Consider the following 54,859-nt stretch of genomic DNA (forward strand, 5'->3'; position numbering starts at 1 on the left):
CCTCGACCACGTTGAATCTCCCTTAATATGCGATTCTCAACCCTCCAGATCGCGGCTTTCTGACTCAGTAAGACTAAAGCGCGATGGGATTGGGTTGAATCATCATCGCGCTTTAGCTCCTTGTTTGAGCATGATCTTTTCGGAAAACCGCTTCGCACTTTTCCGGATCATGCTTTGGACTCTTGTTGTGACGCGTTTTCTTCACACGAACCGGTATCCACTTCGCTCGAAAACGCTCTAGAACTTCCGCACCAGGTCCGGAGTGATCTCCTTCAGGCTGCGGATGCCGAGCAGCGCGAGGTCGCGGTCGATCTCGGCATGCAGCAGCGAGATCGCGCGCGCCACGCCGGCCTCGCCGGCGACCACGGCGGCATAGAGGAACGGCCGGCCGATCCAGACGAAGTCCGCACCGAGCGCCAGCGCCTTGATCACGTCGGTGCCGCGGCGGATGCCGCCATCGACCATCACGGTCATGTTGCCCTTCTGCGCCGCGATCTCCGGCAGCGTGCGCAAGCCGGAGACGGTGTAGTCGAGCTGGCGGCCGCCATGGTTGGAGACCATCACGCCGTCGCAGCCATGCTCGCGCGCCAGCCGGGCGTCTTCCGGCGCGATCAGTCCCTTCACCACGAGCTTGCCGCGCCAGCGCTTGCGGATCAGCTCGACATGCTTCCAGGCCAGCTGGTCGCGGCTGCCGATGTTGCGCATCAAATTCTTGGACAGCACCGGCGGGCCCTGCTTGGCGTCCATGTTCTCGAAATGCGGCATGCCGTGGTTGAACACGGTGCGCGCCCAGGTGTTGAGCAGCCAGTCGGGATGGGTGATGGTGTCCCAGAACACCCGCGGCGTGATCTCGAGCGGCACCTGGAAGCCGTTGCGGATATTGTTCTCGCGGTTGGGCGGCACCGGCACGTCGGCGGTGACGACGAAGGTGTCGTAGCCGGCCGCTGCGACACGGTCGACCAGCGGCTCGATCCGCTCGGGAAGGCCGGCGAGATAGGCCTGGTACCAGGCCGAAGGATTGGCGGCGCGAACGTCCTCCAGCGTGATCAGCGAGGAGGCCGACAGGATCATCGGAACGTTGGCGGCGGCCGCGGCGCGCGACAGCACGATGTCGCCGCGATAGGCGCACAGCGCGGACGAGCCCATCGGCGGAATGCCGAACGGCGAGGCGTAGGTCTTGCCGAACAGCGTCGCGGTCTGGTCGCGGCCGGAGACGTCCTGCAGCACCCGCGGCACGAAGCCGTATTCCTCGAACGCCCGGCGATTGTCGGTGCGGGCCATATCGGTCTCGGCGCCGCCGGAGATGTAGCCGTAGAGGAATTTCGGCAGCAGCCGGCGCGCCTGCGGCTCGAAATCGTCGAGCGTGAGATAGCGCCGCAGATGCCGCGGTACGGCGGGTGCAGCGCGGTTGACGGTTACGGGAGGCGGAGAGGGGGCTGCGGTCCGGTCGTGCACGTTGAGCGTTTCCGTTGTTCTTGGTTCTTGGTCGGAAGGCCAGACTAGAGCATGATCCGGAAAAGTGGATACCGGTTTTCCGAAAAGATCATGCTCAAACAAAGAGATGAGATCATGATGCGATTCCATTGGAAACGCATCATGATCTAGCGCCTGCCGGCGGGCCCGACAAATTTCTCGTTGAACTTGTTGACGGACTGGCTGACGTCGCTGAGCGTCTTGCGGGTCTCGGCGATCATGGCGGTGGATTTCTTGTCGAAGCTCTGGATCAGCTCGCGCAGCGAGATCACGGTCGGCAGCAATTCGCCGCCATATTTGTCGCTGCCGAAGCTTTTCAGGAACTTGTCGGCCGAGTTCATCTTGGCGTCGACCGCGCTGATGCCATCGTCGGCGGCGTCGATGAAGCCGGCGATCAGCTCACCATTGCCGGACAGCGAATTGGTGAAGTTCTCGAGCCCGAGCAGCGAGTCCTTGATGTCGGCCTCGTTCTCGCTGATGACGCGGTCGACATTGCGCAGCGCGACCCGCAGCTTCTCCTGAATCCCCATCGTGCCTTCGGCGTCGGCCGTCAGCTCGGGAATGCCGTCGGCGCCGAGCGTCGGCGGCGGCGCATCGTCGGTGCCGCCGGTGAAGGAGATCGAGGCGATCCCGGTCAGGCCCTGGAATTCGAGGCCGGCCTGGGTGTCCTTCTTGATCGGGGCGTTGCCTTCGATCCGCGTCATCGCCACCACGCGGTGCCGGTCGAGCCTGATCGAGACCACCTCGCCGATCCGCACGCCGGCGAAGTTGACGCTGGCGCCACGGCGCAGGCCGGAGGCCGAGCCCTCGAAGATGACGCGGAACGGCACCATCCGCTTGATGCCGGCATAGCGCTGATAGCCCAGCCAGCCGCCGAGCGAGCCGGCGATCAGGGCCAGCGTTAGGGTGCCGATCAAGAGATTGCTGGCGCGCGCCATGCGTAAAACCCGTCTGCGAAGCAGACCCTAGGAGATAGCGGATTTGCCGCCGATAGTCACCGCGGGCTTTCCTTACCTCGCCCCGCTTGCGGGGTCGAGACGAGCGAAGCTCGCTCTTAGAGGTCGGATCGCATGCAGCGCAGCGGAATGCGGTCCGGGTGAGGGGAGTCTCCGCGCATTCGTCTCTCGCCGTCTTCGCGGAGCGAGCCCCTCACCCCAACCCTCTCCCCGTAAGAACGGGGAGAGGGAGAGGAGAATTACGCGCTCTGCTTCCGCGATGCCGCGAAGACGCCGGCCAGCACCAGCGCGAAGCCGATGAAGTGGAAGGCCTGCGGATGCTCGCCGATGAACACGATCGACATGATGGTGCCGAACACCGGAACCATGTGGAAGAACGGTGCGGCCCGGTTGGCGCCGATCAGCTGCACACCGCGGTTGAAGCACAGATAGGCCAGTGTCGAGGGGAACACCGCGACATAGAACAGCGACAGCAGGTTGTTGATCGTAAGCTGCATCACCGGACGCGTGCCGAGTTCCCAGATGTAGAGCGGGATCAGGACCAGCGCGCCGCAGCCGAAGGTGAAGGCGGCGACCGACAGGCCGTGGATCTTGGGCCGCTTCAGGGTCAGCACCGAATACAGCGCGAAGATCACCAATGCGACGATGAAGATCAGATCGCCCTTGTTGAACTCGATCTTCGACAGCGTCGTGAGATCACCGTGCAGCAGGATCACCAGCACGCCGGCGAGCGACAGCAGCACGCCGAACAATTGCGCCAGCGTCAGCCGCGCGCCGAGCAGGATCAGCGACCACAGCGCGACCACCAGCGGTGCCGCGGATTGCAGCAGCAGCGTGTTGAGCGCCTGGGTGTGCTCGAGCGCCCAGTATTGCAGCGTGTTGAAGGCGCTGATGCCGGTGATCGACATCAGCACCATGATGCCGAGATTGTTGCGGATCACCGGCCAGTCGCGGACGAGGTGCTTCCAGGCAAACGGCAGGATGATCAGGAATGCCGCCGACCAGCGCAGGAACGACAGCGTCACCGGCGGAATGTGGCCGGCGGCGAGGCGGCCGACGATCGCATTGCCGGCCCAGCATGTCGCGGTGATGCAGAGCAGCAGATAGGGCTGGTTGGCGATCCAGGAGCCGGCCGCAGGCGTTGATGTGGTGGAATCGGAGGCAGACATGAAGAGGGCCCGGGTTCACGACGCCGCGGCCTGCCCGGCTGGCACCGCCGGGCCGGTATGGATCTCCCCGGCTCGGATCACAGACACGGATTTCGTCATTCCATCAATGGGGATAGACGCATCGCGACCATGCGCGAAGACCCCTTCACCAAGGCAGCATGGCGGCGCCTGGCCGGGCCAGCCCCGCGCCGGTCGCGCAGGGGATCGAACATTTGGTCCTAGCCGGTCTCCGGCGGCCTGGTTTGGCGCTTGACGATCTGCTCGGCGAGCTCGATCAGGATCCGCTTGGTGTCGGGGTCCTGCACGTCGCGAAACACCCGCAGCATGCGCAGTTCGAGCAGGGACTGCAGCGATTCCGCTGTCTGGCCGGCCTGCGCCGGCGCTGCCGTGACCGGCCGGCGATTGAGGATGTCGGCGGCGATTCCGAGCATCTCGGCGACCGTCGCCAGGCGACCGGTATCGATCTTCACCGTGCCGTCGACGCCGTTCTTTTGCAGGGAGGCCCCTGCGCACAGGATCTCGGCGAGATCCGCCTGTGACAGCCCGATTGCGCGCCAGCGCGCCTGCACCAATTGGTCGATTTGGTCGTCCTGTGATGTGCTCATGATGCGTTCAGACCATCTCCAGCTAGGTCCGTGGACAGCATTTCCGCTACAAAAGTTGGTAGCAAATGAACCGGCGGTTCGTCGCGATGGGACTTCTACGGATCATCGGCTGGACAACGGGTCCTGCCGTACCGGGCAACGTGCAGGATGATCGGCGCCTCGACGCCGGCCGGGCAGTCGCGCCGGACGGGCACCCGAGTGCGCACCCTGGTCTGGGATGCTCGCATCAGCGTCATCCGGCCACGGCCCTTATTATCAAGACCGTGCGCGAATGCAATCAGGGGGCGATCGGGAAGATGAACCCAACCGGATGTGTGACCGCGCCACATATCGCGGTGTCTGGTCCTGGCAGGGCGATGCGGTCGGCATGGCGGCAGCCCCGCCATGGCTGCGCGGCGCCGCTCACAAATCGATGATTCCGAGCGCGATGCTCTTGGCCACCCCATGGGTCTTGTTGGATGCCTCGAGCTTGCGCAGCGCCTGCTTGATGAAGCCTTCCACCGTCTCCGGCGAAATGCCGAGGATCTGCGCGGTGTCGGCCACGGTCTTGCCGCGCGCCGCCCAGGCGATCACTTCCTTCTCCCGCCCGGTGAGCTTGATGGTTTCGGCGGCGTCCGCGGGCTTGAGGATGGTCGGCGCGTTGCGCTGGTCGCGGTTGACGATGTCCATCGCCCGCTGCACCCAGTAGATCATCAACAGATGCAGTTCGTGGCGATGGCAGACGAACAGCTTGTCGAAGTCGCGCGGCTCGTCCTCCCAGAAGAACACCGTCGAGCTCGAATGCACCGCGCCGAGCCGGTCGCGATAGTGGAAGGGAACGACGAAGCCGTCCTTGAATCCGAACTCCCGGGCGGCATCCATCGTCTTGACCTCGGGCGGTCGCTTGCGTCCGCTTCGCTCCGGCAGCTTCAGGCTGCTCCAGCTGAACGGCGTGTTGGTACGTCGTGACCGCGCCAGCGCCGGATCGGCATGAACGAACTCGTTCTGCACATACGCCCGCTTCCAGGCATCGGGAAATGTGCCGATATGATAGGGCAGATCAAGGTCGGGCCGGCCGGCATCGACAAAGGCAAAGCCCGAGAAGCCGTAATTCTGGACAACGCGATGCAATGACGAGCTGAGCTCGTCGATGGTATCCGACGCCTCGATGGTCGAAATCGCGTCTACCAGGCCCATTGACGAAAACCCCCGGTTTTAGGGGGTACCACAGTTAACCCCTTTCGTTCCAGATGTTCCCGCATTTGGAGGAAGGGACAAATGCTTCATTCATTGGACGGCTACCACGCCCTCATTACCAGGGAAGAGCTTGATCCGGCGCATGTCGGGGCGATGTTGCGGCTGCGCAAGCGCCTGTTCGTCGACCATTGCGGCTGGCTTCTGACCACGGTCGGGGATATCGAACGCGATCAGTTCGACTGCTGGTATACCGAGCACTGCCTGTTGTTCTCCGGCGTCGAGCTCGTCGGCGGCTTCCGGGCTATCCGCACCGATTATCCCTATCTCACCAAGTCGGTCTTCCCGCAGCTTGCGCTGCGTCGCTTTCCGACCAGCCGCGACGCCTGGGAGATCAGCCGTTTCGGCGTGCTGCCGAACGTTGCGAGGTCGCAGGCCGCACGCGTGAACTACGCGCTGATGTTCCGCTTCGCCGAGCTGCGCGGAGCGAAGGCGCTCGTCGCGTTGGCCGACCTCTCCTATGAGCGTTTTCTCACCCGCATGGACATCCGCACCCGCCGCTACGGCCCGCCGCAGGTGATCGGCAATGATCGCATGGGGCGCCCGCTGACGGCGCTCGCCGGAGAAATCCCGCTCGGTCTCGCCGCCAATCCCGGCCTGACCAAATTCCTCGACCTTGGACGGCAATTGGAGATCCACGATGCTTCACATGTTCTCGGACGTTCGAGCATTCCAGCGTGATCCGCTGCGTCTGCTGCTGACGCGCGGCAACGAGTCCGCGCTGGGGCTGGTGCCGTTGCAGCTCGGTCCTGCGCCGGTGTTCCTGGTGAACGATCCCGATCTGCTGCGCCCGATCCTCAAGGCGCCGGAGACCGACATCGGAAAGGGCAAGCTGATCAAGAAGCTGACGCCGGTGCTCGGCCGCAGCTCGCTGATGCTGAGCGGCGAGGAGCACAAGCGGCGCCGAGCGGTGCTGCAGAAGCACATGGCCAAGGGCAGCGTCGAGAAATTCCTGCCGCATATGTGCGCCGAGATCCGCGCGGTCGGCGCCAGCCTGGCGCGGCTCGGATCGTTCGATCCGCACCATGTCACCGCGATGCTGGCGCTGCGGACGATCTGCGTCGCGATCTTCGGCTCCCAGGTGATGTCGTCCGGCGACGAGGAAGCCCTGGTTCAGGCGGTGGGCGCGATCGAGGACGATCTTGCGGAAGAGATGTTCCGCGCGTTGCCGTTCGGTCCGGTGGCCTGGTATCGGCGGCGCAAGAACCGGATCTGCGCCAAGCTTGCGATGTCGACGGTGGTGCAGCGCCTGCGCCGCAAGGCCGGCTCGAGCAGCGCGCTGCGCGATCTCGAGGCGCTCGGCCTGACCGATCGCGATCTCGAGGACGAGATCCTGACATTGCTGCTGGCCGGCCATCACACCACGGGTTCGACCGCGGCGTGGATGTTCTACCAGATGGCCGCCGATCCCGCCCTGATGGACGAGATTGCCGACGAGGCGGCGGAGTGCCTCGGCGACGACGGCGAACTGCGGCTCGACGCGGTGAAGCGCGCCAATCTGAGCGCGACGCTGGTCAAGGAGGTCTGCCGGCTCTACCCCAGCGCCTGGTGGTTCTCGCGCGAGGTGATGCAGCCGGTGACGATCGGCGGGCGCGACCTCAAGGTCGGCACCTCGCTGTTGATCTGCCCCTGGCAGCTGCAGCGCGATGGCAGGCATTTCGAGGATCCGGACCGCTTCCTGCTGACGCGGCGCTACAACACCGACGCCTACATCCCGTTCGGCGCCGGTCCGCGCGCCTGCGCCGGGATGGGGGTTGCGATGCTCGAGCTGCAACTGCTCGCGCTCGAGATCGCCGCGGCCTATCGCTTCACCGGCGTCAGCCCGAATCCGGCGCCGTGGCCGAAAGCCTCGGTGACGCTGATTCCCCCGCCGATGACCATCGACATCGAAATCCGCGAGATGCGCCCGCGCATCCCGCATCTCGGCGACGAAGCCGAGCATCTGCCGTACATCCCAACCGTGGGTGCGGCGTCCATCAGCACACTACAATCGGTATCCCAATGACGACTCAGCTAACAACGGCCAGCGCCGGGCAAAGGGCCATGGATCAAGTGCAAGTGCGCAGTTTGCGCGACGTCATCGCTGTCTTGATCGAGCAGCGCAGCATCGTGAGGGCGGCCGGCGCAAGCTTCGCCGCGCATCTGCTCGACCTCGCGATCATGCAGCTGAGGCTCAACGTCAACGATATTACGGCGGAGGAATTATCCGGCCTGTCCGACTTCGTCGGCGCGGAGTTCATGAGGGACAAATCCTCGCATTGATCGCGGCGACCGGTCTTCGGATCAGTCTCGCGCAGGATTCGTCTTGCGCAGGATCAGTCTTGCGCAGGATCAGTCTTGCGTCGCCACCAGCGCCTTCATCGTGGCGCCGGCGGCAAGCGCGGCATCGTTCGGATCGATCTCGATCTGCAGGCCGCGCTGGCCGCCATTGACGAAGACCGTGACGTGGGTGAGGGCGGTCTCGTCGATCGCGGTCGGCACCTTCTTCTTCTGGCCGAACGGGCTGATGCCGCCGACATGATAGCCGGTCAGCCGCTCGGCATCGGCCGGGCGCATCATCCTGGCCGACTTGCCGCCGAGGGCGGCGGCAAGTTTCTTCATGCTGACCTCGCAGTCGGACGGCACCACGGCGCAGACCGGTTTGCCGTCGACCTCCGCCATCAGCGTCTTGAGCATGCGATTCGGGTCGACGCCGAGCGCCTCGGCCGCCTGCAGCCCGATGCTCTCGGCGCTGGAATCGTAGACATAGGTGTGAAGCTTGAAGGCAATGCCGAGCTTGCGCAGCGCCATCGTCGCTTGGGTGGAATTGGGCATGGACCCTGCCGGTTAATCTAGGTGAATGATCGCCGTAATAGGAGCTGCGATCAATCCACAGCAGGTCCGGCGTCACGTTGCCGTAACATTAAATTCCCGCCAGCCCGGCGCGGCCGGGCGCAGCATGGAATTTAATGGGGATATCAAAGGGTTGTAGGTCGTCTAAAAGGCGTAAACGAGCCCCTTCTTGCTTGCGCAGCCGAGCCGCTTCCTTTATCCGGTAGGCGCCTTGCGTGCGCGCGGCCGGGCGCCGCGATTTAGGCTGGGCATATCAATGCAGGTCGCTGTGGGCGGACGCGTTTTCGCCGCGATCATGGTCTGAAACACCTGAAGGGAACATCTTCGCAATGGCCAATGTTGTCGTCGTCGGCGCCCAATGGGGTGACGAAGGGAAGGGCAAGATCGTCGACTGGCTGTCGGAACAGGCCGACATCGTCGTGCGCTTCCAGGGCGGCCACAATGCCGGCCATACGCTCGTGATCAATGGCGAGACCTACAAGCTGGCGCTGCTGCCCTCCGGCGTGCTGCGGGCGAACAAGCTCGCGGTGATCGGCAATGGCGTGGTGTTCGATCCGCAGGCCTTCCTCGACGAGGTCGCCAAGCTGAAGGGGCAGGGCGTGGCGGTCGGACCGGACAATCTGCGGATCGCCGAGAACGTCACGCTGATCCTGCCGCTGCATCGCGAGCTCGACGCCTTGCGCGAATCGTCCAACGCCATCACCTCGATCGGCACGACCCGCCGCGGCATCGGCCCGGCCTATGAGGACAAGGTCGGCCGCCGCGCCATCCGCCTGATGGACCTCGCCGACCTCGACACCCTGCCGCACAAGATCGAACGCCTGCTGGCGCATCATAATGCGCTGCGCCGCGGCCTCAACCTCGCGGAGATCGACGGCAAGAGCATCCTGAGCGAGCTGTCAGCGATGGCGCCGAAGCTATTGCCCTATGCCGAGACGGTGTGGCGGCTGCTGGACCTCAAGCGCCGCGAGGGCAAGCGCATCCTGTTCGAGGGCGCGCAGGGCGCGCTGCTCGACGTCGACCACGGCACCTATCCCTATGTGACGTCGTCCAACACGGTGGCGGCGCAGGCCGCGACCGGCACCGGCCTCGGCCCGGGCGCGGTCGGCTATGTGCTGGGCATCTGCAAGGCCTACACCACCCGGGTCGGCCAGGGTCCGTTCCCGACCGAGCTGAACGACGAGATCGGCGAGGAAATCGGCCGTCGCGGCAAGGAATTCGGCGTCAATACCGGGCGCAAGCGCCGGGTCGGCTGGTTCGATGCCATGCTGGTGCGACAGACTGTCCGCACCTGCGGAATTGCCGGGCTGGCGCTGACCAAGCTCGATATTCTCGACGGGTTCGACAGCATCAAGGTCTGCATCGGCTACAAGCTCGACGGCAAGGAAATCGACCATCTGCCGGCGGGTGAGGGCGCGCAGGCCCGGGTCGAGCCGATCTATGAGATCATCGAGGGCTGGAAGCAGCCGACGGCCAATGCGCGGTCCTGGGCGGATCTGCCGGCCCAGGCCATCAAGTACGTTCGCCGGGTCGAGGAATTGGTGGGGTGTCCGATCGCCCTGCTGTCCACTAGCCCGGAACGTGAAGATACTATTCTGGTACAGAATCCGTTCGAGGCTTAACGGGATATTACCTATATCCCTCCAATTGTGTGGAAATGGCTGACTACTACCCGCTGATCGCCCGTGCCATCGCCGGATTGGACCCCAACGCCCCCGGCGAAGCCCGCCGTGCGCTGTATGCGCGGGCGCGAACGGCGTTGATCCAGCAGCTCCGCGGCGTGCAGCCGCCGCTCTCCGAGTCCGAGATCACCCGCGAACGGCTGTCGCTGGAAGAGGCGGTTCGCAAGGTCGAGTCCGAGGCCGCGCAGCGCGCCCGCGAGGCCTCCCGCCCCGGCGGCGCTGCCGCTGTCCGCGGCAGCCGCGCCAATGCCCGGCCGCCCGAGCCCGGTCCCGCCGACACTGCCGCGCGCCCGCGGCCCCCGGCCGAACCCCGTCCGCCGCGCAATCTGCGCCCCGACGCGCCGCCGCCGGCCCCGCCGCGGCCGCAAAACCCGCCGGTCCCGCCCGAGACCCAGGCGCCGCCGGTCCGGCCGGGCCCGCCCCGCCGCGGTCCGGAAGGCGCGCCGCCGCCGGTGCCGCCGGCCGCGCCGGGCGTGCGCGGCTTCCGCGACATCACCGCCGATGCTGACGATCTCGGCCGTGCCGCGGCGCAAGCCAGCCGCAACGCGCGCAAGACCTACGCCAACGTGCCGTCGCCCTCGCCGGAATTCGATCGGCTCGAGCCGAGCCTTGAGAATCGCGGCGGCGATCCCGAGGCGCCGTATTCCTACGACGAGTCGATCGAGGAGGCCGAGCGCTACACCCCGCAGCCGCCGCAAGGTCCGCCGCCGCAGCGGTCGCGGGCCGGCAACGGCGAGCGCGAGCCGAAGAAGCCGCCGCGCGTCGGCTCGATGTTCCCGTTCAAGACCGCGATCGTGATCGGCATCCTGCTGATCCTGGTCGGCACCGGCATCCTGTTCCGGCAGCAGGCCATGACCCTCGTCAGCAGCCTGTTCAAATCCTCGGCCCCGGTCGAGGCGCCGAAGGATGCCGCGTCGACGCCTGCGAGCAAGAAGATCACCGACCGCGTCGGCCAGCCCTCGTCGTCGGGCGAGACGGTCGCCCCGGTGGCGCAGCGCGTGGTGCTGTATGACGAGGATCCGTCGGATCCGAAGGGCAAGCAGTATGTCGGTTCGGTGGTCTGGCGCACCGAGCAGGTCAAGGGATCGGGCAACCAGAAGCCCGACATCGCCGTGCGGGCCGACATCGACATCCCCGATCGCAAGTTCAAGATGACGATGTCGTTCCGCCGCAACACCGATTCATCGCTGCCGGCGAGCCATACCGCGGAATTGACCTTCATCCTGCCGCAGGACTTCGCCAATGGCGGCGTCGGCAACGTGCCGGGCATCCTGATGAAGTCGAACGAGCAGGCGCGCGGCACGCCGCTGGCAGGGCTCGCCGTCAAGGTCACCGACGGCTTCTTCCTGGTCGGCCTCTCCAATGTCGACGCCGACCGCTCGCGCAATCTGCAGCTCCTGAAGGAGCGCTCGTGGTTCGACGTGCCGCTGGTCTACACCAACCAGCGCCGCGCCATCATCGCGATCGAGAAGGGCGCCCCCGGCGAGCGAGCCTTCAACGAGGCGTTCGCGGCGTGGGGTGAGTAGCGGCCTTAGCTCTCGCCCCGGTCGCCAGCAATGTCGTCGCCCGGCTTCGTCCGGGCGATTCCGTATCGCAGCAAGATCAGCGGCTGTTGCAGCGCATCGACGTGCAGAGCTCCGGAACATCGCCGCGACTTTCGATTTTTCCCTAGAACCGTCGCGCGACCGCGTTACACTTGGTTGACGTCGGGCAAGGGCACGCCATGAAACGCTATCTGATCTTCGCAGCCATCGGGCCGTTCATCGGCGGCTTCCTGCTGCTGCTCATGACCACCTATCAGTCCGGCTACTGGACCGAGACCAGTGGCGGCGAGGTGACCAAGCTGCTCGTCGTGTTCGTGAAGTCGCTGCAATACAATTATCTGTTCGGCATCGTGCCGTCGCTGATGTTCGGTGCGATCGACGACATCCTGATGCATGTGAGGCGGATCGCGCCGGTGGTGCGGATGCTGCTCGTTGGTGCGGTGGCGTTCGTCGGCGCGGCGTTGACCTACGCCTCGCACGGCTCCGAAAGCGGCGCGGTGCAGTTCATCCTGTACGGAATGGTCGGCTTCATCCCGGGCGTGATCACGTCCTGGCTGGCGCACAAATATGCCGAAGAGCTGCACGCGCCGGCGCAGCCGGCTTCCCAGCATTAGGGCAGGTGCTCAGTACCAAGGGAAAAGCAGAAGTCGCGTTCGGCGACTTCTGACCCAACCGCGAAATGAGCACGTCGCGATCGGACAAGGGCCGCGCTCAACGCCCGGCGCGGAATAGATCGCCCCTTGCAGTAATCGTATCAGCGCGCGTCCGGCTACCTTCACACAACTGTCACATCATCGTCATGCAAACGTAGTCCCAATGTCATGTCCGCGTTCGTCCTCGCGACCCGCGGCCGTCCGGGGCAGCGGCGATGCCGATCCCGGGCGTGCTCTATTCTGTGTTCGCGCATTTATTTCAGCCGTCGCTGCAGACGACCGGGACGTACCGATCTGCGTCCGGATTCGGGGAAAGGAATTTCGAGTGGCAGATGCAAGCTTCAGCCTTCTGACGGGCAACAGTATCGAAACGCGCCTGGTCCGAGCCGGCGGCATTATTTTTCGCGAGGGCGAGCAGGCCAACGAGCTCTTCGTGATCAAGAGCGGCTATGTGCGCATTCAGGTCGGCAACAAGACGATGGCGGATCTGGCGCCCGACACGATCTTTGGCGAGATGGCGTTGATCGACAATGAGCCAAGGAGCGCGACCGCCACGGCGCTCACGGATGTCGAGCTCGTCCCGGTCTCGGAAAAGCAGTTTCTCTTCCTCGTGAGCCAGACGCCGCATTTTGCCCTGAAGGTCATGCGGACGCTGGCGCAGCGGCTCAGAACCATGAACAAGGGCGTCTACTGAAGCGAGCATGGCGGAGCCTCGAAGTAACAGGCCTTGAAGGTGACACAGTGGTAATGTGACGCAACTTGAACCGCCTGCCTGCGTTACCATGTGATGGCCATGACCGAGGACGACATCTTCACGCCCCACGCCGCGCGATCGCGGCCACCCTTTGGCGGCGCGCAGGCGCGCGGTAAGGTCATCGACCAGGACGGGCGCGAACTCGCCGATGGCCCGCTGCATCCGCAGTTCCAAGGTTTTCAGGGAGCCTTTCAGGAAGGCTTCCAGTTCGACTTCCGCAACTCCACCGCCAATCCGTTCGGCAATCTGACGCGCGAGGAGCGGCTCGCGCGGCTGGAGATGATCGCAAGGCTGCTCGACGTCGCGTTCATCGTGCCGGGCACCAAAGTGCGCTACGGCATCGACGGGCTGATCGGCCTGATCCCGGTGGTCGGCGATATCATCACCACCGCGATCTCGCTATGGCTGGTGCGCGAGGCCCGGTTGCTGGGCGCGCCCTGGCACATCACCGCGCGGATGCTCGCCAACGTCGCCGTCGACGGCGTGATCGGCATGGTGCCGGTGGCGGGCGATGCCTTCGACGTCATGTTCCGCGCCAATATCCGCAATGTGCGGATGCTGCGGCGCTGGCTCGACAAGCAGCCGAGATTGTGACCCTCAAAAACAAAAGCCCCCGGAACGATCCGAGGGCTTTTCGTTGAGCGAAGAGCAGAAAGCTTATGCGGCGTCAGCGTCGGTCTGGCTGGCGGCCGGGCGCGGACGACGCGGCAGCGGAAAAGCCTCGCTCTCATAGAGCGAGCGGATGCCGTTCTGGTCGAAACGGGCTTCCTCGACCTGGAGATAGGCGCCGTTCAGCGAGTCCGCCGGCAGCTGCTCCATCGCGAACTGCACGGCCTCGGCAGCGGTGCCGAAACGGCGGTAGGCGAAACCCGCCCGCTTCTTCTTGCGGATCGCGGCGGGGAACAGTTCGGCGGATGTGTTATAGTTGAACGGACGCAGGGGACGCATGGTCGACGACCTCTTGTGTTCTTTTCAGTTGGCGTTGCGAAAGGGATTTTGGGGGACGGCGGCCTATTATCGGCGGCGCGCCGTACATGTCATTTCGACCCCTAATATAGGCCTCTTTGACAAAAATGCGACCCCAGAAGAGCCCCTGACAGGGCACATGCTGAATCCGCGCATAGCACCGGCACCAGCCAGATAAGTCATTTTGTTTCAATAACTTATGGCTCTCAAATCTTGTCGAGCCAGGCTAGGATCGCGACCACGATCAAAATCACCCCGAAAAGGCCCATTCCGGAGTGGCCGAGGCCATAGCCATAGCCGCGAATTCGGCCGCTATAGCCGCCCAGCAGGATAATCAGCAAAAGGATGATGAGGATCAGTCCAAGCGACATGGCGCCCTCCTCAGAACAGGCGGCAGCCGCACGGCGAGACGCCTACGGCCCCGCGAACACCGAGCAAAGCACATTCCGGCCTGCGAGTCGTTAAGGCCGTCAGCCGATCACGAGGATGTTGCCGGGCGCCGGAGCCAAAACAAAGCCCCACGCGACTGGCCTGCTGGTCGCGTGGGGCGCGGCGTGGTGGGCGCCGTTACTTCTTCTCGTCGAGCTTCAGCGCCGCCGAGTTGATGCAGTAGCGCAGGCCGGTCGGGCCGGGGCCGTCGTTGAAGACGTGGCCGAGATGGCCGTCGCATTTCGAGCACAGCACCTCGGTGCGGATCATGCCGTGGCTCATGTCGCGCTCCTCGTCGACATGGCTCTCGACCGCGGGCTTGGAGAAGCTCGGCCAGCCGCAGCCGGAATCGAACTTCTGGTCGGATTCGAACAGCGTCTGCCCGCAGCCGGCGCAGACATAGGTGCCCTTGCGGGGATCATGCTCGTATTCGCCGGTGAAGGGCCGCTCGGTCGCTTTCTCGCGCAGCACGGCGTACTGCATCGGCGTCAATTCCTTGCGCCACTCGGCCTCACTCTTGCGGACCTTGCCGTCGGTCTTGGTATCGGACATGGAAACTCCCTTGTTGGTTGTCATTGCGAGGAGGGAAGCGACGAAGCAATCCATCTTTCCGCTTGCCGCGGCATGGATTGCTTCGCTTCGCTCGCAATGACGGGAAGCGTCGCCTCAGTTGGTGACCTTGGTGCTGCCCACCAGCGTCGGCTTCTCGATGTAGTTCTCCGCGAAGATCTTCTTCAGGTTCTCGACCTTCGGGATGTCGTTATAGGCAATATAGGGTTGGTTCGGGTGCAGCGTCAGATAGTCCTGGTGGTAGCCCTCCGCCGGATAGAAAGCCTCGAGCGCGCCGACCTTCGTGACGATCGGCTTCTTGTAGACCTTGGCGGCGTTGAGCTGGGCGATATAGGCGTCCGCCACCTTCTTCTGCTCGTCGCTGGTGGTGAAGATCGCCGAGCGATATTGCGTGCCGGAATCGGGGCCCTGCCGGTTCAGCTGGGTCGGGTCGTGCACGACGGAAAAGAAGATCTGCAGGATCTTGCCGTAGGAGATCTTCTGCGGGTCGTACTTGATCTCGACCGATTCCGCATGGCCGGTGGTGCCGGTCGAGACCTTCTCGTAATCGGCGCTTGCCTTGCTGCCGCCGGAGTAGCCGGACACCGCGCTGACGATGCCGGCGGTGTGCTGGAATACGCCCTGCACACCCCAGAAGCAGCCGCCGGCCAGCACTGCGGTCTTGATGCCGGATTCCGGCGCGCTCGCGGCCGGCGCCGGGATGATCACGGCGTCCTCAGCGGCAAGCGAGGGCGCAACGGCAAAAGCTGTGACGGCCAGCGCGCCGATCGCGGCGGCGCACAGCGAGAGGCGGCTGAGGGAGCTTTTGGGCATGGGTTCCTCGTGGGGTCGCAAGTGGGGCCAGTCTAGAGCGGGAGCCGGCATTGGCCAATCAGGCCGGGTGGCTCCGACGCTTCAAAATACGGGCGAGGAGGCGTTTTGTTACGGCGCCGGCCACACGGTTTCGTGAGGGAAATGCTGGGGATATAGCGCAATCTCTCCTCCCGTCGTCCCGGCGAAAGCCGGGACCATAACCACAGGATTGAATTGTTAGAAGGCTGTGGCCCCAGCGTCGTGCAACAATGACCTTCGGTGGTTATGGGTCCCGGCTTTCGCCGGGACGACATCGGGTATGTTGCGTCATCGAGAGTCATACATTCACGGTCTCTCAGGATGACGGGTCTACAAGTGCGCGGCACGTCACACCACCACGCTCAGCCGCTTCGCCGCCCGCGTGATCCCCGTGTAGAGCCACCGCGCGCGCGAGTCCTGGAAGGCAAAGCTCTCGTCGAACAGCACGACGTCGTCCCATTGCGAGCCCTGCGACTTGTGCACGGTCAGCACGTAGCCGTAGTCGAACTCGTCATAGGGCTTGCGCTGCTCCCACGGCACGCCTTCGACGCCGCCGTCGAAGCACTCGCCGCGCACCGAGACCTTGGTGACCTTGTAGCCGAAATCCTCGTCCGGCATCACGCGCATGGTGATGATCCTGGATTTGGACTGCGCGCGCGCCTTGACCCGCCACAGGCCGCCGTTGAACAGGCCCTTCTTGCGGTTGTTGCGCAGGCAGACCAGCTTGTCGCCGGCGACCGGCAGCGGATCCTCGATGTTCTGCCGCTGCCGCACCCGCATGTTGTAGGCGCGGCGGGTGTTGTTGCGGCCGACCAGCACCTGGTCGGCGCTCATCACGCGGTCCGGATCGAGCTCCTTGCGTGACACCACCTCGCTCTCGCCATGGCGGCCGATCTCGAGCTCGCGACCCTCGCGGATATCCATCGACATCCGCACGATCGGATCGTCCTGCGCCTGGCGGTGCACCTCGGTCAGCATCGCGTCGGGCTCGGCATCGGTGAAGAAGCCGCCGCCCTGGATCGGCGGCAATTGCGCGGGATCGCCGAGCACCAGCAGCGGGCAGTCGAACGACATCAGATCGCGGCCGAGCTCGGCATCGACCATCGAGCACTCGTCGATCACGATCAACTTGGCCTTTGATGCCGGCGCGTCGTCCCAGAGCTCGAAGCTCGGCTGCTCGACGCCGGACTCGCGGGCGCGGTAGATCAGGGAATGGATCGTCGAGGCGCTGTCGCAGCCCTTGTTGCGCATGACGAGCGCCGCCTTGCCGGTGAAGGCCGCGAACTTCACCTCGCCGTCGACGCCTTCGGCGATGTGGCGGGCGAGCGTGGTCTTGCCGGTTCCGGCATAGCCGAACAGGCGGAACACCGGCGGCGTGCCGTTCTGGCCGGGCTTGGCCTTCAGCCAGTCGGCGACGGCTTTCAGCGCAGTGTCCTGATGCGGCGTGAAGATGGTCATGGGCTTTCGGAAGAGTGAGCGCGCGACCGATAGCGCCGCGACTCAGGCCAGCACAAGCTAAACATTCATGCGTTCCGATCAAGCCGTCTCCCGCTGCGCGGAATTGGGGTTTCGCCCCCGAGGCTAGACTTGATCCGGAGCGCCACTAGACTGCCCCAAAACAACAAGCGGTCGAGACCACGATAACTGGTCAAAGAAGCGACCTTGGGAGTGACTCCATGAAATTCGGCATCTTTTACGAGCTGCAACTGCCGCGCCCCTGGAACGACGGCGACGAGCTCAGGCTCTACCAGAACGCGCTGACGCAATTGGAAACCGCCGACCGGCTCGCTTACGACTACGCCTGGGTCGTGGAGCACCACTTCCTCGAGGAATATTCGCACTCGCCGGCGCCGGAATCCTTCCTTGCCGCCGCGAGCCAGCGCACCAAAAACATCCGGCTCGGCCACGGCATCTTCCAGCTCACCACCAATCATCCGGCCCGCGTCGCCGAGCGGGTCGCGGTGCTCGATCTCTTGAGCAACGGCCGCTGCGAGTTCGGCATGGGCGAGAGCGCCTCGATCACCGAGCTGACGCCGTTCGGCCGCGACATGGAGACCAAGCGCGAGGTGTTCGAGGAAGCCGTGCAAGCGATCTTCCCGATGTTCAGCAAGGTCGGCACCGAGCATCACGGCAAGTATTTCGATATCCCGCTGCGCAATGTCGTGCCGAAGCCGGTGCAGAAGCCGCATCCGCCGCTCTGGATGGCATGCTCGCAATTGCCGACCATCGAACGCGCCGGGCAGAACGGGTTTGGCGCGCTCGGCTTTCAGTTCGTCAGCGCCGAGGCGGCGCATGCCTGGGTGCACGCCTATTACAACGCGATCACCAAGCGGCTGAAGAAGCTCGCCGACTACGAGATCAATCCGAACATGGCGCTGGTCTCGTTCTTCATGTGCGCGAAGACCGACGAGGAAGCGCGCCGGCGCGCCGACGGCGCAACCTTCTTCCAGTTCGCGCTGCGCTATTACGGCCAGGCCCAGAACCGGCAGCGGCCGGCGCCCGGCACCGTCAACATGTGGAACGAGTATAACAAGTGGAAGCGCGACAAGCCGGAGGCGCAGGAGGCTGCGCTGCGCGGCGGCCTGATCGGCTCGCCGGAGACCTTGCGCAAGAAGCTGCGGCGCTTCCGCGCCTCGCATATCGATCAGGTGATCCTGCTCAACCAGGCCGGCAAGAACACCCATGAGCACATCTGCGAGTCGCTCGAGCTGTTCGCGAAAGAAGTGATGCCGGAGTTCCAGCACGATCCCGAGCACGATGCCTGGAAGAAGGGCGTGCTCGATGGCTCGATTAAGCTCGAGGAGATCGACACCCAGGCGTTCACGGACCGCTATGGTAAACTCGCGGTCAATGTCGGCTCGAAGGCAGCAGCTGCGGGCTGATCAATTAATGCGCAGCCGCCTCGCGATCGCGTGAAGAAAATAATTCGCTACACGCGCTCGGAGCTTTAAAAGAAACGGCACGCGCGATGCCTGCACCGAAGTGCGGGCATCGCTATTTTTGTGCGGTGCTCGACAGCTTCATTCGCGCGCCCCATCATCCTGACATCGCATGATCGTGCAGCGCGATAGCGCGCTTGATCGTCAGGAGAGTTTGGAATGAAGCGTCGTGAGTTCCTCCAGCTGTCGCTCGTCACAGCCGCCGCCGCTGCGCTGTCACGCGGTGCGAAGGCGCAGGCGGACGCGAAGGAAATTCGTATCGGCTACCAGAAGAACGGCGTGCTCGTTATCACGCGCCAGCGCGAGGCCTTGGAAAATCATTTCAAGCCGCAGGGCATCGGCGTGAAATGGATCGAGTTCTCCTCGGGCCCGCCGATGATGGAAGCGATGAATGTCGGCAGCGTCGATTACGGCGCGGTGGGCGATTCCCCGCCGATCTTCGCGCAGGCCGCCGGCGCGGCCATCGTCTATGCCGCGGCGCAGCCCATCATCAACGGCTCCGGCATCCTGGTGCCGCAGAATTCGGCGATCGCGTCAATTGCCGATCTCAAGGGCAAGCGCGTCGGCTTCACCAAGGGATCGAGCGCGCATAATGTCGTGATCCAGACGCTGGAGAAGGCCGGGCTCACCTATGACGACATCACGCCGGTCTATCTGACGCCGCCGGACGCCGGTCCGGCCTTCGCCAATGGCGGCATCGATGTCTGGGCGATCTGGGATCCGTATTTCGCGATCGCCGAGACCAAGCAGAACGGCCGCATCCTGGTCAAGACGCGCGACATCACCAAGACCAACTCGTTCTACATCGCCAACCGCGACTTCGCCCGCAATCGCGGCGCGATCCTGCAGCAGATCGTCGATGTCACGACGTCGAGCGCGGCATGGGCGCAGGCGCATCCCGACGAGGTCGCCAAATCGCTGGCCGCCGTCACCGGCGTGCCGCTCGATATCCAGACCATCGCGGCGAAGCGGGCGGGCTTCTCGGTCGGACCCGTGACCGACGACATCATCGCGACCCAGCAGGGCGTCGCCGACCGCTTTTTCAAGCTCGGCCTGATCCCGAAGCAGATCGCGATCCGCGACATCGTCTGGCGCAATCCCCAGACCTGATCGGCGCGCGTTTGGTCATTTCCAATGCAGAGGATAGTCCCATGATGCGTTTATTTCGACGCTGGATCGCCCGCGCGGTGCTGTCGCTCAGCATCGTCGCCGCAACCGTCAGCGCCTCCTACGGCCAGGAGAAGGTGGTCCGCATCGGTTACCAGAAATATGGCAAGCTGGTGCTGCTCAAGAGCAAGGGCTCGCTCGAGGAAAAGCTGAAGGCGGTCGGCACCAAGGTGGTGTGGACCGAGTTTCCGTCCGGGCCGCCGCTGCTCGAGGCGCTCAATGTCGGCGCGATCGATTTCGGCAACACCGGCGAGGCGCCGCCGATCTTCGCGCAGGCCGCCGGCGCGCCGATCCAGTATGTCGCCTATGAGCCGCCGGCGCCGAAGGGCGAGGCGATCCTGGTGCCGAAGGACAGCGCGATCAAGTCGGTCGCTGACCTGAAGGGCAAGAAGGTCGCGCTGAACAAGGGCTCCAACGTCCACTATCTGCTGGTGAAGGCGCTGGAGAAGGCCGGCGTCAAATATTCCGAGATCGAGCCGGTGTTCCTGGCGCCGGCCGATGCGCGCGCGGCGTTCGAGCGCGGCGCCGTCGATGCCTGGGTGATCTGGGATCCGTTCCAGGCCGCGGCGGAGGCTGCGACCGGCGCCCGCACCGTCGCCGACGGCACCGGCATCGTTGCGAACTATCAGTTCTACTTCGCCTCGAAGAAATTCCTGCAGGCCGATCCGAAGATCGTCGAGCTCGTGCTGGCGCAGCTGAGCGAGGTCGATGACTGGGCCAAGGGCGATATCCACGCCGTTGCCGAGCAGCTGGCGCCGAGCATCGGCCTGTCGGTGCCGGTGGTCGAGGTCGCGTTGAAGCGGCAGGCCTACGGCATCAAGCCGGTCACCGATGCAGTGGTCGCGGACCAGCAGCAGGTCGCCGACACGTTCTTCGCGCTCGGCCTGATCCCGAAACAAATCAAGATTTCCGACGTCGCATGGAGGCCGGGCACGTGAGCAACCCAACCAACGCCAACATCCTCTGGTTCCTGCCGACCCACGGCGACAGCCGCTATCTCGGCACGTCGATCGGCGGCCGCGAGGTGAACTTCAATTATCTGCGCCAGATCGCGCAGGCCGCCGATCAGCTCGGCTATTACGGCGTGCTGCTGCCGACCGGGCGGAGCTGCGAGGATTCCTGGGTGGTGGCCTCGGCCGTCGCGCCCTGGACCGAACGCCTGCGCTATCTCGTGGCGGTGAGGCCCGGCCTGCAGTCGCCGAGCGTCGCCGCACGGATGACCGCGACGCTGGACCGGCTGTCGAACGGCCGCCTTCTGATCAACGTCGTCACCGGCGGCGATCCGATCGAGAACAAGGGCGACGGCATTTTCCTCGATCATGACGAACGCTACGCGGTGACCCGCGAGTTCCTCAACGTCTACAGCGATCTGCTGGCGGGCAAGACCGTCAATGTCGAAGGCAAGCACATAAGGATCGAGGACGGCCGCCTGCTGTTCAATCCGGTGCAGTCGCCGCGGCCGCCGCTGTATTTCGGCGGCTCCTCGGATGCCGGCATCGACGTCGCGGTCGACACCGTCGACAAATATCTGACCTGGGGCGAGCCGCCGGCGCAGGTCGCCGAGAAGATCGCCAAGGTGAAGGCGGTGGCGGCGCAGCGCGGCCGCAAGCTCTCGTTCGGCATCCGCCTGCATGTGATCGTGCGCGAGACCAACGCGGAGGCGTGGCGCGCCGCCGACGAGCTGATCCAGTACGTCACCGACGACACGGTGGCCGCCGCGCAAAAGATCTTTGCGCGGATGGATTCGGTCGGCCAGCAGCGCATGGCGCAGCTCCATGGCGGCCGCCGCGACCAGCTCGAGATCAGCCCGAACCTGTGGGCCGGCGTCGGCCTGGTGCGCGGCGGGGCCGGCACCGCGCTGGTCGGCGATCCCGAGACCGTCGCCGCGCGGGTCAAGGAGTATCAGGAGATCGGCGTCGATACCTTCATCATGTCGGGCTACCCGCATCTCGAGGAAGCCTATCGCTTCGCCGAATTGGTGTTCCCGCTGTTGTCGCTGGCGCAGGGCGGCAACGTGACGCCGATCCGCGTCAACACCGGGCCGTTCGGCGAGACTATCGGCAACGACTACCGTCCGCAGAAGCAGGCATCGCAATCATGAGTCTCATCGACAGTCTCCCGCGCCGCAAAGCGTTTTCGAGCGAAGTGGATGCCGGTTCCCGTGAAGAAAACGCGTCAAAACAAAAATCTGGAGCTCCGTTCCGATCCCATCGGAACGGAAACAGCTCCAGCGCGCCGAAACTCCCGAAGGTCGATGGCTTGATCCCCTGGATCGTGCCGCTGGCGATCGTGCTGGTGTGGCAGCTTGCCTGCGTCACCGGCTACGTGCCCTCGCGGGTGTTGCCGGCGCCGACTGACGTCGCGGTGGCGGGATGGAAGCTGCTGCTGTCCGGCGAACTGGTCCGCAACATCTGGGTCAGCTTCTGGCGCGCCTCGATCGGCTTCTTGATCGGCGGCGGCATCGGCTTTGCGTTCGGTCTCGCCAACGGGCTGTCGCAGCTGTCGGCAAAACTCACCGACACCACCTTGCAGATGGTGCGCAATATTCCGCATTTGGCGCTGATCCCGCTCGTCATCCTGTGGTTCGGCATCGACGAGTCGGCAAAGCTGTTCCTGGTTGCGCTCGGCGTGTTCTTCCCGATCTATCTCAACACGCTGCACGGCATTCGCACCGTCGACCCGCAGCTGATCGAGATGGGCCGCATCTACGGTATGACCGACGGCGAGCTGTTCCGCCGGGTGATCTTCCCCGGCGCGCTGCCCTCGATCTTCGTCGGCCTGCGCTTCGCGCTCGGCATCATGTGGCTGACCTTGATCGTCGCCGAGACCATCGCGGCCTCGTCGGGCCTCGGCTACATGGCGATGCAGGCGCGCGAGTTCATGCTGATCGACGTCGTCGTGCTCTCGATCCTGATCTACGCCTTGCTCGGCAAGCTCGCCGACAGCGCCTCGCGGGCACTGGAGCGGCTGACCCTGTCGTGGCATCCCGCCTTCCAGAAGAAGTGAGAATGAGAATGCAAGAAGCGCTTCGTTTCGAAACCGCTGAAGCCGAGCCGGTCGACCGCACCGAGATCGTCGTGAAGGCGCGGCAGTTGCGGCGCGTGCCGGAAGGCGCGGCCCGCGGCCTGTCGCTGACCATCCGCGGCCTGCGCAAGGCGTTCGGCGACAATGAGGTGCTGCGCGGCATCGACCTGCACATCCCGGCCGGCCAGTTCGTCGCGATCGTCGGCCGGAGCGGCTGCGGCAAGAGCACGCTGCTGCGTCTGATCGCCGGCCTCGACGCGCCGACGGCGGGAACCATCGCGTTCGGCGAGCCGCCGCGGGCGCAGGACGTCCGCGTCATGTTCCAGGAGCCGCGGCTGCTGCCCTGGGCGCGGGTGCTGTCCAATGTCGAGGTCGGGCTGGGGCGCGAGCGCTCGTCTGCTGATGCACAGGCGCGCGCCGAGCGCGCGCTGGTCGAGGTCGGACTCGGCGACAAGCGCACCCAGTGGCCGTCGGTGCTCTCGGGCGGGCAGAAGCAGCGCGTTGCCCTGGCGCGGGCGCTGGTCAGCCAGCCGCGCGTGCTGGCATTCGACGAACCGCTCGGCGCACTCGATGCGCTGACGCGGATCTCGATGCAGCAATTGCTGGAGCGGGTCTGGCGCGACCAGGGCTTTACCGCGATCCTGGTGACGCATGACGTCGCCGAGGCGGTCGCGCTCGCCGACCGCGTGCTGGTCATCGAGGACGGCCGCATCGCAGAGGATGTCACGATCGACCTGCCGCGGCCGCGCCGGCGCGGGTCGGCCGAACTCGCTGCGCTGGAGGGCGAGATCCTGAAGCATCTGCTCGAAGGCAGCGAAGACAGTCTGTGAGGTTGCCATGAATTCCATCGTCCGCAATGTTTCGATCGTATCAGCGGTTGCGGCCGCCGAATTCCGCGGCGCGATGCGTCACCTCACCGGCGGCGTCAGCGTGATCACGGCCGGTCGGGCCAAGGATATTTCGGGAATGACGGTGACCTCGGTGTCGTCGCTCTCGGTCGAGCCGCCGTCCTTGATCGTCAGCATCAACCGCGCGGCCTCGTCATGGCCGCTGATCGCACGCCATGGCGTATTCGGCGTCAATATCCTGGCCGCGGATCAACGCGACATCGCCGAGCGCTTCACCGGCAAGGGCGGCCTGAAGGGCGCGGACCGCTTCACCGGGGCCGAATGGACGACGCGGGCGTCAGGCGTCCCGCTGCTGGTCGGCGCGCTTGCCGCGGTTGATTGCGAGGTCGAGGAGACCATCGAACGGCATTCGCACGTGATCGTCATCGGCCGCGTGCTCGACGTGATCGCGTCCGAGCGTACCGCCGCGCTGGCGTATTGGCACGGCGAGTATGTCGCGCTCGACCATGAGGAAGACGCCGCACGGCTGGCTGAGGTCAGCCTGCCGTCGCGTCATGTTCATGTGCGAGGGCCGCGTTAGCGCGCCGTGCTTATCCGGATCGGACTTTAGAAAACTGCGCTCAGCGATGCCGGGCTGTCGATGATCACATTGCTGCCGCGGACGCCAGCCCATACAGCCTGGACGGTCTGAGCTGCATTGGCCAGCGGAATGCCAACGACGAGTGTGGTCGGGATACGGCCAAAGCTCGACGGGGTCTCGTTATAGGTGAAGCTTGCGACGACCGGCGAGACCGTGCCATTGACGGTGACTCCGAACACGCCGCCCGGAATATCATTGCCCGTGGCGTAGGGATTCGGAACGTTAAGGGTGATGATCGCGGTGGTGCCGACGCCCTCCGGAATCGTCAGGCTGAGGCCTTGCATCGGCGTTAAAGTCGCGGAGGTTGTGGACAGGGTGCCGCTGGTCTGCGCGTAAAGGGCCATATCACTCTCCAGTTGTCTAAGAATGTAAATGCAATAGGAGATTGAATAAGGCAACCTGCCGCAAGATTCAAGGGATGAACGGCACCGAGGCCGGCGCGGCTTGTCGGCCGTGGCGCTTTCCCAATCGGCGCATTAAATGGCGCGGATGTTTCGGAGAGGTGACGGTTCGATGAAGCGCGTGGGAACCTGGCTGCTCTACATCGTCGGTGCGATCGCCGTCGCCTATCTTGCGCTCTATGCCTATGTGACGTTCACGGGCCGCGACATCACGCCCGGCGATCCGATCCGGATCTTCCGCAAGCCCGACGCGCCCAGCTATTCGTGAGGCGAGGCAAGCGGCGGGACTTGCCGCCACCAGGGTTTCTCAGCCGGCGTTCGCCATGCGCTGATAGTCGGGCGCGCCATTGCCGGCCGGGGTGATCGGGATGCCGCCGTCGGCATATTCGTTCAGCTTGTTGCGCAGCGTGCGGATCGAGATGCCGAGGATGTTGGCGGCATGGGTGCGGTTGCCGAGGCAGTGCTTCAGCGTTTCCAGGATCAGGTCGCGCTCGACATCGGCGACGGTGCGGCCGACCAGCGCGCGGGTGACCTGCTCGGCGGCCAGCGTGGCGTGCGCGACCGCGGGCGCGGTCTTGGCGAGGTCGAGCCGGTCGCCGTCGGGGGTCAGGATCGCCTCAGCGCCGATCTCGTCGCCCTGCGCCATCAGGACCGCGCGATGGATGGTGTTCTCGAGCTCGCGGACGTTGCCCTGCCAGCGGTTCGCGGTCAGGACGCGGCGGGCATCAGTCGAGATCGGACGCACCGGCATGCCGTTGGCCTCGGCATATTTCCTGGCGAAATGCTGCGCCAGCTCGAGGATGTCGGCCGGGCGGTCGCGCAGCGGCGGAATCTTCAGGTTGACGACGTTGAGGCGGAACAGCAGGTCCTCGCGGAAGGTGCCCTCGCGCACCGCCTCCGAGAGGTTGCGGTTCGAGGTCGCGATGATGCGGATGTCGACCGGGACCGGCTTGGTGCCGCCGACGCGGTCGATCACGCGCTCCTGGATCGCGCGCAGCAGCTTGGACTGCAGCCGCACGTCCATCTCGGAGATTTCGTCGAGCAGCAGCGTGCCGCCGGTCGCTTCCTCGAACTTGCCGATGCGGCGGGCGACCGCGCCGGTGAAGGCGCCCTTCTCATGGCCGAACAGCTCGGATTCAAGGAGGTGCTCGGGGATCGCGGCGCAGTTGATCGAGATGAACGGCCGCTTGGCGCGGGCCGAGCGGGAATGGACGTAGCGCGCCAGCACTTCCTTGCCGGTGCCGGACTCGCCGGTGATCATGACGGAGGCATCCGAGCCCGCGATCTGCTGTGCCAGCTTGATTACCCGGCCCATCGCCTCGTCGCGGTAGATCAGATCGCGCGCGTCGTTGGCGACCGCGGCCAGCACCGCTGCGATCAGCTCGGGGTCGGGCGGCAGCGGGATGTATTCCTTGGCGCCGGCATGGATCGCGGCGACCGCGGCGCGGGCGTCGTTGGAGATGCCGCAGGCGACGATCGGCACGTGGATGTGCTCGGCTTCGAGCCGCATCACGAGGTCGCGGATGTCGAGGCCGACATCGACCAGCAGGAGGTCGGCGCCCTTGCCGCCGCGCAGCACGTTCATCGCCTGTTCGGCGGCCTCGGCGTGGGTCACCGAGGCGCCGTTGTCCATCGCGATCTTGGTCGCGGTCGTGAGCTGGCCCTTCAGGGTGCCAACGATGAGAAGCCGCATGATGATCTCCTGTTCGTCTGGTCGCGCAGGTCCCGCGCGTGACCGCCTGAGTTGTTAAGAGCGTTCTGCCTTGATGATTTCGGTCATGGTCACGCCGAGCTTGTCTTCCACCAGCACCACTTCGCCACGCGCCACCAGGCGGTTGTTGACGTAGATGTCGATCGCCTCGCCGACGCGGCGGTCGAGCTCGAGCACGGTGCCCGGTCCGAGCTTCAAGAGGTCGCCGACGTCCATCTTGGAGCGGCCAAGCACCGCCGAGACCTGCACCGGCACGTCGAACACGGCCTCGAGATCGGCCGCGATGCGCGCGGCATGTTCGTCCTCGTTGTAGCCGATGTCGTCGATGGTGGGCGCGTCGGCGGAGTTGAGATCGGGAAGCGGGACTTGGGTGTCGGTGTCGGTCATGGTTCAGCCCTCAATCGCCTTCAGCCGGCCTGGCGCGGGACGCCAGATAGCGCCCGACGAGTTCGTTGATCTTGCCTTCGATCGCGGCGCGTTCCAGCACGACGCCGCCATCGGCCCATTCGATCCGGCAGTCGCCGGTCGCAATCGTCGGCTCGGCCAGGATCACCAGCCGGCCCTGAAAGCCGGAATGCGCCGCCATCCGCTCGATATTGTCATGCGCCGCCTCGTAGAGCGCGTCGTTGATGCGGACCACGAGATGCGGCGTCGCCACCAGATGCGAGAAGCAGTCGGAGACCAGCGCGGTGATCTCGCCGAGCGGCTCGCGCGCGATCAGCTCGGAACAAAGCTTGCGGGCGACCGCCACCGCGACGTCCACCGCCTCGGTCTCCATCCGCGTCTCGATGCCGGCGAAGCGCGCCGCGATGCCCTTGATCGCGGTGCCGATCTCCTCCAACGCCTGCGCGGCGCGGCGGTCGCTCTCGACCTTGGCCTCGCGCAGCGCGGCCTCGTAGCCGGCGCGATAGGCCCGCGCCTCGGCGTCGGCGACCTTCTGCGCGACCTCGGCCGGCGTCGGCGCGCGTTCGCGTGCGCGGTCCGGCGCCGAGAAATCCGTGTCGAACAGGAATTTTGCGGGCGCGGCCATCAATACACCAGCTCGTCGTCGGCGCGGTTCTTGGTCAGCGTGATCTCGCCGCGGGCGGCGAGATCCTTGGCGAGGTTGACCAGAAGCGCCTGGGCCTCGTCGACGTCGCGCAGCCGCACCGGGCCCATCGCGGCCATGTCGTCCATCAGCATCTTGCCGGCGCGCGAGGACATGTTGCCGAGGAAGAAGCTGCGTACCTCCTCGTTGGCGCTCTTCAGCGCGACGCCGAGCTTGTCCTTGTCGATGTTGCGCATCAGCGTCTGGGCCGAGGCGGTATCGAGCTTGATCAAATCGTCGAAGGTGAACATCAGCGCCTTGATGCGCTCGGCGGATTCGCGGTTTTCCTCTTCAAGCGAGGTGATGAAGCGGGTCTCGGTCTGGCGGTCGAAATTGTTGAAGATCTCGGCCATCACCTCATGGGCGTCGCGGCGGCGGGTCTGCGACAGGTTCGACATGAACTCGGTGCGCAGCGTCTGCTCGACGCGCTCGATGACTTCCTTCTGCACGGCTTCCATCCGCAGCATGCGGCCGACCACGTCGAGCGCGATGTCCTCGGGCAGGATCGCGAGCACGCGCGCGGCGTGCTCCGGCTTCAGCTTCGACAGCACCACGGCGATGGTCTGCGGGTATTCGTTCTTGAGGTAGTTGGCGAGCACCTCTTCCTGCACGTTGGAGAGCTTCTCCCACATGTTGCGGCCGGCCGGGCCGCGGATCTCGTCCATGATGCCGGAGACGCGCTCGGCCGGCAGGTATTGCTGCAGCAGCCGTTCGGTGGCGTCGAAATTGCCCATCAGCGCGCCGGAGGCCGACATCCGCGAGACGAATTCCAGCATCAGGTCCTCGACCACGTCGGCCTCGACGGTGCCGAGGGTCGACATGTGGACCGACAGCTCGCGGACTTCCTCGTCGTCGAGCATCGACCAGATCTTGCCGCCATACTGCTCGCCGAGTGCGAGCATCAGGATTGCCGCGCGCTTGGGGCCGGGTAGCGGCTTGCCCTTGGGCCGGGCGCTTTGCCGGTTCGCCAGCGTCGAGAGGACGGTGGCGATGTCGTTGGCGTTGGTGGTCTGGGGTACGGCGGCCATGTCAGTTCTCTACCGGCTCGCTCAGCCATTGACGGACGATGGAGACGGTTTCGTTCGGATTGCGTTCGGCGAGCTCGCCGACCCGGTGCACGGCCTGGGCGTGGACCTGGCCCTGGATCTGGGCGACGTCGATCAATTGCGCTGCGCCGCTGCCGCTCGGGATCAGCGCCTGACCCGGCGTTGCGGCGCTCTCGGCATGGGCTTCCGCCAGCGCGGGCATGCCCGCGCCGGTCAGCGCCGGAATGACGTCGGCCGCCACGATGCGCTTGACCAGCGGGCGGACCACCATGAACAGTACGACGAGGCCGAGCATCATCATGACGCCGAGCTCGATGACGTACATCACGTCATCCTTGGTGAACTGCAGCATGCCGAGCAGGCCGGTCGGCTCGGCGATCGGCTGCGCGGCGGGCGGCTCGGCGAAGCGCAGGTTGACGACCTCGACCTGGTCGCCGCGCTTCTGGTCGAAGCCGATCGCGGAGCGGACCAAAGCGGCGATGCGGTCGAGCTGCTCCTTGGTGCGGTCCTGATAGACCAGCTCGCCTTTTTCGTTCTTGGAGTAGCTGCCGTCGACCAGCACCGCGACCGAGATGCGGTTGACGCGGCCGGCCTCGGTCACCTCGGTCTTGGTGGTGCGGGAAATCTCGTAATTGTTGGTCTCTTCGCTCTTCTTGCTCTGGTCGCGGGCGCGGGCGGCGTTGTCCTGGTTCTGGCTGCCCGGCAGCTCGTTGGCGACGGTGACCTGGCCGGAATTGTCGGCGGTGAGGCTACTGTCCTCGCGGGTCTGGGTCGAGCGCAGCACGCGACCCTCGGGGTCGAACTTGTCCGAGGTCTGGGTGATCTTGTTGTAGTCGAAGTCGGCGGAGAGCTGGACGCGGGCGCGGCCGGCGCCGACCACTGACGAGACGATGTCCTCGACCTGCTTGCGCATCCGCTTCTCGAAGGCGGCGCGGCGCTCGTCGCCGACCGCGGCATCGGCGTCGGACTGGGCGCCGTCGGCGAGCAGTTGCCCGGCCTCGTCGACGATCGAGACCCGCTGCGGCTTCAGCCCGTTGACCGCGGAGGCGACGACGTGGCGGATAGCCCGGATCTGCTGCGGCTCCAGCGCGCCGCGTACCCTGAGCACGATCGAAGCGGAGGGCTCCGGCGTCTCGCGCGAGAACAGCGGCTTCTCCGGCAGTACCAGATGGACGCGCGCGGCCTGGACGCGGTCGATAGCGCGGATGGTGCGGGCGAGCTCGCCCTCCAGCGCCCGCAAATGATTGATGTTCTGGACGAAGCTCGTGGTGCCCAAGGCATCCGACTTGTCGAAGATCTCGTAGCCGACGCCGCCGCCCTTGGGCATGCCGCCCTCGGCGAGCTTCATCCTGAGCCGCGTCACCTTGTCCTTCGGCACCATGATCGCGGCGCCGTCATTGCGCAGCTCGAACGGGATCGCCTGGCGTTCCAGCTCCTTGATGATTCCAAAGGAATCCTCGGTCGACAGGTCGGTGAAGAGGGTGGTCATCTGTGGCGTCGTGACGCGCATGATGACGAAGGCGAAGAAGCCGATCAGGGCCGCGGTGACCGCAACCATGGCCGCGAGGCGGGCCGCACCAAGACCTCTTAGGAAAGCAACCAGACTTTGCACCAACGGCCCCCAGGATTCGGCCCGCGCGGGTCCGACTGGGCAAATATTGCCTAGGGTATGGTTTCCATATGGTTAACGAAGGTTAAGGACCGCGGCAAAATCGCGGACATGAAAAAAACCGGCTTCGCAAGGCGAGGCCGGTTTTCGTCAAATGCCACAGGATCGGCGCCGAATTACTGCCGATATTGCTGGATGCGGGTGGTGCGCAGCCCGGCCAGACCGTGCTGGTCGATCGAGAACTGCCAGGAAAGGAATTCATCGACGGTCAATGTGTAGCGGCTGCAGGCCTCCTCGAGGGAGAGCAGGCCGCCGCGGACCGCAGCGACGACTTCGGCCTTGCGGCGGATGACCCACCGTTTGGTACCGGGGGCCGGCAAATCCGCAATCGTTAACGGGCTGCCGTCAGGCCCGATGACGTATTTCACCCTCGGGCGATGGGGTTCTGTCATGGCGTACTCACAAACTCTCAACCACTGAACTCGCAAGGGGTAAGCTACGCCTCCCGGTTTAAAATTTGCCTAAGCCCAAGCGTTCAATACGAATCTCGTTGGAACGGCCGGGAACATTCGGGTCTACCCGCCGGCAGGCAGACCGGCGCGCGGCGCAATTCGCGGTTCGGTGCGCTCAAATCGAGGGGCGCAGGGGACCGCGCGCCAGCGTCAGCAAGGCATCGGCGAGCGCCTCCGCGGCCTTGTTCGGCCGTCTTTTCTCGTAGATGGCGAATTCCAGATCGGGAAGTGGCGGCAGGCCGTCGCCAATTCCGAGAACGCGCAGGCCCGTGGTGACCGCGCTGAGCGGCAGCGGGGTAATGGCAAGTCCCGCGACGGCGGCGGCGCGGACGCCGGTCAGGCTCGGGCTGGTATAGACGATCTCCCAGCCGAGCTCGCCGTCGCGCAGCGCGGAGAGCGCGGCGTCGCGCGACACCGATCGTTCGCGGTACAGCGCCAGCGGCAGCGGCACGCCGGGAACGAGATCGAACGTTTCCGCCGCGGTCCACACCAGCGGTTCGCGCCACACCAGACGGCCTTTCGACGTTCCGAGCGGCCGCTTGGCGAACACCAGATCGAGCCGGCCCGCATCGAGCTGCTCGATCAGTTCGGCGCTGACACCGATCTGCACCTCGAGCTTGACCCCGCGATGCAGCGCGGCGAAGCGGCCCAGCGCCGACGGCAATGAGCCGCCGGCGACTTCCTCGACCACGCCGAGACGAACCGAGCCGGACAGCCGCGGCGCCACGAGCCGCTGCCGCGCCGCTTCCTCGAGCTGCAGCAAACGCCGCGCATCGCCGAGCAGCATCTCGCCTTCGTCGGTCAGCGCGACGCTGCGCGTCGTGCGCCGGAACAGCGGCCGCCGGGTCGCGAGCTCGAGCCGCTTGATCTGCTGGCTGATGGTTGACTGGGTCAGATGCAATTGCTCGGCGGCGCGGTGGAAGCCGCCGCAATCGGCGACCGCGACGAAGGCCCGCAAAAGTTCGAGGTCGAGCATCGATTAATCCATATCTGTAATCAATCATATTATAGAATATCGTTTCTATTATCAATTCCGCCCGCCTACCTTCGCTTCAGATGATCAAGCAAGGAGAGGCCATCATGTCGGAGACGACACCACGAACCGATCGCACGGCGCGCCTCGTGCGCGCGCGAACTGTCTGCGGCACAAACGGAAAGGTCTGCCCGCCCGACCGCGCGATCGAGCTGCTCGAGGCGGTCATCGCATCCGGCGACCGGGTGGCGCTCGAGGGCGACAACCAGAAGCAGGCCGACTTCCTGGCCGCGTGCCTCGCCGGGGTGGACCCGTCGCGGGTGCATGATCTGCACATGGTGCAGTCGGTGCTGGCGCTTCCCGATCATCTCGCGGTGTTCGAGCGCGGCATCGCCAACCGCCTGGACTTCGCCTTTGCCGGCCCGCAGAGCCGCCGCCTTGCCGAGCTCGTTGCCGCCAAGGCGCTGCGGATCGGTGCGATCCATACCTATCTCGAGCTTTACGCGCGGATGCTGGTGGACCTGACGCCGCAGGTTGCGCTCATCGTGGCCGACAAGGCCGATCGCGACGGCAATCTGTACACCGGTCCGAACACCGAGGACACGCCGACCATCGCCGAGGCCGCGGCGTTCCGCGGTGGCGTCGTCGTGGCGCAGGTCAACGAGATCGTCGATCGTCTGCCGCGCGTCGACATCCCCGGCGACTGGGTCGATGTCGTGGTGCCCGGTCCGAAGCCGTATGCGATCGATCCGCTGTTCACGCGCGATCCCGCCAAGGTCAGGGACGAGAACGTCCTGATGGCGATGATGGCGATATCGGCGGTGTATGAGCCTTATCAGGTGACACGGCTCAATCACGGCATCGGCTATGCCACCGCGGCGATCGAGCTGATCCTGCCGACCTTTGCCGCCAAGCGCGGGCTGAAGGGCAAGGTCGCGCGGAATTTCGTGCTCAACCCGCATCCGACGCTGATCCCCGCCATCGAAGCCGGCTTCGTCGACAACGTCTATTGCTTCGGCTCGGAGCTCGGCATGGAGCGATTTGTCGCCAGCCGTCCCGACGTGTTTCCGGTCGGCGCCGACGGCAATCTGCGCTCCAACCGCGCGCTGGCGCAGGTCGCCGGACAATATGCCTGCGACCTGTTCGTCGGCGGCACCTTGCAGATCGATCCCGAGGGCAACAGCTCGACCGCCACCAAGGACCGCATCACGGGCTTCGGCGGCGCGCCGAACATGGGTGCCGATCCGCGCGGCCGACGCCACGACAGCGTTGCCTGGTTGCGTGCCGGCGAGGAAGCAGGCGAGCGTCTGCGCGGCCGCAAGCTCGTGGTGCAGATGGTCCAGACCTGGCAGCCGAACGGCGCGCCGAGCTTCGTCGAGCGCCTCGACGCGTTCGACCTCGCGGCCTCGGCCGGCTTTGCGCTGCCGCCGGTCATGATCCATGGCGACGACGTCAGCCACGTGATCACCGAACGCGGTGTTTGCAACCTGTTGCGTTGCCGCTCGCCGCAGGAGCGCGAGGCCGCCCTGCGCGCGGTCGCCGGCGACACCGAGTTCGGCCGGCGGCAGGACGCCGGGACGACCGACGGCCTGCGCCGCCGCGGCATCGTGATGCTGCCGTCCGATCTCGGCCTCGACGTCGAGACGGCGACGCGCGACTGGCTCGCCGCGAAATCGATCGACGACCTCGTCACTGCATCGGGCGGCCTCTACGTGCCGCCTGCCAAATTCCGCCGCTAGAAGGAGGCTCCCATGACCCACGCCGAGCACATCCCAGGCAGTCCACCGGCCTCACTCGACAAAGCAAGGCAACTCGCCGCGGCATTGTTGTCCGAGCGCGGCGAAGCGTCGGGCGCCCTGATCGCGCGCCAATTGCAGCAGACCATGCGCGCGCTCGATGCCACCGGCCGGCACGGCTTTCAACGTTATCTGGCGAGCGCGTTTCAGCCCGACGCGGCGGCGCTGCAGGATGCGGCGAAGCGTTATCTTGCCGACGGCACCGCGGCGGCCGCGGCCGATTTGGCCGACGCCGCGGATCCGCCGCGCCAGGAGGTGTTGCGGCGGATGAACATGGCGCCCGGCGGCACGGCGAGCCTGATCGCGATGCGCAGCGAGATCGCCGGCCGTTTCGGCTCCGAACCGGAGCTGAAGCTGCTCGATGCCGATCTCAAGCATCTGTTCGTCTCATGGTTCAATCGCGGCTTCCTCGAGCTTCGCCGCATCGACTGGCAGTCGCCGGCCGCCGTGCTCGAGAAGCTGATCGCCTATGAGGCGGTGCACGAGATCAAGGGCTGGGACGATCTGCGCCGCCGCCTTGCGCCCGACCGCCGCTGCTTTGCCTTCTTCCACCCCGCGCTGCCCGGCGAGCCGCTGATCTTCGTCGAGGTCGCGCTGGTGCAGGGATTGGCCACCGCCGTGCCACCGCTGCTGGTGCAGGATGCGGATCAAGACAGCGCAGGCCTCAGGGCCGCGCATGCCGACACCGCGATCTTCTATTCGATCTCCAACTGCCAGGACGGACTGCGCGGCGTGTCGTTCGGCAATTTCCTGATCAAGCAGGTGGTCGAGGAGCTGCAAACGGAATTCCCGCAGCTGAAGCGCTTCTCCACGCTGTCGCCGATCCCGGGCTTCCGGCGCTGGCTCAGCCAGCAGCCGCAATCCGGCGGCAACGAGGTCGCGATGCTGCGCGAGCTGGAGCGCGAGGGCTGGTGGCACGACGCGGCGACCTGCGAGACCTGGCGTCCGGTCCTGATGAAGCTGTGCGCGCAATATCTCACGCGCTCGCCGGCGTCAGGAAATCGCATCGATCCGGTGGCGCGCTTCCATCTCGGCAACGGTGCCCGGCTGGAGCGGATCAATTGGCTCGGCAACACGGCCGACCGCGCGATGGCGGAATCCTTCGGCATCATGGTCAACTATCTTTACGATCACGACAGCATCGAGCGTAACCATGAGGCCTTTGCGCGCGTAGGAGAGATTGTCCGTTCACCGCAGGTGGACGCGCTTCTCTGATTTTCAACTCAGCATACAACAACGGAGCAGTAACATGATGATGAACAGACGCGCCTTCTCGACCGCCTTGCTCGCTGGAGCCGCGGCTTCACTGGTGTCCACGCGCGGCATGGCCGCCACCACGCCGCCGGTCAAGGCGCGCAACGTCGTGCTGGTGCACGGCCTGTTCGCCGATGGCTCCTGCTGGTCCGAGGTCATTCCGCGGCTGCAGGCCGCCGGGCTCAACGTCACGTCGGTGCAGAATCCGTTGACCACGCTGCCTGAAGCGGTTGCCTCCGCGCAGCGGGTGCTCGATCGCCAGGATGGTCCGACCGTGCTGGTCGGTCATTCCTTCTCCGGCATGATCGTCACCGAGGCCGGCGTGCATCCGAATGTCTCGGCGCTGGTCTATGTTGCGGCGCGCGCACCCGATGCGGACGAGGATTACACCGCGCTGGCCAAGACCTATCCGACGCCGCCAGCGAGCGCCGGCATCGTGTTCGACGGCGACGAGGGTCGGCTCGGCGAAGAAGCGTTCCTGCGCGATTTCGCCGGCGACCTGCCGGAGGCGAAGGCGAAGGTGCTCTATGCCGTGCAGCAGCCGTTCCAAAAGCAACTGCTGGCCGGCAAGACCAGCCATGCGGCCTGGCGCAGCAAGCCGAGCTACTACGCCGTCTCGACCGAAGACCGCACCATCAATCCGGATCTCGAGCGCTTCATGGCCAAGCGGATGGGCGCCACCACGATCGAGGTGAAGGCCAGCCATCTCGCGCTGATCTCGCAGCCCGACGCGATCGCGCGGCTGATCCTCGACGCCGCGCGACAGTCGAGCTGAGCGTCGGCGCCAGCCGTGCGTGGGAGAGCATCCGCTTCTCCCGCGCACGATCACGCGATTTAAAGGATATGCGCGCCATGACCGTCGAAGATGCCGCGATCGCCGGCGCGCGGCACAAGATCATGTCCGGCGGCATCGACATCCGGCGGCCGGGCGCGCTTGGTGCCGAGCGTGTTCAGCAGCGCCGCGACCGCGACCATCACAAGGACACCGGCAAGACTGAGTCCGATCTGCATCGAGAGCCGGTTCGAGATGTCGAACAGGTCGCATTGGCTGGCGAGCGCCAGCAGGACGCCGAGACAATAGATCGGCAGCGAGTTCTCGCCACAACGCCTCGCGCTGCGCAGCATCGGCGTCGTCAGTCCCTGCCAGCCCGCTGGAACGAGCCATGACACCACGATGGCGAGCGCCAGAAAATGCAGCAGCCGCAACGGGCTCAGATTCGACTTGTCCATCGGAAACAGCAAATCCGTCAGCGCCTGCGGCAGCAGCGGCGGCTTGATGCCGTGGCCCAGCGCAACGACGAGGCCGAACGCGAGATAGAGCGCGGACAGAACCAGCGCAGGGCGCGACGTCACCCATCCCTGGATCGTCCTTCCCTCGATGACGTACCATGCGCCCAGCACGACCGGAAGCTGCCAGGCCAGCGGGTTGAAGAACCAGACGCCGTCGGGCCAGGAGGGAATGCTCCAGCCGAAGACATGCACCAGCGCATAAAGCGACAGCGAAAGGCCAAGCGTCAGGTTCGGCGCCCGCAGCAGCAGCCACAGCAGCGGTGCGAATAACACGTGGCAGATCACAAAGACCGGCAGCACGTCGGTATTGACAGGGTGGAATTGCAGGACCGCGGCGTGCGCAAGCGCTGCGCCCGGACGTTCGAACAGAACCCGCGTATTGCTGTCGTCGGCGAGGCGATCGCTGCCCGCGAGGTAGACGACGATCGCGCAGGCGAGCGTCAGCAGCAGAAAGGCGGCATAAATATCCCATCCTCGCCGCAGCGAACGGCCGATCATGCCGCGCCAGCCGTCGCGCTGACGCGCTCTGCCGTAGGCCAGGGCGCAGGTGACGCCCGAGATGAACATGAAGATTTCGGCGGCATCGCAGAAGCCGTAGTTGCGCAGGGTCAGCCAGCTTCCGACGTTGTCTGGAATGTGATCGAGAAAGATCCACCACAACGCGATTCCGCGACAGACATCGATGCGCGGGTCGCGGCCGGTCGATCTGAACTCCGGCGGGGTCTCGCCGAGCAATCGCTTCGAGCTGCGGGTTCGATCGTGCATCTGTCGATCTGTCTGGCGGGCGCGCGCGGCCTCATCGGACCTAGGTCCATGAGACGCTCGGGTGCTCCGAGGCGTGCGCGTGCCGGACTAGCCTCCGGTCAACCTGTATGATTATGCGTTGCGGCTACCCGAGGGTTGGCGGCGCTTCCGCCGGCCAGCCGCAATCACGGGGACCGGGTGGATCGCTATCCTCTGACGGCGCCGCCTGCGCGACGTCGCCGATGGCCGGCAACAAATGCTGCTTTCGCATTTCGGCGAGGCGGGCGCGACAGTATTCACGATAAAGCATGTCGAATATGATGGACATGATCGAACGCCTTCTTGATCACCAGGTTGACTTTCCCACGTGACAGATTTCGACCATTTCAACCGGCGGCGATAACCGACAGTGCCGCAGGCAGTCCGACGCAACCAAAATCGATATCAGTCGTTCTACTGAATGACCTGCGCGTGGCGTCTTAGCCAGGAAACCGCGTACGGGGCACGACACTGATTTGCGCTTGCACGGAATGTTTGAAACGGATCCGATGGCAGCAATTATAAATAGAGCGATCGCGACTGCTTCTTCTTAAGAGGGAAATTTGCCGCGATTTTCATGATGTCATTATATACGTAATATTCTAATCACCAAGTGAACCAGTTCACATCAGTATCAATCACAGGCGAGCAAGACTAGCAGACCGGTAGCGTGGCTTCTTGGACTCATGCGCACGGATCGGGCGAAGACCGGTGCGTGAATCGCAAAATGCAGATACCGATTGTGGAGTGCCGCAACATTTCATTCCGACGTTTTGTGAAGGCTGGAGGTCCCCATGCCGATGGACGCAGCCAATTTCGCATCGTATCGATTTTCGACGTGCGAGCTTCCGGAACGCATTCGTATCCCGCTCTGGCGCGAGCACTTTGGCCGATGCATCGTGCACGCCGATATCGAGCCTCTATCGAACGTTTCATTCCAGGCCGATGCGTCGCTGCGATCGGTTCAGGGATTGCGCATGCTGGCGCTGAAGGGCACGTCGATGCGGTTCAAGCGTTTGCAGGCGAACCTTGCCGATGGCGATGACTCCATCGGGGTCATCTTCTGCTCTCCGGGCAGATGTCAGCTATCGCAGCGCGGCCGGGACGCCGATTTTCGCGCCGGCGACGCAATTGCAATTCTGCATTCCGAGCCCGCCAGCGTCACCTATATCGACGGGTTGCAATTCGGCCTGGCCGTGCCGCGCGAGGCGCTTGCGCAGCGCGTGACCGACGTCGAAGGTCTGGTCATGCGGCCGATTTGCCACCGGACAGAAGCATTCCGACTGTTCATCTCATACCTGAAATCGGTGCTTAAGACGAAAGCGCTGAGCGCGCCGAAGCTTCGCGATACAGTCGTGACCCATATCCACGATCTCATCGCGCTCGCGATCGGCGAGTGTGCTGCGTTGGGCGAGAGCAGCGCGAGCGCCGTCGTCGCTGCGCGGCATCGTGCTATGCTCGACTACATCGCCGCACACTTTGAGGAGCCCGGGCTCAACGTTCAAACGGTTGCGCGTGGCCAGGGCATCTCGCCGCGCTATCTGCAGCGCCTGATGGCGTCATCAGGCCCGTCGTTCACCGAGCGCTTGAATGAATTGCGGCTCCAGCGGGCGCTCAAATTGCTCACCGAGCCAGATGCCGGCCGTCGGCGAATTTCCGATATCGCGCTCGAGGTCGGTTTCTCGGATGTTTCGCATTTCAACCGTCTGTTCCGAGCCCGCTTCGGCGATTCGCCACGCGGTGTGCGGCTCGCACGAAAGGGCTCTCACTGAGCCGCCGCCCCTGATCGGGATGTGCGCGAGGTGCTGCCTAGGGGCGCTCCGGAGCGAAGGGCGAGGTGGGTTGAGGCCGGCTGCAAGTCTGGTTGGGGCAAAACCCGACGTTGGGGCGGGCCCGAGCCTCGAACGCCTCGCGGCTGTGCGCGCATTAGCTTATGTGAATCGACACAACTTATGTGAATCGAAGCGCTATGGTGGCGGCTCTGCTCCCGGAGTGGCGAGCCATTGGTCGATCTGGACGGCGCGCTCGGCCTCGCGGGCCTTCTTGAGAAGTCGTTCCCGCTCGGTGCCGGGAGGCAGATGCGAAGCCCTCGCGCGGGCCGCTTCCTCCAGCTGAATGAGGCGGTATGCGAGCGTCGTGGTTTGCTTGAAGCGATTGCGACGTTTCATGTGTGCAATTGGTGTTTCAACCCTGATGTAGGTCCGAACCGCGCTCGTCGTCGTTTGTTCCTATTGAACGGCGGGGCGTGGCCTGTCCTGGTCGCGTCCTTGAGAGCACCATGCGGCGGGCCGGCCAAGGAATGCCGGACATCGGCCGGCAGCGTCGATCTGCAGGAAGCGAGCCGAGCCGAGATGAGAACGATCATTCCCCGTCAGACGCTCGTCGAAGCCAGGGGGATGCGGAAGAGTTCGCTATCGCCCGCATCGCGAACCGAAATGAAATTGCCGTCGCGAACCATCTCCGGCTTTTCAGTGCCGATCCGGTGAGCGATGAAGCTGCCGTGATCCTGGGCGTCCTTGTCGTCGGCACAGTCGTGACCGACGACGTCGTGTGCGGGGATGTCGCCCGCGAGATGGAAGAAGTATCTGGGCATCTAGGTCAGCTTGTCCAAATTGCCGAACGGCTTCGCGGGCGGCGCGTTCTCGGCGTTCTTGATCTGCTGCGCGCCTTCCTCGGCTAGCCTGCCATCGTTGATGATCTCGGCGTTGAGCTGCTTGACCCGTCCGCCGATCCTGTCTGCAATGCCTGTCATGGCTTACCTTTGTTCGTGCTGCCGCCCGCGGCCTCTCACGACTGAAGTATCGCTCGTGGAGAATGTTCCTCCGAGGGGTGAGGACCCAGCCATCCAAGAAAGGAACAAATGACTGTCCGGAAGATTGGATCGCCAGCAACGGCCGAGGCTCAGGCCGAGCGGTTGACGCGAGAAGTTCAGTGACGAAGCGCCTGACCAGGAAAGAGCAGTTCGATCGATCGAAGATCAACATGCACGATCTGCTTCAGGTGAGATGCTGGACACATGCCCTCGGCGTGTCGCGCGAACAGCTGCGTAAAGCCGTCGAGAAGGTCGGTGACTCGGCCGTGACGGTTCGCAAGGAGCTCGGAATTCCCGAGGAATGACATGGCCACCGAACAGCAGATCCGGGACTACGCGCGGCAGCTCTGGGAGAAGGCCGGAAAGCCCGACGGCAGGGACGAGGAATTCCGGCACGCGGCCGAGGTCGAGCTGAATGCGGAGAGCGAAAGTCCGGACGCGCCAACACTGGACCAGCCGAACAAGACGTCCATTCCCGGATGAACGCCTTGGCGCGAGGAGCGCGCCGGCAACGATTGATCGGGATCCTCCGTTAGGAACATTGCCATTCTGTCGCGGTTCTCGAAACGCCGCATGGAGCGGTGAGGAGGACGTTATGAAGAAGCTGGTTCTGATTTCTGTTGCCGCCGTATTGGCGTCGACGGGCGCTTTTGCCCAGAGCACGATTGTCGGCACGACCGGTGCCGGACATGCCGCCACCGTGCAGATCGAGCCGCAATATCGCACGCGAATCCACAGCTATGTGACCGAACACAAGATCCGTCCCGTCGAGACGCGGGAGAGGATCGTCGTCGGCTCGCCTGTGCCGCGCGAGGTCGAGCTTGAAGCGGTGCCTGCCGATTGGGGTCCGTCGCTCACCAGATATCGCTATGTCTATACCGGCCAGCGCGTGATGCTGGTCGATCCCGACACCCGTACGGTCGTGCAGGAAGTCGAGTGAGGCCGCTCTGATGGCGGGCCGCCTGCAACGGCGGCGGCCCGCGCTCAGCCGGAACGTCCGATCCGCGGGGCAAGCGCCGTTCCGTCAGCGGCCATCGACCGCGTCGGCCGTCAGAGACCGATGCTGGCCACAGCCGCTTCCGCGACGCCCTTCGCGTCGAGGGCGCCGGTCTTGCCGATCTCGATGACCTTGCGGGCCACGATCTCGCAAAGCGGATCGTTGCGATCGACCAGACCCATCGAATGCAGCGCCAAGCTGAACGCCCTGTTGAAGAGCTCGATTTGCTCCGGCGTGTATTCGCCCGTCTTCAGCAAGCGATTGATCGGCATTGTCGAGCCCCACAGCAAGCAGCCAAGTGACGTGGCTATAGCATGGAACCGTCGCGATCGGCACCCGGCTTTCCCTGCGCGCCCTACAACAGTGAAGGCGGAACGAACAGCAAAGCTCGGGCAAATCATGTCGCGAGAATGCGGATGTTTGATTCACCGGCCGAACCACATATTCGGTGTCGTCCCTGCGAAAGCAGGGACCCATTACCCCAACTCTCAGTTGTTGCGCGACACTGGGGCCACGATCCCGCTTATCATCAAATGCGGTGGTGATGGGTCCTGGCTTTCGCCAGGACGACGATACAGTGTGGTGAGCGCGGTCGCCCGCTCAAAGCGCGGCTACGGATCGTGGCAATGTGCTCAGCTCGAGCCAGTCGCCCCGCGCACCACGCGCTTGATCTTGTCGGTGGTATAGGTCTGCCCGCCGATCGAGAGCAGCGGCGGGGAGGCGGTCAGGTCGACGGAGTCGACAACGCCCTGCACCTCGGTCGAGATGGCGATCGGGTTGCCCTTGGAATCCTTGCCGGTGGCGGTCAGCGTGTAGGTGCCGGCCGGCCATTGCGTGCCGTCATTGCCCTTGCCGTCCCAGACGAAGCTGGCGTTGCCCTGCTTCAGGCTGAAATTGCCGGAATAGGCGGTCTGGCCGGTCGCGCTGGTGATCGTGATGGTGGCGCTGGTGGCTTGCGGGGACACCAGATTCCAGGTCGCGGATTTGTCGAACTGGGTCTTGCTGCCGTCGACCGCGACCGTGTTGCCGACATAGACCAGCGCCTGGGTCGACTGCGCGCTCTTCTCGATCTCGATCAGCGACTTCAGCTGATCGTTGGATTTCAGTTGCTGCTCGACGCCCGCGAACTGCACCAGCTGCTGGGTGAACTGGTTGGTGTCGAGCGGGTCGAGCGGGTTCTGGTTCTGCAATTGCGTGGTCAGCAGCGTCAGGAAGGTCTGGAAATTGTCGGCGATGCCCTGCGAGGAGGTCGTCAGGCCGCTGCCGCTGCTGCTTCCAGAGTTCGTTCCGTTGCTGGTGCCCGGTGCTGAGACGACGGGCGTCGGCATGGTTGCATCGACTGCCATGGTGAACTCCTTACACTCTGATATCGACGCCGCCGAGGGCGCCGGTTGCACGGCCGTAGGAGCGGCCCGCCGCTGCGGCGGGAACGCTGTCCTCCTCGGTGACGATCAAACGATGGGCGTTCGGATTGGACTGGCCATTGTTGTTCTGGCCCGACTGCGACTGGTCGCGCAGGCTGAACTGCAATCCGCCATTGCCGGTCGAGAGGCCGGCATTGTCGAGCGCGCGCTGCAGCTGGTTGGCGTCCTGGCGCAGCATCGACAACGTTTCCGGGCGTTCGACGGTGAGATGCGAGGTGACCTGGCCGTTGCGATCGACATCGATGCGGACATCGATGCGGCCGAGCTCGGCGGGGTCGAGCCGGACCTCGAAGCGACTCTTGCCGCTCTTGGCGGAGGCGGCGATCTGCACCGCAAGCCCGCTGAGCGGCACGGCGGCGCTCTGCGCGGCGTTGGTCACGGTCAATTGTGCGGTCGCAGACGGCGTCGTCTGGGTGGTCGCCAATTGGGTCTGGAACGTATTGGGCGCCTGAGCGCTGGAATCGGGCGTCGCGAGCGGGGATTGCACAGCCGCCTGGCCGCCGACCGTCGGCGCGGCGTTGCCGTCGCCCTTCGCATCGGACTTGATGGCATCGGCTGCACCGTCCGCGGCGGCCTTCGCCTTGCCGGCGGCGGCGGCCGATTGCGCGACCGCGGGGACGATGTTGGTCGGAGCGGCCTGCGCGGTGTTGGCGTTGCCCTGGGCTGCGCCGTCCTGATCGGCAGGCGCCGTCGCGGCCGCCGCGTCCGTCGTGGCGACCTGCGCCTTGGCCTGCGTCGTCGTCTTCGCGGCGGGCGTTCCGGCGGCAACCGTGGCGGCGAGTGCCGCATCGCCGGTCGCCGTCGCGGCGCCCGGAACCGTCGTCGCATCGGCGGTGGTGATGATCTGCGCGTCGGTCTTGACGCCGGCTGCCTTCGCGACCTTGTCGGCGTTCGCTGTGGTGACCGCCGCCGCTGCGGTGTCGGCGCCGGCAGGCGCGCCGCTGCCGGCCGCCGCACCGGTGCCGGCGATGGCCGAGCTTGCCGCGATGGCCGCTGCCGCGATCGCGAGTGGTGCGGCCGGCTGGTCGGACGGCGCGGTGGCCGCCGGTGTCGGGGCGGTCGCCGGTGTCGCGGCAACAGGAGCAATCACGGCATTCACGGTTGCCGCACCGGGATCCTGCTGCGCAGTAGCCTGCGTCGCGTCCGGCTTGTCACTGGTCGATTTCGCATCGGAGCTCGATGTCGAGTCGTCCGATTTCGATTTCGACTTGGTCCTGGACGGCGCGTCGCTGTCGACCTTGTTGTCGTCGCGCGAACTGGCGGAATCCCGCGACGTCCGGTCGGAGCCCGTGCTGGTGTCGCGGGAGCGTGCGTCGGTCGTCGAGGGCGGATCGTCGGACCGCCGCGAGGGCGCCGGCTGGGAGTCGTAGCGGCTGCTGTCGTTTGTGGACGCAGTGTTGCTGTCGACCAGCGCGGCAAAGCCGTCGTTCCCCGCCTGCGAAGCGGGATCGGGCCGCGCCGACCGCTGCCTCGCGCCCTGAAAAGACCGGCCTGCCAATGCTTCCGACGTGACGCTGACCACTGCCAACCCTCGCAAATGAGACTTCCGGCGTTTTGTCAGCAAGGAGTGGGCCAACAAGGGGGCGGCAATAAATAATGAGTTATTTCAGAAGGTTATGAGCTATCTTGGTCGGCTGGAACGGGTTCCCGGCAGGTCTCCTTTTTGCCCGGCGGCAAGATTTGCCGTCCAGGCGCGGCACGGCACGGCTTCCGCGGATTGCCTCACCGGAATACGGCCTATATTAAAGGTGGCCTCCAACGCGTCCGAACCGACCGAAGCGGCCTTGGATGTGTTCTAAGGCTCTCTGGACAAAAGGCTTTTTCCAATATCGTCGCGGAGCGCATAAGCTCGCCGCGACAGTGACCAATGACCGCTTAAAGATGCTCAACAGTCTGGATCTCGAAGGCCGCCCTGAAGACACACGGATCGTCGTTGCCATGTCCGGCGGCGTCGACTCGTCAGTGACGGCTGCGCTGTTGAAGTCGCAGGGTTACGACGTGGTCGGGATCACGCTGCAGCTGTACGACCACGGCGCCGCGACCCATCGCAAGGGCGCCTGCTGCGCCGGCCGCGACATCCACGACGCGCGCAATGTCGCCGAGCGGATCGGCATCCCGCATTACGTGCTCGACTACGAAAGCCGCTTCAAGCAATCGGTGATCGACAATTTCGCCGACAGCTACGCGCTCGGCGAGACGCCGGTGCCGTGCATCGAGTGCAACCGTTCGGTCAAGTTTCGCGACCTGCTCGCGACCGCGCGCGAGCTCGGGGCGCAGGCGCTCGCCACCGGCCACTATGTCGCCTCGCGGCGGCTTGCCGACGGATCGCGCTCGCTGGTCTGTGCCGCGGATGCCGATCGCGACCAGAGCTATTTCCTGTTCGCGACCACGCGCGAGCAGCTCGACTTCCTGCGCTTCCCGCTCGGCGATATGACCAAGCCGCAGACCCGCGAGTTGGCGCGGCGCTTCGATCTCGAGGTCGCCGACAAGCAGGACAGCCAGGACATCTGCTTTGTGCCGACCGGCCGCTACACCGACATCATCGGACGGCTGAAGCCGAATGCGATCGCGCCGGGCGACATCGTCGATCTCGACGGTCATGTGATCGGCCAGCACCAGGGCATCGTTCATTTCACCGTCGGCCAGCGCAAGGGGCTCGGCATTGCCTCCGGCAGCCCGCTCTATGTGGTCAAGCTCGATGCGGCGACGCGCCGTGTCGTGGTCGGGCCGCGCGAGGCACTGCGGATGGATCGCATCGCGCTGCGCGACGTCAACTGGATCGGCGACGGCGCGCTGGATCGGGTGATCGGCGAGGGCATCGAGATCTATGTCCGCGTGCGTTCGACGCGCGCGCCGCAGCCAGCGTGGTTGCGCGCCGTCGATGGCGGCTATGAGGTCGAGCTCGTCGCCGGCGAGGAGGGCGTGTCGCCCGGCCAGGCCTGCGTGTTCTACGACGCGGCCTCTGGGCAGGCGCGTGTGCTCGGCGGCGGCTTCATCAGGAGTGCAAGCGCCAGCCGCGCAATACGGGCCGCGACGCAGGACGTGTTGGCGCCGCTTGCGGAAGCGGTTCGCGGATAGACAGAAGAAACGTCGGGGCAGGGGAATGGCTGGGGACATCGACCGCGAAGGGGTCGAAAAGGCGTATGGCCGCTGGGCACCGATCTACGATCTGGTGTTCGGCAAGGTGTTCGATCAGGGCCGTCAGTCGACGATCGCGGAAGCCGACCGGATCGGCGGCCGCGTGCTCGACGTCGGCGTCGGCACCGGGCTCTCGCTGTCGGAATACAAGCGCACCACAAAGCTATGCGGCGTCGATATTTCCGAGCCGATGCTGCGGCGGGCGCTCAAGCGCGTGCGCACGCAGGGCCTGACCAATGTCGAGGCGCTGGCGGTGATGGACGCCAAGAATCTCGCATTTCCGGATGCGTTCTTCGACGCGGTGGTCGCGCAATATGTCATCACCGCGGTGCCGGATCCCGAGGCGACGCTCGACGATTTCATCCGCGTGCTGAAGCCCGGCGGCGAGCTGATCCTGGTCAATCACATCGGTGCCGAGAGCGGCCCCCGCCGCGTCTTCGAGCTCGCCTTCGCGCCGCTGGCGCGGCGGCTCGGCTGGCGTCCGGAGTTTCCGTGGGAGCGGCTGACTAATTGGGCGGCGAAGCATGGCGGGGTCAGCCTTGCGGAGCGCCGGCCGATGCCGCCGATGGGGCATTTCTCGCTGATCCGCTTCCGCAAATCGTGAGGTTGCGGCGATTTTGCGAGGGAACATCGACGCGTCGTCACGGTTTTCTCGTCATGAGGATCAGTCGAACACTCGCTTTATCCTGTGTGCTGATGCTGGCACCCGCTGTTGCCTCGGCGCAGGCGCCGCCGACATCAGCCACGCCGCCGGCACAGACCGCGCCGCCGGCGCCGCAGCGCGCCGCCGCGAATTGCGCGCCGCAGCAGCAGCCGTCGCATCCCGGCGCGCCGGCTCCCGAGGGAACCACCACCGGGCAGAGCAGCCAGCCGCTGGGCGACAAGCTCGCCAAATCCGACGGGGTGTTGTGCCCGCCGGCCGGGGTCGATCCCGAAATGCGTGCGCCGACCCCGCAAGGCGGCAACACGCCGGTGATTCCGCCGCCCGGCAGCCCCGGTGGCGACCCATCGGTGAGGCCGAAATAGCCTCTGCCTGCAATAAGTTGCTGCCCCGTCCGGGTTTGCTTGACAGGCGCGCATGCCACTCTTTATATGCCGCGCGTTCGCACCCGCGGCTCACCAGCCGCCGATGGCGAGCCCATGGCGGGGTAGCTCAGCTGGTTAGAGCACGGGAATCATAATCCTGGGGTCGGGGGTTCGAGTCCCTCCCCCGCTACCATCTTTCCCCACACTCCTTTGACTTGGTTTGGATAGGCCTTTTCCCCGAGCAGGGCGTTTAGCCGGCCTGCTATCTCCACGGCTACACCACCTGGGCGGCCTGGATCGCGGAACACGGTGACCGACTCAACCAAGTCTCTGATCGCTTCTGCGGCCTCTCCGTCGCCCGCACTGACACCTTTACCAAGTGCTTCTTCAAGCCGACCGAGTTGCTCCTCATATCGTTTGAGGATGGCCGGATGCAGTGCGACTTCCTTCAGGGCGGGTGGTTCACTCTGCAACTCCTCAGATATCCGCTTTCGTTCGGCATCTAAGGCAGTCGATCGCGGTCCGAAAACGGATGGATCGCCATGTCCTTTCGCGATCGCATCCACCAGTCGTTCGATTTCCCGGCTTATTTGCCCAAGCTGCTGCTCAAGGCGCTGCCGTTTTGCATGTGAGGTGGCCGCGAGGCGCTTCCGCTCCTCAAGATACGTGCGTACGTATTCTGAGATAACCTTCGGTGCGCGCAATTCGGCCTTTAGTCCGTTGAGGACCGCGCTCTCGACAGTGTCTAAATAAAAAGTCTTGGCGTCCGGACACGTGCCGCTCTCCGTCGCCGCCGAGCAGCGAATGCGAACGCGCCCTGATTTGTCCCGCCCATTGGTTGCCATGCCCGAGCCGCACGAGCCGCAACGGAGCAGGCCAGACAGCATTCGACGAGGCCGGCGTTGATGGCTGGGGTGGGTGTGACCGCGTTCCTCTTTGCGCTGCTGAGCTGCTCTAAATAGCTCTGGATCGACAATTGCAAGATGCGGCACTTCAGCCACCTGCCAGTCACTCTTAGGATTTGGTCGTGACAGGCGCTTTCCCGAGTCGGGATCTTTCACCATCCTGACTTTGTTCCAGACGAGGCGCCCTACATAAAGCTCGTTCTGCAGAATGCCGGCACCTCTTGCGAGATTGCCATTGATAGTTGAGGCATTCCATGCCCGCCCTCGCGCAGGTGATACCCTCTCTTTGTTGAGATCGTGCGCGATTTCGCGAGGCGTCCGACCGTCCACGTATTCCTGGAAGATGCGCCGGATCACTTGTGCCTCGGCCTCGACGATGACCCGTTCGCCACTCTTTCCAGCGACCGCAGCGTATCCGTATGTTAAGCCACCTCCCGCCAAACCCTGCTTGACCCGGCCTGCTTGGCCACGCCGCACCTTGTGCGCGTTGTCTTCGCGATAGAGTTGTCCAACGAGGCCGCGAAGACCGACCAGCACGGTATTCACGACGCCTTCGTGGACTGCCCGGATCTCGATGCCGAGAAAAGATAGTCGCTTATGGATACCTGCTAGATCTTCCATATCGCGAGAGAGGCGATCGAGCGCTTCGACAATCACCACGTCAAAGGATCGCTCCCGCGCTTGGTCTAACATCCGCAGAAGGCCTTCGCGTCCCATGACCGAGCCACCTGAACGAGCGCGATCTTCATGGGTGCTGATAACCGTTAAGCCTTCGCGCTCTGCATAGGCTTGACAAAGTGAAAGCTGATCTTCAATCGAACGCTCGCTCTGAAGATCGGTTGAGAATCGAGCATAGATCGTCGCTCTCTTCCTTGTCTCTTCGATCGGCGAGCTCTCTTTCATGATCCTCCCTCGCAGCCAGACGAGCAAGTACGCGCGCAAGGCGTAAGATCGCCTTGTCTGGATTCGTCTGCAAGGACAATTTGCGAGGCGCTTCACGCACGATCGAACCTCTAGGTGATCGCGCAACTCAACGAGGTGTACGCACCTGCGCTGGCGCCACTCCACAAAATGTCGGCGTTAGTGATCATCCAGAGCATCATGCTTGGGCGGTGCCTAAGCGGAATGGCCGCTATGAGTTCGTCGTGTAATTGGATGCCGCGGCGAAGAAAAAGGGATAGAGTTCAGAAGGCCTTCACCGCCGAAGTGCGTGCTGCTAGGCGTTCAAGCGGACTGTCGACGAATGTCGATATGAGATCGCCGGCAGCAAGACCGCTTGGCTTTCGGCGAAGTACATGATTGCCGCGTCTACCCCCTTGATCGGGTGCCCAGCTTTAGGAATTGTCCTTGGAGATGAGATCGATCCGATGGAGTGCGGCAGTCCGGATGGATTCCGTTAGCTGCTTTGGAAGGTGCTTGGGAAGCGCCGTCTCATCTTTCTTCGAAAGCCCTCACGTCCTGGACGAGCAGGAGCATCGCTTGATAGTCGATGACATCGCTGCTCGCCGTCGTGGAGAAGGCAGATGCGCGACCCCGCCTTGGACCAATATATCCCAAGCTTTGTCCGAGCTCGACGTTATAGACGGAAGGCTGTCCGACGTTCTCAAGGGCGGGTTTCGAGCCCTATGAGCGGGCGTTGGCGCCTCCTCAACTAACGGTTGGAAAGTAGTGGACTATCACTTCGGCGTATAGCCGGCAGATGAATGAATGCGTAAGAGGGCGTTACGAACGTCTTGCACGAGAGAAAGTATCATGGCCCCAAGCAGGGCGGAGAAGGCGACGTCGTTCCTGAAGGGATACAAACCCGCGCCGAACGATCTGGTTGGCGGAGATCCGGCGCGCGGGCGACCGGCTCTTTTCAGGGCGCGCAATCCGGAGGGACTTCCGGTTCTGGTCAAGGCTTGGAACCGAGAGGGCGCCGCCTCAGATGCCGACATGAAGGACATTTGGCGGAGCGAGATACGCCAACTGCAGAGGCTTGCTGCAGTTCCGAAGGCGGATGACCTCTTCGTTCCGATGATCACGGCCGGGTCGGACAAGGATGGATTCTATATCGTGCTGGATCCCGGCCGCGGCGATCCCCTCGAGACTTTTCGGAACGCTACGTCGAAACCACCAGTATTGTCAGCCCCCAGGTTGCCGCGGAATCGCAGGTTGCTGTGGGACAATTTTCTACGTGTCGCCCGGGCTCTCGAACTACTGCACTCGCAGGGCATCATACATCGAAATCTCGACCCCTGGTCGATCGTCGGATCGTTCGGGGAGGAGCCCGATTTCCGGTTGACCGGCTTTGAGTGGTCCATGCGACTGGCCACGGTCGAAGACGTCCCGCGCGCAGGCGCCGGTGGCGCCGTATCGCAAGCGGCATCGTTCGGACAGGACTGGCGCAATCTAGGCTTGATGATCTCGGAGCTGCTCGACGTATCGCCGGGAAGGGTAATCGACCTGCGCTTGCTGCTCTCCGAGGTCGCCGACCATCTTTCGGTTTCCGAAGTGAGGATCTTGCGTAAACTTACCGGTACCATCCCCGTCGAGCGTCTTGATGGTGAACAGATCTGTCGCGAGATCTCCGACGTGATCGAAACCATTCAGGCTCAGGCTGCAGGGGGAGAGCTCAAGCTCGCGGCGGCCTTCCGGCTGGATCCGCGCTCGCAATTAACGAAGGACATCCGGCTCGCTACGGGAAATGAGATCGAGGCGAATGACATCGATGGTTTGATCGCCTACGTTAAGGACGATCTTGCGGGCGAGCCATATCTGACGCTCGTGAAAGACGGCCCGAGCGGCGTCAAGGTCGCGTTGCTGGGCAATCAGATGACCTACTGGCTGTCTCCCTATCGTGCCCCGGAAACCACCGATGTTCCGACCTTCGAATTCGTGGTTTGCGAGAAGGCGGAGCTTGCCAGGCCGCATGCGATCATGGGTTCGGAAGTTTTGCTTCCGGAAATGATCGAAATTCTGCCCACAGGTAAGGCCCAGGAACAGAGCTTTGCCCGACGTCGAGGCCGCGTGGCTCATTGGCAGCCGCACATCGACGCCCTCAAGCCTGCGGAGCAGCGGAAGACCGATCTGGACCGCAAGTACGAAGCCTTCGCGCTGCTGACCGCGCTCGAGATGGCTTATGCGGTGGCAGATATCTTTCCTGTTTCCGTGCAGCCAGGCCGGCCGTCGGAAGGGGGGAATCACGGTGTGGTCGCCACGTCGCGGCACGATGAAGAGAGGGAGGCGCTATCGAAGGCGCTGCTCTTCCGCACCTCGCCCGCGGTGCGCCTTTCCGAGCTGCTCGACAAGGGAGAAGCGACCGACAAGAGCAACGATGGTTGGTCCCTGGCCCAGACCGGATCGCTGGGCGAACGAGACGTCGAAAACCACTGGCGATACGTCGGTGTCGATGCGGCGAAGCAAAGGGAGACCTTCAAGTTCGAAGGCTCCTTCGCGACAAGGATCCGCGACGAAGCATTTTTGATCCCGGGGGAGATGCGTGGAAAGCTCACGCAATTGCGCCGCCGTCTGAAGGCGCTCCGTGCGTTGCGGGAGCATTCCGAGTTGCTGCGTATGCTGACCGATCCACGCGGTCGCATCGAAGATAGTCACGATCCCGTAAAGCAGGACAGTGATTTCAAGAGCCTGGACAAATCGAAACAGGAAGCGTTGACGAACATTCTCTCGACCATACCCTTCTTTTTGCTGCAAGGTCCTCCGGGTGTCGGCAAGACCTATGCTGTGTCCGAAATCGTGCGACGTCGCTTCACGGATGAACCGACCTCGCGACTTCTGCTTTCTGCGCAGAGCAACGCTGCTATCGATCACTTGATGCAGGAAGTGATGGCGATGCTGCCGAACGACGTAGAGCCGGTGGCTGTCCGGGCGCGGCCGGCTGATGACGACGCCAGCGATACGGATCTGGAGATCGATCGCCAGGCGGACATCTGGCTGGACGCTCTGGCCGACAGCGATCTCGTCGAGGAGGCCGATCCGAGCGTCCGCGACAAGATCCGGGACTTGGCGGCCGCCCGCAAGGCAAAAGGCTCGGGTAAGTCGAAGGCCGCGCGCGCGATGATTGCGGAGGCGCGAGCGTTCGAGGCGATGATCCTTCGTTCGGCGAACCTCGTGTTCGCGACGACGAACTCCGCGGCAGTCGAGCAGTTGATCGAGGAATCCAGCCTTTTCGACTGGACGATCATCGAGGAAGCGGGCAAGGCGACGGGCAGCGAACTGCTTTCGCCTCTGCTGCTTTCGCATCGGCGGCTGATGATAGGCGATCATCAGCAATTGGCGCCTTACGGCGCCGACAACATGATCAAGCTTCTGTCGAGCGCCGAGTCGGTCAAGAAGGCGCTGCGGGCGGCGATGCCGTACATAGCTCGGTACCAGAAGGAGCCCGGTATCGAGGAAATCTTCAACGTCATAGAAGTCGATGATGCGGATTTCGGTCGACTTTGCGCGGATACGCTCGCCGTCCTGACGCTGTTCGAAACGTTGGTACGCGGCGAGATTGCCGCAAGGACCGATAACGGCCGAATACGGCGCCCGATCTTTCACAAGCTCGACGAGCAACATCGCATGCATCCGGCGATCGCAAAGATCGTGTCGGACTGCTTTTACGATGGCACTATCAAGACGAACGAGAAGGTCGAGAAGAAGTATCGCGAAGGCAAGCCTCCGTTCAGGTTTTCGGACGCTCGGCTTCCGGAACGGCCGATTGTATTCATCGATATGCCTTATAGCCGCGAGACCATCGGTTATCGGGGCGGTGATCGCGCGCCCCCATGGATAAACCCGGATGAAGTGACCGCTGCGCTGCAGGTGCTCCGATTGCTGCGAGTGACCGATCGCTCGCGACCGTCGCTCGCCGTGCTTTCTCCCTATAATGAGCAGGTCAAGAGGCTGCGACAGACCATCAGATCGGAGATGGCGGGCTCGTTGAAGCAGCTATCCCAGTTTGAACCGGCATTGGGCGAGGACGGCTATTGCGGGACAGTAGACTCCTTTCAGGGCGACCAAGCCGACGCGGTTTTGATCTCGCTTGTGAGGAATAACGAAAAGGCGACAATCAAGAGCGCGCTCGGATTCCTCGAGGACAGCCGTCGGATGAACGTTCTGCTCAGTCGCGCGAAGTGGCGCATGATTGTCATCGGCAGTCTGAGCTTCTATCGTCACGTGATGAACTACTCGGAAAAGGTGCCCACGGCGGATATCGGATTTCTGAAGAAGTTCCTGGCCTGCTTGGAGGCGGCTGAACGAGATGGGGACGCCAGCATCGTCCCTTGGGACACATTACGGAAGAAATCATGAGCTTGATCGAAGTTGCCATTCCGATGAGGAGAGGTCGGCGCCGCTTCCACGTCGAGAAGGGGCGGCGGTGGAGCGTCATTGAGCACCTAATGCTGGAGGCCGTGTCGCGGGCGCCAGCCACGACGGCGGAGCTCTCGAAACGCTCGAACTTGCATCGCCGGATCGTCGTCGAGGCGTTCATCCGTCTGATGCGGGCGGGCTGGGTCGAGATCATCGACAATCCGAGCGCGACGATATTTCGGGCGACGGTCGCGGGTAAGGAGCAGATAAGGTTCGGAGAGCTAAGGGGACTGACGACGATCAGACCCAGAACGATGAGTTTCGCCTATGATCGCGTGACCGGGCAGGCGTTTCGAGGCAGCGAATTTTCCATTCGAGCCCGCAATCGGATCTCGAAATCGTCGGATGCCGATGCGCTGGTATTTCTCAGCCCTGACCCGCGAAAAGATGCGGAAGATCTGAGCCAGATCTACAGTGCATTGGAAGGAGACAACGAGGTCATCATCGGATCCGACTCCTCGCCGCACCTGCCGATCGAAGGATATGCGGTCGTGAGAGTGATGGGGGGCGTGATCGATGACGTATCCGCGCGGGCGGAGCAGCCGTTGCGCAGTGCCATCCTGAAGGCGGCCTCGGCCGCAGCGACGCCTGCAGCGAAGACGAACGCCGGCACCGAGGTGACGGTCACCGATCCTACCGACTGGACCGAACCCGTAGTGGACGCACTATTCGATCAGAACGACCTGATACTTGGAGACGGGGAGCACAAGACGGCCTTCTTGGATGCCTTGTCGCGCGCGCGCGAGCATGTCGTCATCCATTCGACTTTCATATCGGATCGTCAGGACGATTTCCTAAAGCCGATACTGGCCGCGGCGGCGCGGAATGTACGAGTCGATATCTTGTGGGGGCAATCGGACGATCCTACCGACAATTCCACCTCCCGCACCGCGTCGTCGACGCTTAGACAGTCGATCCAGCAGGCCGGGCGCTCGGACCTGGTCAAGGTACATACTTTGACGACGGATTCGCATGCCAAGATCATCGCCAGCGACGACGGGAACGGTGCATGGAGCGCATTGGTCGGTTCCTGCAATTGGCTTTCGACGGAGTTCGACAGTTTCGAAGCCACGGTCCGATTGAGGGATTCGCGGCTTGCTGGACGCATCGTAAACCACGTAGCGGCTATGTCCTTGGGCTCGCGCGGAGTTTGGCATCCTTTGGCGGACGAACTCACCGTACTCGCCCGTCGTATCGCGAGCACCAAACCCGCATCGGGAAGAAAGGCTAAGGTACGAATTCTTTTGTCGCCGGATCATGCATCGATCCCGTTGGAAGCGCGCGACCACGCGAAAAAGCGGATCGCCATTACCAGCCATCGCATTGGTATCGCCGGGCTTCCAATGGCGATTGTACCAGCCGTCACGGCTGCACAAGAGAGGAAGATTCAAGCGTCGCTATTTTTTGGACGTGCTACCGGCCCATTGTCTGGCGTCGATGCGGCTGAACTTACACGCGAGTTCGAGCGTCAAGGCGTCCGTATCCGTCCGATCTTCCAGCCGAGACTTCACGCGAAGGTCCTGTGCTGGGATGATGACGCACTGGCGGTGAGCAGTCAGAATTGGCTGTCAGCGAGTTCGTCTCAAGCTAGTCCCCGAAAGGAGATTGGCGTATTCGTCGAACTCAATAAAATCGCCGACACTTTCGTCCGACGCTTCGAGCATGCGCGGTCGCAATTCTCGTGACCTCGTGCTCCCGTGCATGTCGTTCCGAGCACGTAGGCGTGTCGTGCAATACCTCCGGGGATGGAGGAGCGAGGCAAGAAGAGCGGAAAGCCGGCCAAGAAGCGCTCCTCATGACGTCGGTCGCCGCCGGGTTTCGGCGCGCATGCAGTCATCGCTCGCGAATTGAGCTGCGGCGGTTCCATCACGTATGTCGCGATCGCGGCCCGGTACCGCTGGTCGCAGCCCGTGATCATGTCCTACCAGGCCCTGCCGTCGGCGAGATGCCCGAAATCCACGAGCGCAAGGACGCTGAGCAACAATCTGAGCTCTCCGCACGCACGTCCGCGCGTAGCGACGCGCCGCCGTCACGAACGACCCTATACTTCGGGCATTGACGGCGAGGGCTCCATCTGGTCGTCGTCATCGTCAGTCGCGTCACGTACCCGGCGGGTCTTCCTTGACGCTGCGGGCGACGATCCGAAGTGTCTCGTCCGGTAGCGGCCGCTGCAGTTTCAGGGCTTCGTCCGCAGGTGCTGTCATCCAGATTTCGACTTCGTCCGGCTTCGTTAGGATCACTGGCATCGCCTTCGGGTGGATGGCCGCGACATCGGCGTTTGGCTCCGTCGTGAGGAACGCGAAGAGGTCGTTGGTCGTCTCACCTTCCTTGACCTTCCGGACAGACGTCCAATTGGTCCAGATGTCGCAGCCGGCTGGCGAGATCGTGCACGAAGGTGGTAGGCGGGTGCTTCATCGCCGCGAGG

Annotated in this window: 56 protein-coding genes, 1 tRNA gene and 1 pseudogene (1 of these 58 cut by a window edge); 29 read left to right on the forward strand and 29 right to left on the reverse strand. The window is 64.2% G+C overall.

What is annotated here, in order from left to right:
• Positions 1–237: 237 nt before the first annotated feature.
• From Q2M23_RS22865 to Q2M23_RS22885, 5 genes are all read right to left on the reverse strand, one after another.
• A complete protein-coding gene (locus tag Q2M23_RS22865) occupies positions 238–1,455 on the reverse strand; it encodes an alpha-hydroxy acid oxidase (protein WP_316397121.1) in 1,218 nt (405 codons plus the stop codon).
• 146 nt (positions 1,456–1,601) lie between these two features.
• Complete coding sequence (locus tag Q2M23_RS22870; RefSeq protein ID WP_316397122.1) at positions 1,602–2,411, reverse strand: MlaD family protein; 810 nt, start codon at positions 2,409–2,411, stop codon at positions 1,602–1,604.
• 257 nt (positions 2,412–2,668) lie between these two features.
• Positions 2,669–3,598 (reverse strand): DMT family transporter, encoded by a 930-nt coding sequence (locus Q2M23_RS22875; protein WP_057015611.1) that lies wholly within the window; start codon positions 3,596–3,598, stop codon positions 2,669–2,671.
• A gap of 218 nt (positions 3,599–3,816) precedes the next feature.
• Complete coding sequence (locus tag Q2M23_RS22880) at positions 3,817–4,203, reverse strand: hypothetical protein (RefSeq protein ID WP_229192868.1); 387 nt, start codon at positions 4,201–4,203, stop codon at positions 3,817–3,819.
• A 402-nt stretch (positions 4,204–4,605) separates the two neighbouring features.
• The gene (locus tag Q2M23_RS22885) at positions 4,606–5,379 is read right to left on the reverse strand and encodes a helix-turn-helix transcriptional regulator (protein ID WP_016842683.1); all 774 of its coding nucleotides are present in this window, start codon (positions 5,377–5,379) and stop codon (positions 4,606–4,608) included.
• 81 nt (positions 5,380–5,460) lie between these two features.
• On the opposite strand from Q2M23_RS22885, the gene Q2M23_RS22890 reads away from it, so the two are divergent.
• The 3 genes from Q2M23_RS22890 to Q2M23_RS22900 are packed head-to-tail and all read left to right on the forward strand — an operon-like array spanning position 5,461 to position 7,698.
• A complete protein-coding gene (locus Q2M23_RS22890) occupies positions 5,461–6,117 on the forward strand; it encodes an acyl-homoserine-lactone synthase (protein WP_316397123.1) in 657 nt (218 codons plus the stop codon).
• Positions 6,077–7,441, forward strand: coding sequence for a cytochrome P450 (locus tag Q2M23_RS22895; RefSeq protein WP_253589087.1), 1,365 nt, complete (start codon positions 6,077–6,079; stop codon positions 7,439–7,441). Before Q2M23_RS22890 ends, Q2M23_RS22895 begins: the two co-directional genes overlap by 41 nt.
• Before the next feature lie 38 nt (positions 7,442–7,479).
• Positions 7,480–7,698 carry a hypothetical protein gene (locus tag Q2M23_RS22900; protein WP_016842680.1) on the forward strand — a complete coding sequence of 73 codons (219 nt, stop codon included), beginning with the start codon at positions 7,480–7,482 and terminating at the stop codon, positions 7,696–7,698.
• 69 nt (positions 7,699–7,767) lie between these two features.
• On the opposite strand, the gene ybaK is transcribed toward Q2M23_RS22900, so the two are convergent.
• Entirely contained in the window at positions 7,768–8,250 is a 483-nt protein-coding gene (gene ybaK, locus Q2M23_RS22905) for a Cys-tRNA(Pro) deacylase (protein WP_028333475.1), read from the reverse strand.
• A gap of 347 nt (positions 8,251–8,597) precedes the next feature.
• On the opposite strand from ybaK, the gene Q2M23_RS22910 reads away from it, so the two are divergent.
• The 5 genes from Q2M23_RS22910 to Q2M23_RS22930 all read left to right on the forward strand — a co-directional run bounded on the left by Q2M23_RS22910 (position 8,598) and on the right by Q2M23_RS22930 (position 13,495).
• The gene (locus Q2M23_RS22910; RefSeq protein WP_076829982.1) at positions 8,598–9,890 is read left to right on the forward strand and encodes an adenylosuccinate synthase; all 1,293 of its coding nucleotides are present in this window, start codon (positions 8,598–8,600) and stop codon (positions 9,888–9,890) included.
• A 35-nt stretch (positions 9,891–9,925) separates the two neighbouring features.
• Complete coding sequence (locus tag Q2M23_RS22915; RefSeq protein WP_316397124.1) at positions 9,926–11,476, forward strand: hypothetical protein; 1,551 nt, start codon at positions 9,926–9,928, stop codon at positions 11,474–11,476.
• A 197-nt stretch (positions 11,477–11,673) separates the two neighbouring features.
• Entirely contained in the window at positions 11,674–12,108 is a 435-nt protein-coding gene (locus tag Q2M23_RS22920; RefSeq protein WP_028343492.1) for a DUF5413 family protein, read from the forward strand.
• Positions 12,109–12,310: 202 nt separating this feature from the next.
• On the forward strand, positions 12,311–12,841 hold the full coding sequence (locus Q2M23_RS22925; protein ID WP_316397125.1) for a cyclic nucleotide-binding domain-containing protein: 531 nt from the start codon (positions 12,311–12,313) through the stop codon (positions 12,839–12,841).
• Between the two features lie 93 nt (positions 12,842–12,934).
• Complete coding sequence (locus Q2M23_RS22930; RefSeq protein ID WP_316397126.1) at positions 12,935–13,495, forward strand: DUF4112 domain-containing protein; 561 nt, start codon at positions 12,935–12,937, stop codon at positions 13,493–13,495.
• 63 nt (positions 13,496–13,558) lie between these two features.
• Here the strand turns inward: Q2M23_RS22930 and Q2M23_RS22935 are convergent, their stop codons facing one another.
• The 5 genes from Q2M23_RS22935 to Q2M23_RS22955 form a co-directional block, all read right to left on the reverse strand.
• The gene (locus tag Q2M23_RS22935) at positions 13,559–13,849 is read right to left on the reverse strand and encodes a hypothetical protein (RefSeq protein WP_016844322.1); all 291 of its coding nucleotides are present in this window, start codon (positions 13,847–13,849) and stop codon (positions 13,559–13,561) included.
• Positions 13,850–14,073: 224 nt separating this feature from the next.
• Positions 14,074–14,238, reverse strand: coding sequence for a DUF3309 family protein (locus Q2M23_RS22940; RefSeq protein WP_016844323.1), 165 nt, complete (start codon positions 14,236–14,238; stop codon positions 14,074–14,076).
• Positions 14,239–14,434: 196 nt separating this feature from the next.
• A complete protein-coding gene (msrB, locus tag Q2M23_RS22945; RefSeq protein ID WP_057017314.1) occupies positions 14,435–14,848 on the reverse strand; it encodes a peptide-methionine (R)-S-oxide reductase MsrB in 414 nt (137 codons plus the stop codon).
• Between the two features lie 114 nt (positions 14,849–14,962).
• Entirely contained in the window at positions 14,963–15,679 is a 717-nt protein-coding gene (gene msrA / locus Q2M23_RS22950) for a peptide-methionine (S)-S-oxide reductase MsrA (protein ID WP_316397127.1), read from the reverse strand.
• 366 nt (positions 15,680–16,045) lie between these two features.
• Positions 16,046–17,155, reverse strand: coding sequence for an ATP-dependent RecD-like DNA helicase (locus Q2M23_RS22955; RefSeq protein ID WP_316397128.1), 1,110 nt, complete (start codon positions 17,153–17,155; stop codon positions 16,046–16,048).
• A 218-nt stretch (positions 17,156–17,373) separates the two neighbouring features.
• Between Q2M23_RS22955 and Q2M23_RS22960 the strand changes: the two genes are divergently transcribed.
• The 7 genes from Q2M23_RS22960 (at position 17,374) to Q2M23_RS22990 (ending at position 24,255) form a co-directional block, all read left to right on the forward strand.
• Positions 17,374–18,579: an LLM class flavin-dependent oxidoreductase gene (locus tag Q2M23_RS22960; RefSeq protein ID WP_316397129.1), complete on the forward strand. Its 1,206-nt coding sequence runs from the start codon at positions 17,374–17,376 to the stop codon at positions 18,577–18,579.
• A 216-nt stretch (positions 18,580–18,795) separates the two neighbouring features.
• Positions 18,796–19,746 carry a sulfonate ABC transporter substrate-binding protein gene (locus tag Q2M23_RS22965; RefSeq protein ID WP_316397130.1) on the forward strand — a complete coding sequence of 317 codons (951 nt, stop codon included), beginning with the start codon at positions 18,796–18,798 and terminating at the stop codon, positions 19,744–19,746.
• A 41-nt stretch (positions 19,747–19,787) separates the two neighbouring features.
• On the forward strand, positions 19,788–20,741 hold the full coding sequence (locus Q2M23_RS22970; RefSeq protein WP_316397131.1) for a sulfonate ABC transporter substrate-binding protein: 954 nt from the start codon (positions 19,788–19,790) through the stop codon (positions 20,739–20,741).
• On the forward strand, positions 20,723–21,904 hold the full coding sequence (gene ssuD, locus Q2M23_RS22975; RefSeq protein WP_316397132.1) for an FMNH2-dependent alkanesulfonate monooxygenase: 1,182 nt from the start codon (positions 20,723–20,725) through the stop codon (positions 21,902–21,904). Before Q2M23_RS22970 ends, ssuD begins: the two co-directional genes overlap by 19 nt.
• Positions 21,905–22,062: 158 nt before the next feature.
• Positions 22,063–22,809 carry an ABC transporter permease subunit gene (locus tag Q2M23_RS22980; RefSeq protein WP_057017321.1) on the forward strand — a complete coding sequence of 249 codons (747 nt, stop codon included), beginning with the start codon at positions 22,063–22,065 and terminating at the stop codon, positions 22,807–22,809.
• An 8-nt stretch (positions 22,810–22,817) separates the two neighbouring features.
• The gene (locus Q2M23_RS22985) at positions 22,818–23,657 is read left to right on the forward strand and encodes an ATP-binding cassette domain-containing protein (RefSeq protein WP_316397188.1); all 840 of its coding nucleotides are present in this window, start codon (positions 22,818–22,820) and stop codon (positions 23,655–23,657) included.
• Positions 23,658–23,664: 7 nt separating this feature from the next.
• Positions 23,665–24,255, forward strand: coding sequence for a flavin reductase family protein (locus tag Q2M23_RS22990; RefSeq protein WP_316397133.1), 591 nt, complete (start codon positions 23,665–23,667; stop codon positions 24,253–24,255).
• 26 nt (positions 24,256–24,281) lie between these two features.
• Here Q2M23_RS22990 and Q2M23_RS22995 read toward each other — a convergent pair whose 3' ends face one another.
• Entirely contained in the window at positions 24,282–24,659 is a 378-nt protein-coding gene (locus Q2M23_RS22995) for a hypothetical protein (protein ID WP_016844337.1), read from the reverse strand.
• A gap of 169 nt (positions 24,660–24,828) precedes the next feature.
• Here Q2M23_RS22995 and Q2M23_RS23000 point away from each other — a divergent pair, with 169 nt between their 5' ends.
• Positions 24,829–24,984, forward strand: coding sequence for a hypothetical protein (locus Q2M23_RS23000; RefSeq protein ID WP_316397134.1), 156 nt, complete (start codon positions 24,829–24,831; stop codon positions 24,982–24,984).
• A 39-nt stretch (positions 24,985–25,023) separates the two neighbouring features.
• On the opposite strand, the gene Q2M23_RS23005 is transcribed toward Q2M23_RS23000, so the two are convergent.
• From Q2M23_RS23005 to Q2M23_RS23035, 7 genes are all read right to left on the reverse strand, one after another.
• Positions 25,024–26,409, reverse strand: a complete 1,386-nt coding sequence (locus tag Q2M23_RS23005) for a sigma-54 interaction domain-containing protein (RefSeq protein WP_253589094.1) — start codon at positions 26,407–26,409, stop codon at positions 25,024–25,026.
• A gap of 54 nt (positions 26,410–26,463) precedes the next feature.
• Complete coding sequence (gene fliN, locus Q2M23_RS23010) at positions 26,464–26,814, reverse strand: flagellar motor switch protein FliN (protein ID WP_028333458.1); 351 nt, start codon at positions 26,812–26,814, stop codon at positions 26,464–26,466.
• 10 nt (positions 26,815–26,824) lie between these two features.
• Positions 26,825–27,457 carry a FliH/SctL family protein gene (locus tag Q2M23_RS23015; protein WP_316397135.1) on the reverse strand — a complete coding sequence of 211 codons (633 nt, stop codon included), beginning with the start codon at positions 27,455–27,457 and terminating at the stop codon, positions 26,825–26,827.
• A complete protein-coding gene (gene fliG, locus Q2M23_RS23020) occupies positions 27,457–28,542 on the reverse strand; it encodes a flagellar motor switch protein FliG (protein ID WP_018273552.1) in 1,086 nt (361 codons plus the stop codon). The genes Q2M23_RS23015 and fliG overlap by 1 nt, the downstream gene beginning before the upstream one ends.
• Position 28,543: 1 nt before the next feature.
• A complete protein-coding gene (fliF, locus tag Q2M23_RS23025; protein WP_316397136.1) occupies positions 28,544–30,172 on the reverse strand; it encodes a flagellar basal-body MS-ring/collar protein FliF in 1,629 nt (542 codons plus the stop codon).
• A gap of 173 nt (positions 30,173–30,345) precedes the next feature.
• Positions 30,346–30,621: a DUF1153 domain-containing protein gene (locus tag Q2M23_RS23030; protein ID WP_002714638.1), complete on the reverse strand. Its 276-nt coding sequence runs from the start codon at positions 30,619–30,621 to the stop codon at positions 30,346–30,348.
• Positions 30,622–30,796: 175 nt separating this feature from the next.
• Complete coding sequence (locus tag Q2M23_RS23035; RefSeq protein ID WP_316397137.1) at positions 30,797–31,657, reverse strand: LysR substrate-binding domain-containing protein; 861 nt, start codon at positions 31,655–31,657, stop codon at positions 30,797–30,799.
• 80 nt (positions 31,658–31,737) lie between these two features.
• Between Q2M23_RS23035 and mdcA the strand changes: the two genes are divergently transcribed.
• The 3 genes from mdcA to Q2M23_RS23050 are packed head-to-tail and all read left to right on the forward strand — an operon-like array spanning position 31,738 to position 35,479.
• Positions 31,738–33,393 (forward strand): malonate decarboxylase subunit alpha, encoded by a 1,656-nt coding sequence (mdcA, locus tag Q2M23_RS23040; RefSeq protein WP_316397138.1) that lies wholly within the window; start codon positions 31,738–31,740, stop codon positions 33,391–33,393.
• A gap of 12 nt (positions 33,394–33,405) precedes the next feature.
• Positions 33,406–34,665, forward strand: a complete 1,260-nt coding sequence (locus Q2M23_RS23045) for a malonyl-CoA decarboxylase (protein ID WP_316397139.1) — start codon at positions 33,406–33,408, stop codon at positions 34,663–34,665.
• Positions 34,666–34,699: 34 nt separating this feature from the next.
• A complete protein-coding gene (locus Q2M23_RS23050) occupies positions 34,700–35,479 on the forward strand; it encodes an alpha/beta fold hydrolase (RefSeq protein WP_076830013.1) in 780 nt (259 codons plus the stop codon).
• 59 nt (positions 35,480–35,538) lie between these two features.
• Here Q2M23_RS23050 and Q2M23_RS23055 read toward each other — a convergent pair whose 3' ends face one another.
• Entirely contained in the window at positions 35,539–36,759 is a 1,221-nt protein-coding gene (locus tag Q2M23_RS23055) for an OpgC domain-containing protein (protein ID WP_316397140.1), read from the reverse strand.
• An 812-nt stretch (positions 36,760–37,571) separates the two neighbouring features.
• On the opposite strand from Q2M23_RS23055, the gene Q2M23_RS23060 reads away from it, so the two are divergent.
• Positions 37,572–38,549, forward strand: coding sequence for an AraC family transcriptional regulator (locus Q2M23_RS23060; RefSeq protein WP_316397141.1), 978 nt, complete (start codon positions 37,572–37,574; stop codon positions 38,547–38,549).
• Positions 38,550–38,744: 195 nt separating this feature from the next.
• Here Q2M23_RS23060 and Q2M23_RS23065 read toward each other — a convergent pair whose 3' ends face one another.
• The 3 genes from Q2M23_RS23065 to Q2M23_RS23075 form a co-directional block, all read right to left on the reverse strand.
• Positions 38,745–38,945, reverse strand: coding sequence for a hypothetical protein (locus tag Q2M23_RS23065; RefSeq protein ID WP_057017332.1), 201 nt, complete (start codon positions 38,943–38,945; stop codon positions 38,745–38,747).
• A gap of 203 nt (positions 38,946–39,148) precedes the next feature.
• Positions 39,149–39,370, reverse strand: a complete 222-nt coding sequence (locus Q2M23_RS23070; protein ID WP_028333448.1) for a DUF6894 family protein — start codon at positions 39,368–39,370, stop codon at positions 39,149–39,151.
• Positions 39,371–39,529, reverse strand: a complete 159-nt coding sequence (locus Q2M23_RS23075) for a hypothetical protein (RefSeq protein ID WP_253589102.1) — start codon at positions 39,527–39,529, stop codon at positions 39,371–39,373.
• Positions 39,530–39,708: 179 nt separating this feature from the next.
• Between Q2M23_RS23075 and Q2M23_RS23080 the strand changes: the two genes are divergently transcribed.
• The 3 genes from Q2M23_RS23080 to Q2M23_RS23090 all read left to right on the forward strand — a co-directional run bounded on the left by Q2M23_RS23080 (position 39,709) and on the right by Q2M23_RS23090 (position 40,529).
• Positions 39,709–39,894, forward strand: coding sequence for a DUF3606 domain-containing protein (locus Q2M23_RS23080; RefSeq protein ID WP_028333447.1), 186 nt, complete (start codon positions 39,709–39,711; stop codon positions 39,892–39,894).
• A gap of 1 nt (position 39,895) precedes the next feature.
• Positions 39,896–40,072: a DUF2934 domain-containing protein gene (locus Q2M23_RS23085; RefSeq protein ID WP_076830016.1), complete on the forward strand. Its 177-nt coding sequence runs from the start codon at positions 39,896–39,898 to the stop codon at positions 40,070–40,072.
• A 112-nt stretch (positions 40,073–40,184) separates the two neighbouring features.
• On the forward strand, positions 40,185–40,529 hold the full coding sequence (locus tag Q2M23_RS23090; protein ID WP_028333446.1) for a DUF1236 domain-containing protein: 345 nt from the start codon (positions 40,185–40,187) through the stop codon (positions 40,527–40,529).
• A 110-nt stretch (positions 40,530–40,639) separates the two neighbouring features.
• On the opposite strand, the gene Q2M23_RS23095 is transcribed toward Q2M23_RS23090, so the two are convergent.
• The 3 genes from Q2M23_RS23095 to Q2M23_RS23105 all read right to left on the reverse strand — a co-directional run bounded on the left by Q2M23_RS23095 (position 40,640) and on the right by Q2M23_RS23105 (position 43,532).
• The gene (locus Q2M23_RS23095; RefSeq protein WP_125459363.1) at positions 40,640–40,843 is read right to left on the reverse strand and encodes a hypothetical protein; all 204 of its coding nucleotides are present in this window, start codon (positions 40,841–40,843) and stop codon (positions 40,640–40,642) included.
• Between the two features lie 375 nt (positions 40,844–41,218).
• Positions 41,219–41,932, reverse strand: a complete 714-nt coding sequence (locus Q2M23_RS23100) for a flagellar hook assembly protein FlgD (RefSeq protein ID WP_016844363.1) — start codon at positions 41,930–41,932, stop codon at positions 41,219–41,221.
• Between the two features lie 10 nt (positions 41,933–41,942).
• Positions 41,943–43,532, reverse strand: a complete 1,590-nt coding sequence (locus Q2M23_RS23105; protein ID WP_316397142.1) for a flagellar hook-length control protein FliK — start codon at positions 43,530–43,532, stop codon at positions 41,943–41,945.
• Positions 43,533–43,891: 359 nt separating this feature from the next.
• On the opposite strand from Q2M23_RS23105, the gene mnmA reads away from it, so the two are divergent.
• The 4 genes from mnmA to Q2M23_RS23125 all read left to right on the forward strand — a co-directional run bounded on the left by mnmA (position 43,892) and on the right by Q2M23_RS23125 (position 46,367).
• Positions 43,892–45,088: a tRNA 2-thiouridine(34) synthase MnmA gene (mnmA, locus tag Q2M23_RS23110; RefSeq protein ID WP_316397143.1), complete on the forward strand. Its 1,197-nt coding sequence runs from the start codon at positions 43,892–43,894 to the stop codon at positions 45,086–45,088.
• A gap of 25 nt (positions 45,089–45,113) precedes the next feature.
• Positions 45,114–45,752, forward strand: a complete 639-nt coding sequence (locus Q2M23_RS23115; protein WP_141343435.1) for a class I SAM-dependent methyltransferase — start codon at positions 45,114–45,116, stop codon at positions 45,750–45,752.
• Positions 45,753–45,805: 53 nt separating this feature from the next.
• Positions 45,806–46,174 carry a hypothetical protein gene (locus tag Q2M23_RS23120; RefSeq protein ID WP_316397144.1) on the forward strand — a complete coding sequence of 123 codons (369 nt, stop codon included), beginning with the start codon at positions 45,806–45,808 and terminating at the stop codon, positions 46,172–46,174.
• A gap of 116 nt (positions 46,175–46,290) precedes the next feature.
• Positions 46,291–46,367, forward strand: a tRNA-Met gene (locus Q2M23_RS23125).
• Here Q2M23_RS23125 and Q2M23_RS23130 read toward each other — a convergent pair.
• Positions 46,324–48,021: a recombinase family protein gene (locus Q2M23_RS23130; RefSeq protein WP_316397189.1), complete on the reverse strand. Its 1,698-nt coding sequence runs from the start codon at positions 48,019–48,021 to the stop codon at positions 46,324–46,326. The two genes, Q2M23_RS23125 and Q2M23_RS23130, sit on opposite strands and share 44 nt — an antisense overlap.
• Before the next feature lie 810 nt (positions 48,022–48,831).
• Between Q2M23_RS23130 and Q2M23_RS23135 the strand changes: the two genes are divergently transcribed.
• Both Q2M23_RS23135 and Q2M23_RS23140 read left to right on the forward strand, forming a co-directional pair.
• Complete coding sequence (locus Q2M23_RS23135) at positions 48,832–52,374, forward strand: AAA domain-containing protein (protein ID WP_316397145.1); 3,543 nt, start codon at positions 48,832–48,834, stop codon at positions 52,372–52,374.
• The gene (locus Q2M23_RS23140; RefSeq protein ID WP_316397146.1) at positions 52,371–54,119 is read left to right on the forward strand and encodes a phospholipase D-like domain-containing protein; all 1,749 of its coding nucleotides are present in this window, start codon (positions 52,371–52,373) and stop codon (positions 54,117–54,119) included. The genes Q2M23_RS23135 and Q2M23_RS23140 overlap by 4 nt, the downstream gene beginning before the upstream one ends.
• 414 nt (positions 54,120–54,533) lie before the next feature.
• Here Q2M23_RS23140 and Q2M23_RS23145 read toward each other — a convergent pair.
• Together Q2M23_RS23145 and Q2M23_RS23150 are read right to left on the reverse strand one after the other, a co-directional pair.
• Positions 54,534–54,800: pseudogene (locus Q2M23_RS23145) on the reverse strand (SOS response-associated peptidase family protein); the annotation flags it as partial.
• Positions 54,754–54,859, reverse strand: the end of a protein-coding gene (locus Q2M23_RS23150; RefSeq protein ID WP_316397190.1) for a hypothetical protein. Its footprint extends 299 nt past the window's final position; the window shows 106 of its 405 coding nt (coding positions 300–405); its start codon lies off the right edge, out of view; its stop codon occupies positions 54,754–54,756. The pseudogene Q2M23_RS23145 and the gene Q2M23_RS23150, both read right to left, overlap by 47 nt.

The sequence above is a fragment of the Bradyrhizobium sp. 33ap4 genome, from assembly GCF_032654765.1.
Lineage (GTDB): Bacteria > Pseudomonadota > Alphaproteobacteria > Rhizobiales > Xanthobacteraceae > Bradyrhizobium > Bradyrhizobium australafricanum.

What these genes read in the sequence shown, in the direction of transcription:
- Q2M23_RS22870 (WP_316397122.1), bottom strand. Translation starts at nt 2,411, where the DNA reads ATGGCGCGCGCCAGCAATCTCTTGATCGGCACCCTAACGCTGGCCCTG.
- Q2M23_RS22875 (WP_057015611.1), bottom strand. Translation starts at nt 3,598, where the DNA reads ATGTCTGCCTCCGATTCCACCACATCAACGCCTGCGGCCGGCTCCTGG.
- Q2M23_RS22880 (WP_229192868.1), bottom strand. Translation starts at nt 4,203, where the DNA reads ATGAGCACATCACAGGACGACCAAATCGACCAATTGGTGCAGGCGCGC.
- Q2M23_RS22885 (WP_016842683.1), bottom strand. Translation starts at nt 5,379, where the DNA reads ATGGGCCTGGTAGACGCGATTTCGACCATCGAGGCGTCGGATACCATC.
- Q2M23_RS22890 (WP_316397123.1), top strand. Translation starts at nt 5,461, where the DNA reads ATGCTTCATTCATTGGACGGCTACCACGCCCTCATTACCAGGGAAGAG.
- Q2M23_RS22895 (WP_253589087.1), top strand. Translation starts at nt 6,077, where the DNA reads ATGCTTCACATGTTCTCGGACGTTCGAGCATTCCAGCGTGATCCGCTG.
- Q2M23_RS22900 (WP_016842680.1), top strand. Translation starts at nt 7,480, where the DNA reads ATGGATCAAGTGCAAGTGCGCAGTTTGCGCGACGTCATCGCTGTCTTG.
- ybaK (WP_028333475.1), bottom strand. Translation starts at nt 8,250, where the DNA reads ATGCCCAATTCCACCCAAGCGACGATGGCGCTGCGCAAGCTCGGCATT.
- Q2M23_RS22910 (WP_076829982.1), top strand. Translation starts at nt 8,598, where the DNA reads ATGGCCAATGTTGTCGTCGTCGGCGCCCAATGGGGTGACGAAGGGAAG.
- Q2M23_RS22915 (WP_316397124.1), top strand. Translation starts at nt 9,926, where the DNA reads ATGGCTGACTACTACCCGCTGATCGCCCGTGCCATCGCCGGATTGGAC.
- Q2M23_RS22920 (WP_028343492.1), top strand. Translation starts at nt 11,674, where the DNA reads ATGAAACGCTATCTGATCTTCGCAGCCATCGGGCCGTTCATCGGCGGC.
- Q2M23_RS22925 (WP_316397125.1), top strand. Translation starts at nt 12,311, where the DNA reads ATGTCATGTCCGCGTTCGTCCTCGCGACCCGCGGCCGTCCGGGGCAGC.
- Q2M23_RS22930 (WP_316397126.1), top strand. Translation starts at nt 12,935, where the DNA reads ATGGCCATGACCGAGGACGACATCTTCACGCCCCACGCCGCGCGATCG.
- Q2M23_RS22935 (WP_016844322.1), bottom strand. Translation starts at nt 13,849, where the DNA reads ATGCGTCCCCTGCGTCCGTTCAACTATAACACATCCGCCGAACTGTTC.
- Q2M23_RS22940 (WP_016844323.1), bottom strand. Translation starts at nt 14,238, where the DNA reads ATGTCGCTTGGACTGATCCTCATCATCCTTTTGCTGATTATCCTGCTG.
- msrB (WP_057017314.1), bottom strand. Translation starts at nt 14,848, where the DNA reads ATGTCCGATACCAAGACCGACGGCAAGGTCCGCAAGAGTGAGGCCGAG.
- msrA (WP_316397127.1), bottom strand. Translation starts at nt 15,679, where the DNA reads ATGCCCAAAAGCTCCCTCAGCCGCCTCTCGCTGTGCGCCGCCGCGATC.
- Q2M23_RS22955 (WP_316397128.1), bottom strand. Translation starts at nt 17,155, where the DNA reads ATGACCATCTTCACGCCGCATCAGGACACTGCGCTGAAAGCCGTCGCC.
- Q2M23_RS22960 (WP_316397129.1), top strand. Translation starts at nt 17,374, where the DNA reads ATGAAATTCGGCATCTTTTACGAGCTGCAACTGCCGCGCCCCTGGAAC.
- Q2M23_RS22965 (WP_316397130.1), top strand. Translation starts at nt 18,796, where the DNA reads ATGAAGCGTCGTGAGTTCCTCCAGCTGTCGCTCGTCACAGCCGCCGCC.
- Q2M23_RS22970 (WP_316397131.1), top strand. Translation starts at nt 19,788, where the DNA reads ATGATGCGTTTATTTCGACGCTGGATCGCCCGCGCGGTGCTGTCGCTC.
- ssuD (WP_316397132.1), top strand. Translation starts at nt 20,723, where the DNA reads ATGGAGGCCGGGCACGTGAGCAACCCAACCAACGCCAACATCCTCTGG.
- Q2M23_RS22985 (WP_316397188.1), top strand. Translation starts at nt 22,818, where the DNA reads ATGCAAGAAGCGCTTCGTTTCGAAACCGCTGAAGCCGAGCCGGTCGAC.
- Q2M23_RS22990 (WP_316397133.1), top strand. Translation starts at nt 23,665, where the DNA reads ATGAATTCCATCGTCCGCAATGTTTCGATCGTATCAGCGGTTGCGGCC.
- Q2M23_RS22995 (WP_016844337.1), bottom strand. Translation starts at nt 24,659, where the DNA reads ATGGCCCTTTACGCGCAGACCAGCGGCACCCTGTCCACAACCTCCGCG.
- Q2M23_RS23000 (WP_316397134.1), top strand. Translation starts at nt 24,829, where the DNA reads ATGAAGCGCGTGGGAACCTGGCTGCTCTACATCGTCGGTGCGATCGCC.
- Q2M23_RS23005 (WP_253589094.1), bottom strand. Translation starts at nt 26,409, where the DNA reads ATGCGGCTTCTCATCGTTGGCACCCTGAAGGGCCAGCTCACGACCGCG.
- fliN (WP_028333458.1), bottom strand. Translation starts at nt 26,814, where the DNA reads ATGACCGACACCGACACCCAAGTCCCGCTTCCCGATCTCAACTCCGCC.
- Q2M23_RS23015 (WP_316397135.1), bottom strand. Translation starts at nt 27,457, where the DNA reads ATGGCCGCGCCCGCAAAATTCCTGTTCGACACGGATTTCTCGGCGCCG.
- fliG (WP_018273552.1), bottom strand. Translation starts at nt 28,542, where the DNA reads ATGGCCGCCGTACCCCAGACCACCAACGCCAACGACATCGCCACCGTC.
- Q2M23_RS23030 (WP_002714638.1), bottom strand. Translation starts at nt 30,621, where the DNA reads ATGACAGAACCCCATCGCCCGAGGGTGAAATACGTCATCGGGCCTGAC.
- Q2M23_RS23035 (WP_316397137.1), bottom strand. Translation starts at nt 31,657, where the DNA reads ATGCTCGACCTCGAACTTTTGCGGGCCTTCGTCGCGGTCGCCGATTGC.
- mdcA (WP_316397138.1), top strand. Translation starts at nt 31,738, where the DNA reads ATGATCAAGCAAGGAGAGGCCATCATGTCGGAGACGACACCACGAACC.
- Q2M23_RS23045 (WP_316397139.1), top strand. Translation starts at nt 33,406, where the DNA reads ATGACCCACGCCGAGCACATCCCAGGCAGTCCACCGGCCTCACTCGAC.
- Q2M23_RS23050 (WP_076830013.1), top strand. Translation starts at nt 34,700, where the DNA reads ATGATGATGAACAGACGCGCCTTCTCGACCGCCTTGCTCGCTGGAGCC.
- Q2M23_RS23055 (WP_316397140.1), bottom strand. Translation starts at nt 36,759, where the DNA reads ATGCACGATCGAACCCGCAGCTCGAAGCGATTGCTCGGCGAGACCCCG.
- Q2M23_RS23060 (WP_316397141.1), top strand. Translation starts at nt 37,572, where the DNA reads ATGCCGATGGACGCAGCCAATTTCGCATCGTATCGATTTTCGACGTGC.
- Q2M23_RS23065 (WP_057017332.1), bottom strand. Translation starts at nt 38,945, where the DNA reads ATGAAACGTCGCAATCGCTTCAAGCAAACCACGACGCTCGCATACCGC.
- Q2M23_RS23070 (WP_028333448.1), bottom strand. Translation starts at nt 39,370, where the DNA reads ATGCCCAGATACTTCTTCCATCTCGCGGGCGACATCCCCGCACACGAC.
- Q2M23_RS23075 (WP_253589102.1), bottom strand. Translation starts at nt 39,529, where the DNA reads ATGACAGGCATTGCAGACAGGATCGGCGGACGGGTCAAGCAGCTCAAC.
- Q2M23_RS23085 (WP_076830016.1), top strand. Translation starts at nt 39,896, where the DNA reads ATGGCCACCGAACAGCAGATCCGGGACTACGCGCGGCAGCTCTGGGAG.
- Q2M23_RS23090 (WP_028333446.1), top strand. Translation starts at nt 40,185, where the DNA reads ATGAAGAAGCTGGTTCTGATTTCTGTTGCCGCCGTATTGGCGTCGACG.
- Q2M23_RS23100 (WP_016844363.1), bottom strand. Translation starts at nt 41,932, where the DNA reads ATGGCAGTCGATGCAACCATGCCGACGCCCGTCGTCTCAGCACCGGGC.
- mnmA (WP_316397143.1), top strand. Translation starts at nt 43,892, where the DNA reads ATGCTCAACAGTCTGGATCTCGAAGGCCGCCCTGAAGACACACGGATC.
- Q2M23_RS23115 (WP_141343435.1), top strand. Translation starts at nt 45,114, where the DNA reads ATGGCTGGGGACATCGACCGCGAAGGGGTCGAAAAGGCGTATGGCCGC.
- Q2M23_RS23120 (WP_316397144.1), top strand. Translation starts at nt 45,806, where the DNA reads ATGAGGATCAGTCGAACACTCGCTTTATCCTGTGTGCTGATGCTGGCA.
- Q2M23_RS23135 (WP_316397145.1), top strand. Translation starts at nt 48,832, where the DNA reads ATGGCCCCAAGCAGGGCGGAGAAGGCGACGTCGTTCCTGAAGGGATAC.
- Q2M23_RS23140 (WP_316397146.1), top strand. Translation starts at nt 52,371, where the DNA reads ATGAGCTTGATCGAAGTTGCCATTCCGATGAGGAGAGGTCGGCGCCGC.